Raw genomic sequence first — 57,671 nt, forward strand, 5'->3', positions numbered from 1 at the left:
TAAATTTGATTGAATTGTATAGATTTAGTTAAGTTTATCGTATCGGCTGTCTCTATATGAGTACTACAAATCAAAAAATCACTACGTTTTTAATGTTCGAAGGTAAAGCTGAGGAGGCGATGAATTTTTACACGTCGCTATTCGATCGATCAGAAATTGTAAATATCTCTCGATACGATGAAAATGGACCAGGTAAAGAGGGTTCTGTCATTCATGCAACTTTTACATTAAATGGTCAAGAGTTCATGTGCATTGATAGTTATGTAAAGCATGCTTTTACATTTACACCATCTATGTCACTTTATGTAACTTGTGAGACAGAAGAAGAAATTGAAGCGGTCTTTCATAAGTTAGCGCAGGATGGATCTGTACTAATGCCTTTAGGTTCTTATCCATTTAGTAAAAAATTTGGTTGGTTAAATGATAAGTATGGTGTGTCTTGGCAGTTAGCGCTTGCGGAATAAATAAATTGTAATTGATTTGTTTAATGGGTTTAGTTCAGAGGGTGAAAATTTAAATAATATATATAAAGGTGTTCCAACCGTCAACAGGTTTGGAATGCCTTTTTATATGTAATTGATTTGCTTAAATGAATTTATATTTTTCTATTTAGTTAGAATATTTTATTTTTCTTACTACTTTTTATTTGTTAATATAAATATAGAAAAATATGTATTAATTATTGGTTAGGTGAATAGAAAAAGGAAAGCATAAATAGTAAATGATCTTACACTTAAAATGTAACAAGATAGCTAGGGGGAATAGTTATAATGGATACAACTCAACAAAACAGTAATGCATGGGATAAGAAGGTGGAAGAAGGTTCTAGATATACGCAGCCTGTAAGTAGCGAGGTTATTGAGAAAAGCAAATCAGGTGAATGGGAGATTACAGTCACTACGGAAAAATCAGTTCCTAGAGAGTGGTTTCCAAAGTCATTAGATGGATTAAAGATACTTTGCTTAGCATCAGGTGGCGGACAACAAGCACCAGTTCTAGCTGCTGCTGGAGCAGATGTAACAGTTACTGATATATCTAAGAAGCAATTGGAACAAGATGAAAAGGTAGCAAAACGGGATGGTTTGACTTTAAAAACCGTACAAGGAGATATGTCAGACCTTGGTGATCTTGAGGATGAATATTTTGATATTGTTGTAAATCCTGTTTCTAATTTGTTTGTAAAAGATGTTCATCTTGTATGGAATGAAGTTTCTAGGGTTTTAAAGAATAAAGGTATTCTTATTGTTGGATTTACAAATCCGTTACTATGGATTTTTGATGATAACCAAGAACAAAAAGGTATTCTTGATGTTAAACATTCAATTCCTTCATCAACATTGGATTATTTACCAGAGGATGAAGTTCAAGATTACATCAATTCAAATCAAACAATAGAATATGCGCATACTTTAGAAGACCAAATCCAAGGCCAAGTTGAAGCTGGTTTTGCTATAACAGGTTTTTATGAGGATGATTTTGGTGGAACAAGGATATTAGATAAGCATATTAAAACATTTATTGCGACAAAAGCTATAAAGTTAAAGATGGATTAAGAATTTTTGTTTGTCGCACGGGGCGTTAGTCGAAGAAGGTTCTTAAAATAGAAAAGGATGGCGAAACTATTCTCAAAACAAGTTTTACACTACTAATTGTATAATTAGGTTATGCTTTTATATTAAGAATTTTGCTGACCGAATCTTTTCCCGAGTTTAGCTAACAATTCAGGTTGATCGCTTTGGCTCATTATAACTTCAATAAAGATAAGTTGATTCTTATTAAAAGTTATATTTGTTAAGACTTCTGCTAATTCTGCTTCATTTTCTACTTTAAATGTTAGACTTTTTTCTTCTGATCCAAATACCATTGATAGTTTATTGTAATCCCACATTTGTATATCATTATAAAGTTGGTTTTGGCCGTGAATGGCACGTTCAACAGTGTATCCGTTGTTATTGATTAAAAATATAATCGGTTTTAAATTTTGACGTAGTATAGTTGATAACTCTTGGGCAGTTACTTGGAAAGAACCATCACCAATAATTAAAATGTTGCGCCGTGATAAATTGGCGAGCTGTGTACCAAGTAGAGCGGGCAGTGTATATCCGATAGATCCCCATAACGGTTGTCCTACATATGCAGTGTTATTAGGTAGAGGGATAGCAGCACTACCAAAGAAAGGTGTTCCTTGCTCTACAATTAAGACGTCGTTTTCTTGTAAGAAATGGTACATTTGCTGCCAAAAACGTTTTTGTGTGACCATTTGTGCTTTTGGAATGAACTTTTCAGTAAAAGGTGATGATTCTAAAATAAATGGCTTAACGTCAAGGGTATCTTTATTACGATGCTCAATTGAATCACTTAAATGTTGTAAAACATCCTGCATTACAACTGGACCGTATTTTTTATCTATAATTTTCACAGTGTAGGGATGGATTTCTATAACTTGTTCTTTTGTAAAACCTTGTGTGAAGCCGCCTGTAATAGTATCAGTTAACTTCACACCAATACTAATAATACAATCAGATTCATCAATTCTTTTTCGCAAGTACGGAGAACTTACATCACCAGTATAAACACCTATAAATTGAGGGTGTTTTTCTGGGAATATTCCTTTTCCCATACTGAACGTCGCGATGGGAAACCCAGTTTTTTCTACGAATTGATGTAAACTTTCTTTAGCGTGAAATCGATCTACTTCAAAATCAGCTAAAATTACAGGTTTTTTGGCGTTATTTATTATTGAAGTGGCATGTAGAAGCATTTTATCCAGCGTTTCTTTATTACTTAAAATCGGTTTATATAAAATTGGTTCCGTAGGTTTATTAATTGGTTTATTATACACATCAATCGGCAAATTAATATGAACAGGGCGTTTTTCATTCCAACATGCACGTAATACACGGTCAATTTCCTCAGCTGCATGCTCAGGTGTTACATTTGTTTGTGCCACAGTGATTTCTCGATACATATTGGAAAAGTGATCGAACTTTCCATCGCCTAGCGTATGATGGACGATTGCTCCATTTTCCATTACTTTTGTTGGTGGCGTACCCGTGATTTTTATAACTGGCACGTTTTCTGCATATGAGCCAGCAATACCGTTAATGGCGCTTAATTCTCCGACACCGAAAGTAGTAATAAGAGCAGCGATTCCTTTTATGCGAGCGTACCCATCTGCTGCATATGCAGCATTTAATTCGTTACAATTGCCAATCCACTTTAAATTTTCATGTGCTACTACATCATCTAAAAAGGCAAGATTATAATCACCAGGAATCCCAAATATATGTTCAATTCCTAATTCGTGTAGTCTATCCAATAAATATGTACTTACAGTATATTGTTTTTTCAAATGAATCATCTCCTAATTATGCAATGAATGTTTCAATAGACTGAACAAGTTCTAATGCGTTGATTAAAATATTCATTACTAGATTGTGGTATAATTTACATACAGGGGGAAAGTAGATGACACAACATAAAGAAGAACAGATGAATGAGGCATTAGCATTATTTTATTTTGCATATAAAACATTTACTGAAAAGCCAGATGAAATTATAAAAGAATATGGCATTCAACGAGTACATCATCGAATTTTATTTTTTATCGCACGTTTTCCAGGGATAAGTGTAAATGAGTTATTATCACTATTAGAAATAAGTAAACAAGCTCTCCACGGGCCGCTACGTCAACTTGTGGAAAAGGGCTTAATTGAGAGTAATGAAGCTATGCATGATCGACGTGTGAAACAGTTGTCTTTAACAGAAAAAGGTACAGATTTAGAGAAAAAACTGAGTGATGTACAAAGACAACAAATGGGTGCTATTTTTTCAAAATTTGGTGAATCATGTGAGGACAATTGGCACCAAGTTATGAATGAAATGGCAAATAGCCGATCAGGTTTTGATGCTTGGATATCGAAACGGGAAATACCAGTCGATCAAAAATAATGAAAAAGCTTCTGTTTTTATCGTTTGAAAAAGAACAAATTTTATCCATACATTTGGCAACTATCGATTGGTCATAGAGTGAATGGATAAAAAGATACATTACTAGATACTTTATACGTGTACGTAATGGAACAATAAAATTCACATTTCCGAAAGGGGAATTATAATGATAAAACTTGTACTTATTCGTCACGGACAAAGTTTATGGAATCTTGAAAATCGCTTTACTGGATGGACAGATGTTGATCTATCAGAGAATGGATTAAGTGAAGCGAGAGAAGCAGGAGCAATATTAAAGAAAAACGGATATACTTTTGATGTGGCTTATACATCTGTATTAAAACGCGCAATTCGGACGTTATGGATTGTACTTCATGAGATGGATCTTACTTGGGTCCCAATACATAAATCTTGGAAGCTAAATGAAAGACATTATGGTGCATTGCAAGGGTTGAATAAAGATGAAACTGCTCAAAAATATGGTGAGGAGCAAGTTCATATTTGGAGAAGAAGTGTTGATGTAAGACCACCGGCTCTTACTGAAGACGATCCTCGATATGAAGCGACCGATCCAAGATATAAAACACTCAAAAAAGGTGAATTTCCATTAACTGAATGTTTAGAGGATACGGAGAAGAGAGTACTTGCTTATTGGCATTCAGAAATTGCGCCGACATTAAAAAGTAGTAATAAAGTAATTATTTCATCACACGGTAACACAATTCGCTCGCTAGTAAAATATTTAGACAACCTTTCAAGTGATGGTGTAGTTTCATTAAATATTCCAACTAGCATTCCGCTTGTTTATGAATTAGACGAAAACTTACGTCCGATTCGTCATTATTATTTAAGTATGGATGGAGAAGTACCTGAAGGGGGAATTCCGAAACATATTTCTTTTTAATACGAAAATTTGAAATGAATGCTTGTCTACATATACAATATAGACTCATGGTAAAGTGAAATTTTAATCAGTGGGGGGCTTACTGCCCACAAAAAAGACGTGGCACCTTCTAATATATATGCAATGTAGCTAAATTTAGAAGCTTGTCCACGTCTTTTGTCATAAAGAGAGCAGCTTGCGCATGTAATGATATCGTGAGTAGTTTTTGAATGGAGGGTGATGTGATTAATGATCTCTAACATTCGAATTGGCTTATTTGTTTTAGCGATTGTCTTTGTAGTCCTTGTTTTCTTTTATTGGAAAAATGAGGAGTTGTACGAGGAGAAAAAGCAACGTATTAGAAAGACTTGGTATGGTTTGTTTATCATATCTGTCACCGTGTATTTCATGATAAAAGGAATCGATTTAACCCTCTGGAAAAATCTTTTAATGTTTACTGCAATGGTTATTTTTGTTGATATTGCGTTCATTTTAACACCTAATATTTCAGAAATATGGGGTGCGAAATTTAGCGATATTGGCAAGACAGTTCAATCAATCAAACGATCATTAATTGCATCTAAAGCGAGAGGAGAAATATACACGACAATTATTCAAAATGTTAATCCATCAGTTTTCGGTACGATGGAATGGCATACGGAAGAGGAATATACAAAGAGCTTAAATGCATTTTTAGATTCATATGGGGAAAAGATTGGCGCGAAAATTGTTGTTTTTGAAGCCGCGAAGGAATTAAATACAAACTTTCGTGGTATTCGCTCGCAATTTAGTATTATCGTTCCGTTAGAACATATCGAGCAATTGAATGAGCAGAAAGCGGTACAAGTAGAAAATGTCGGGATCATACCAGCAAAAATAGTAAGTGACGTTTTCATTGTTATTGATGGAAAGAAAAATAACCTGCAAGATCGGGATTTTGAAAATGTATATAATTTAACAATACATCATAGTTATTTTAGTAAATAAGGACAGAATCTTTTTCTGTCCTTTTCTTCTATACATAAATTAAAAACAAAATCCGACAAAGTTGAATAAAATTGGACAATCATTCCTACACTAGCATGTAGAGGTGATTGTAGTGGTAAAAGATTATGACAATGATTTTTTTAAAGAAGATAACGAAGATACAACAGATTTCTCTTTAATAAAAGGGGATGCGTTGCAGCAAGTAGAAGAATTAGAAGAAGAATTAAAAAGAAAATCATAAGTGTACACTCTTTCTACATTTGCTATATAATATAAATAAAAGGTTGTATCTTTTTGAAAAGGGGGAGAAGAGATGGCTGAAGTCAATGTACAAAAGTCTTCGTTTTTTAAAGAAAAAAAAGAAGAATCCAATACAGATTTCTCTCTTGTGAAAGGTGCATTAACGGAGAATATAAATCGGTTAGAGAAACTGATGAATAATAGCAGTTCAAAATATATACAGGTGAAAAAAACAAAAGAAAATGCATAGAGCATTTTCTTTTGTTTTTTATTTAATAGTAAACTTATCTTTTACTTTTTCAGGTAAATCTGCTTTCTGAATCTCTTCATAGGACTTTACTTCAATTGATGATATTTCATTGTTGCTATTATCATTTTGATCTACATAAAGGCGTAAAAACGCGTCTTCATTTAATTTATGATTGTTTTCCTTTTTTGTACTTCTAAATGTAATTTGTTTTTTGACGCCATCTTCATCATATGCGGGCAGCGTATAGTTTCGTAAGTTTCTACCATCTACTTTTTCGATAGTTCCTTCGCCTTTTATCTGCATGTAATATACATCTTTACCAATTCTATTTAGTGACGCTCTCTCACAGCCAATAGTAAAACTAAAAAATAATAAACATAGTGTAATAATTGCTAAAAACTTTTTCATTTTCTTTATCTCCTTTAATGTGTTTCTTTAAAAAGTATACGACTATTATTAAATGAGAAAAATCGATGTAGATTACAACGCCCTTACAATGTTGTAAGAGTGTTGTACATAAAATGAACAATAAAAGTTAAAAGAAAGATAAAATAATGAATCATGGTATAATGATATGAGACTTACATATTATTTTTTCATTTTGAGAGGAGCTTGAAAAATGTATTCTACTTTAGAACAATTAACAAAGCACCCTGTATTTTTTCATTTTGCAGAAATTTCAAAGATTCCTAGAGGATCAGGTAATGAAAAGGAAATTAGTGATTATTTAGTGGGCTTTGCAAAAGAGCGTAACTTAGAAGTCATTCAAGATGAAGCATTAAATGTCATTATTAAAAAAGAAGCAACAGCTGGTTATGAAAATGTACCAGCTATTATTATTCAAGGTCATATGGATATGGTTTGCGAAAAAAATCAAGCAACAGTACATGATTTTGAAAAAGATCCAATTGAATTACGAATCATTGGGGACATGTTATATGCAAATCAAACAACTTTAGGTGCTGATAATGGTATTGCAGTTGCGTATGCATTAGCTTTATTAGATTCAAAAGAAATTCCGCATCCAGCACTTGAAGTCGTTATCACTACTGAAGAAGAAACGACAATGGGTGGGGCTTTTGCTATTGATCCAAATCATTTTGAAGGAAAGATATTTATAAATATTGATTCTGAAGAAGATCATAAATTACTTGTAAGTAGTGCAGGTGGTGCGAAAGCTGTTGAAACAATTCAAGTAATTTGGGATGAAACGCCAGCGAATATGGATGCATACCGTCTATATGTTGGTGGTCTAAAAGGCGGCCATTCTGGTATGGAAATTGATAAACAACGCGGTAATGCGAACAAAGTATTAGGACGAGTATTACGTGATTTATCAGTACATACGGAGTTTTACATAAGTGAAGTTCACGGCGGATTAAAAACGAATGCAATTCCGCGTGAAAGTGTAGCTACAATTTTAATTCGTACAGAAGATGTAGGACAAGTAGAAGAAAAACTAGAATCATGGACACGTGTATTACAAGAAGAAATGCGTGCTGTTGATCCAGATGTTCATGTTACACTGACAAAATTGGATGAAAAAGTTGAAAAAGTATTTGCTAAAGAGACACAAAAGCAGCTTATTTCATCATTATTCTTAATTCCGAATGGCATTCAAAGTATGAGCATGGATATTAAAGGTCTTGTAGAAAGCTCAACAAATTTAGGCGTTATTGAAACGTTGCAAGATGAAATTAAATTACGTAACGAAGTGCGAAGTTCTGTAAGTAGTTTAAAACAACATGTTGCAGAAGAAATCAAATATATTGCTGAATTAGTTGGTGCTACATTTGAAATAGAGTCAGAGTATCCAGAATGGCCATACAATCCAAACTCACAAATTCGTAATTTATTTGAAAAAGTACATCAAGAAAAATACAATAAAGAAATTGAAATCTTCGCTGTACATGCGGGGATTGAGTGTAGCGCATTCGTTCAAAAGATGCCTGAATTAGATGCAATTTCATTCGGACCAGACATCTTTAACGTCCACACTCCAGATGAACATATCAGTATCTCTTCTGTAGTGAATAACTGGGGATTCTTCGTTGATGTAATGAAGGGTACGAAAGAATTAGCTAAGTAATAACGACGAAATAAAAAGGAGCCTATAAAAATTTATAGGCTCCTTTTTTGTATTGGAATTTATCTCGCTATTTGCCGGGCAGTAAGACTCCCACCTCAAAATCCAGCGAGAGCAAAGAAGTTAGGCGGGGATCGGGCAGCCCGTAAAAGCCCGATTAGTTTAACTAATAATCAGTGAGGGATGAATAAAACCCCACTGATTAAAGTTTTACTTTATGAGAAGTCGTTTTTCGTTAGTATGTAATATTAAGCTTGAACAATTAATAAGGATGAATTGTTGATGTTTTTTAGTACTGATGAAGGGGTGGAGAAATGAAGGGAAGAAAGCATTTTATTGTTTGTATGGTTTTATTGTTCTTCACATTTAGTTTTATTGGTGTTCAGAAAATAATAGCAGAAGAAGTGGAATTTTCAGGAACAACAGCTCCATTGAATGTAAATGTTAGAGGTGCAAAAAGTTTGAATGCAAATATTGTAGATGTGATTCCCGAAAATACAAAAGTATCTTTTAAAGGATGGGAGTATGGTGAAGCGGTTAAAGATTACTGGACAGGAAGTTTAGATAATCGTTGGTTTTATTATTTTAAAGATGGAAAAAAAGTATATATAACGTCAGCGTATATTAATGGAAATCCTCCAAGTACACCAACAGACCGTAAATTATCTGTACCTAACATATTACAAGAAAGATCAAATTGGTGTTGGGCAGGCACTTCGGTCTCAGTTTTAAATTATTTTGGGAAAACTCCTTCACAAGATCAGTACGTTAGGTATGTCAAGGGTGGCTCATATAATACCCCTGCAACTTCACGTGAAATACAATATGGATTATCGGGATATGGTGTTAGTTCAGCTATAAGTTCTGGAGCAAAATCGTATGATTGGTTCAAAAATCAAATTAATAGTAATCAGCCGATGATTGCACTCATTATGTGGCAAAATGGAGCTAACATCGGACACTTTCTAGTACTTGATGGATTTTATAAAGGGACAAATGGAACAGATTATATAACGTACATGGACCCTTGGTATGGTGATCATTATAATCATAATTTCAGTACGTTCCATAACAATAATAATTTTTGGTGGAGTGAAACTGTTTATAATATCCATGCAAACTAATAATATTAAAAGCGGAGGTTCATAAATGGGAAAACTACTTAAGCTTGTGATACCGTGCATGTGTTTAATGACCGTTATTATTTTCGCTAGTAAAATTAGTTATGCATCAAAAAATAAAAGTGAATCAGTACAATCGATCGCATTAAAAGATTATCAATATAGTAAGGGAAGTTCTTCTGAAAATTTAAGTTTTGAAAAAATAACAACATCTCCATTTTCGTTACCAATCTATGAAACAATTCCAGCACAGCAAATTTTAAATAGCTCTGAATTTAAGCATTTACTATTACCAACAAATGAAAAGCTATGGTTTATTATGAAGGGTGAGCAGCCAGAAGGACTGATTGTTGCGAATGATACTGAACCGATTCGAACGGGCGGAGAAAATAGAAGTAAAGATTTATATGGATTATATAAAGCAATAAAAAATAATACAAATGAAACAAAAGATATTAGTTATTTCGAATTTGAAGGGCAAGGAATATTGGTAGTAAATCAAAATAATGATCAAGAAATATACCTTAGTAAAGGTGCTGCTGCCATATTAAAACTTCCTGCTGGTCAAAAGGTATTGAGCAGTGAAGTAATACAGAAAATGAAAGAGAGAATTGTAACTGGTTTTGAATAGTTAATTATAAACTGAATAAATATATATGTATTTAGTATGAAATTTCATGTACTGTATTATTTTCAAAAATAATACAGTACATGGTATAAAAAGGATAACAAGAGAAAAGAGTGTAAGATATTATGAAAAATGATGATTATAGTAGGAAGAGTTGATTCTTACTTGTTTTGTATAGAGTTCGATTCAAATTGCACTTCACATTTAAAATATTTAAATAATTCAAACAGAAAAGCTTGACCTTCACACTATGTAAAGGTTTACAGTAAGACAGAAAAGGAGGTTAAGAAATGAAAAAAATAACGAATTTGTGTATGAGTGCTATACTAACCACATCTATTTTCGGTGGTTATGCTCTAGGGAAAGGGATTGAGAAAGTTCAGGCGAAGGAAATTGAAAAAACGCAAAGAAAAGATATGAAGAAAGTAGAGGTACGAAAACAAGTAGGAAAGTATACAATGCCAGATGAAAAAAGCAAACATGAAGGAACATGGCTACAATGGCCTCATGAATTTACATATGGGCAAAAATATCAGCAAGAAGTAGAGCCAATTTGGATTCAAATGACAAATGCTTTAAGCAAAGGCGAAAAAGTTCATATTGTTGCATATGATCAAGAAGAAAAAGAAAGAATTACTGAGGTTTTAATAGATCACGGGGTAAATATGGGGAAAATTGATTTCTTTATCGCACCTACTGACGATGTATGGGCGAGAGATACTGGACCAATTTTTGTTTATGATAATGACAAAAATCTAAAGATATTAGACCCAGGATTTAACGGATGGGGAAAGAAAACACCATATAAGAAAGATGCTCGTCTTCGTGAGAATCTTAGTAAACAGTTAGGAATTGAAAGAATTGATTGGAATAAATTTGTTCTTGAAGGTGGCGCATTTGAATTAGATGGTAATGGAACTGCTTTACTAACTAGAAGTGCTGTAACGAATAAAAATAGAAATGCAAAATTGTCAGAAAAAGATATTGAAAAATATATTAGTGACCTTGGGGTAACAAATTTTATTTGGTTAGATGGAGTACCTAACTTAGATATTACTGATTTTCATATTGATGGATTTGCAAAATTCCACGATAAATCTACTATTATAACATTAAACAAAAAAGATTTAGCTGAATGGGGAACGTCTGATAAAGATATTAACAAGTTGTTGCAGGCAAAAGATGCTGAGGGTAATAAGTACAAGTATGTATATCTGCCGCTAAGCAAGAATAATATAACATTAGAAAACGGAAAGCAACTTGATTATAAAGGTTCATATATTAATTATTATATAGCGAATCAAGTTATCTTAGTACCTAACTATAATGACCCTAATGATAAAATAGCAAATGAGACGATTCAAAAACTTTATCCTGATCGTAAAGTGGTGGGGGTTGATGTAAGAGAGCTTTATAAAAATGGTGGTATGATCCATTGTATTACTCAACAACAACCAATTAATTTAAAATAATATATTTATAGTGTTCAGTGGAGTTTTCTATTTCTTATGAGAACCTGTTTATCTATAGGATAGGTAAAGATGCGATGGCATTTTTACCTATTTTATTTTATTTTTTATCCTGCATTAACGGGCAGCTCGAATGATTAAAGTTTCAGTTTATAAGTTAAGTATACCTTTCCTATAAACTGAAGAAACCCACCCTTTTTGAAAAAGCTTAATCAAAATGGATGGATTTTCTACATTAAAAGCTATACTTGCTGTTACGGAAGAAACATTGTCTAAAGGTATGTTTTTACCTTTTAAAAGTTCCTGGTACAATTAGTCTTACTAAAATATCTAAATACAATCTATATTTTTTCTTTTAGCAAGCCATACATGCCCATTACCTTCAGAATACAGAATTACCTTAAATAATAAAAGTACAGCGACTTTTCTGTTTTTATTTGTAAATGAACCACATTATACTTGGTCAATTATTGTGCAACCTTTTCGAATAAATGATTTTCTTTATTTGAAAATAAGGGTGCATCTATAAAACCATAATGATAAACTAAAATACCTAATTCTACTCTAGAATTAATATGCCATTTTTCTTTAATATGATTAATTATCGTTGAAATTCTTCGAGGGGTAACATATATTTTTTTTGAAATTTCTACATCTGTAAATCCTTTTGCTACATAAATAGCCACTTCTAACTCTCTTTCGGTCAACATTCTTTTCATAAAATACGCTCCTTCGAAATGATTTATATAAAAATCAAAAGAAACTATTAAAAGAAATAAAGGTGGAAAATCATATTTAGTTCTTTTAATTTCGCTATTTGCGGACAGTAAGATACCCACCTCAAAATTTAGCTGTGGCAAAGAAGTCGGACTCTCTGTAAATGCCTGCCTGGAGTGGACTAATAATCAGTGATGATGAATAAAACTCCCATTGATTATTAGTGAACCATATTTTAATAATTTCTCGTATTGTGATACAAGTTTGTAAAAGAAACTATAAATCCATATAATTAGTAATTGTAACTATGTTAATTTTACATTACATTAAAAGTTGGAAAATATTCTTATACTCATAAAGTGTTACATTTGAGGGAGGAAAGATGGAATTCTACAATCTTGGTATTATTATTAAAGAACTTAGAAAGAAAAAAAACATGTCACAATCTGAATTATGCCATGGAATATGTTCACAAAGTCAAATTAGTAAGATAGAAAAAGGTATTATTTATCCATCTAGCATATTGTTGTATCAATTATCTGAAAGACTTGGTATTGATCCAAATTATATATTTGCACTAACCAAAAACAAAAAAATAAAATATATTGAAAATGTAAAATATGTAATGAGAGATTGTGTGAAACAAAAACAATATAATGAGCTTTACGAAATAGTGAAAAAAGAGAAAAACGAAAATAATTTCCAATCAAAAGAAGATAAACAATTTCTATTATGGCATGAAGCGATTGCTATATATTATGTAAATGGAGCAACAATTAATGCTTTTGACATTTTAAATAGAGCACTAAAACAAACCTTAAGTAGTAGTAACTTTTTATCAGAAAAAGAAATAAGCATAATGAATTCAATTGCTATAATACATGCAGAAAATAAAGAGTATGAGAAAAGTATAAATATATTAAAACAAAGTTTAATTAATTTTAATAAGATAGAATTTCCTAGAGAAAAAGAAATCAAATTAAGACTCATTCATACGTTAACAAAATGTTTACACCTTGCAAATCAATATGAAGAAGCAATAAAGTATAGTGAAATAGGCATAAAATTAGCCATAAATATGAATACTTTATACTTATTAGGTGAATTATTCTTTGAAAAAGGTGCAATTTTATTAAAAGTTCAGCACTCTAATGAAGTTGGTTTAACATACATAAAAAAGGCATTATTTATATTTGAATTAACAGAAAGAAAACAATATATAAAAATGATCAAGGATAAATATATTAAAAATCAAGAATAAACAAGAAATAATTCTAACATAAATTATTCCTAATTGGTATTTATTCCTAAAAAAAGTGCTGTAATACGAACTATTCCTAATTGTTGTTTATTGCTAAAATAAGTACCGTAATATTAGATAAAAATAAAGGGTGGCATTTTATGAAAACAAGAGGGATTACTCGTAAAGCAGATAGCATGGGGCGTATTGTTATTCCAATGGAAATAAGACGGAGTTTAGGAATTGTAGAAAAAGATTCTCTTGAAATGTTTATAGAAGAGGACCAGATTATTTTACGAAAATATCAATCACCAAGAGCTTGTGCACTTACAGGGGATATTTCAGACAGCAATATTTCGTTAGCGAATGGGAAGATTATTGTAAGTCCAAACGGGATGGAACTGTTAATAAAGAAGTTACAGCAATATCTTTTAAAATAAAAGGTAAGTAAGAAATTTAAAATAGAATATACTTGGAAAAAGGTCCTCTATCACCATTTAGGGGACCTTTTTATTGTTATCAATAAAATTGAGAGGCCGTAGTTGGTTCAATGAAATACGAATTACCTTATAAATAGTCTGACTATTTTTTATAAAAAAACTATTGATTTACATTTTTTGGTTTCGTGTTATATTTTTAGTGTCAATATATTTATCTTGAAAATTCTGATTTTAAACTCGGGAAAACTTTAGAAAATGAAATACTCTTACTTGAATTGAAAATCATATAAACATAGTTTGAAAGTAAAGTATGAAAATGAATCAGATTTTCAAATTAAATTTGCCAATTTAACGGAGATTCGTGGGGGAAATGTGACTAAGAAGAAATCTCTTATACTCCACGTTTTTTATCTGTAAATTGGTAGTTCTAATAGCTTTGAAGAAAAGCAAAGGAGCAAAAAAGAAGTAGGTAGTTCATTTAATAGAAGATATGGTGTGAAAAAATAAAACAACGGAGGTTTTATAATGAATAAAGGAACACTGCAGATTACAGAAATCGAAGAAATTAGCATTCCTAATGTATTGAAGGATAAAATGAAGAATCTAATAGACCATGAATTAAAAACTCATAATCCTTATACTTGTGAACAAGAAATAGCTGCAAGCTTTTCAAGAGAGTGGCTTAATTGTTTGATTGATTATTCAAAGAAAACTTCGAATTCAGACATGAAAAAACTACTACATATGATAAAAGTAGCGAATTGTGGTGGGAACGTACCACCTACTCTTATTAAAAATATTCCATGTGATCCTATGGAAACCCTATTACCTGGGGAAAATCGCAAAGGTTTTAATTATGGTGAAGACGAACACGATAGAATGAAAAAATATTTTTATGCAGAATGGGTCACATGGCTTTTTGCCACACTTTTTAATTATGATGCTTTAATTCACCCATCCGAACATGCAGGGAAAAATAGATTTCATCTTATTTCACCTTTAAACAACGATGAAGTTTTGCGAAATGTTGGTGCAAGCACCGGTGGCGGGAACTTTTATCAACATAACGATGCCACAGTGTATACAGATATGAAAGACCAATCAGATATTGAAGCAAGATTGAAAACATTCAATACGAATTTAGAAATTGTATCAAATAGACTTAATAAATCCGTGGAACGAATAGTGTCTGAAATTACTTGTGGAAAATTTACTAGAGTTGATGCTCTTTTATTAAAAGGAGTGTTAAATTTAAAAACTCAAACTCATATTGGAACGCCAAAATTACTTCAAAAGCATCTTGAAGAAAATCACTTCAGTAAAGATGACATATTGGCGATAAGTAAAATGCCTATTGCTCATATCGCAGGAATGGCGGATGGTGAAATATCTGGATTTGTAGGGGAAATAAACCAAATCATATTTTTGGATGATAATGGCGATATTATTGCAACTTGTTTGAATGGAGCAGAAAATAGATTGATTTATGTGGGAGAAAGTGAAGAAGAAAAATTGAAATTTGACATGTTTTTAGAACTCTTACGAACAACGCCTACTTATAAGGTTCCACTTACATCTGAAGATTTATTAATTATCCCAAATTCATACTATGGTAAACAAACAAATGTAACTCATGGTAGGGAAAGGTTATCTGAGGAAGAATATAAAATCCCGATTGGAGATAATAAGTACGGAAGAAGAATTGTTTGCAGGCAGTACGTTTCCAGCCGATTACGTGATCAGAAAGAAAGTTACTTTACAGATATCATTAACTAGTTTAAAGAGAGGAGGGGCGATGGGGAGGTTTGAGTTATAATAGCTCAAGCCTGCCCCTATTCTTTGTATGGATTTTACTATTGAATTACTTATACTACTATTTTTAGTAGCTGTATTAGCAGGATGGATAGATACAATTGCTGGGGGCGGTGGTATGATAACTATCCCGATAATGTTATTAGTAGGTATGTCTCCTTCTGTAGCGATAGCAACTAATAAACTACAAGGGAGTAGCGGAACCCTCATGGCAACAATGATTTTTATTAAGAAGAAAGAAATTAATCTCAAAGATATGCGTTTGACCATCTTAATGACCTTTTTGGGATCCGTTTTCGGTGGATGGCTTGTTTTACAGATACGGGCAGAATATCTAATCATGATATTACCTTTTTTACTTATTATTATTGGTCTTTATTTTCTATTATCTCCAAATATAGCAAATGAAGATCGACCGAGAAAAATAAGTATGTTGTTGTTTGCGTTAACAGTGGCTCCGTTACTTGGATTTTATGATGGTTTCTTCGGCCCTGGAACAGGTAGCTTGATTGCTTTAGCGTTCATTCTTTTATGTGGATATAGTGCTACAAGAGCAACTGCAAATGCTAAGATCTTGAATTTTACAAGTAATTTCGCTGCTTTGTTGTATTTTATTATTTTCGGCCAAATCGATTGGGCAATTGGGTTGATTATGATGCTTGGTCAAATTATAGGATCATATATTGGAGCGAAGATGGTGCTTACAAAAGGGACGTCATTAATACGACCAATAGTGGTTATTGTTTGCTTTGTCATGGCAATTAAAATTTTTTTACAAAATATAAACTAATATATTATTTGTATAGGGGCTAGATTGTTTTTATGCTCTTGTTGCATTATTACGCTATTTAAGTCGAGTTCAAAATTACACAATTTGACTAGTGTAATTTATTGCGTTATGCTTTTTTTATTATAAAAGAAAGGCTTGAAGATAATGATTCGTCGTTTGAGAAAGCTAAAAAATGTAGCAGTCGTAGTAAGCTTCTAAGTAAATAACAAAATATATAATACTTAGAAGCGAGGAATAAAGTTATGAAGGATCCATTATTTAATCATTGGTCAGAAACAAAATATATAAAAGATATAGTAACAAATCCACTCATTGAAGTAGGAGAGTACTCCTATTATTCAGGATATTATGGTCATCAAAATTTTGAAGATGGTTGTGTAAGGTATTTGTGGGGGGATGCTAAGTCACAAGCACTGTTTAATCCAATTGAACAGATGGGATGGCATCTTGATAAACTCATTATTGGGAATTATGTTTGCATTGCAAGTGGAGTAGTCATTTTAATGGGTGGTAACCATAATCATCACTCAGAATGGATTACAGTATATCCATTCGCTGAGCAAATTGAACAATCATATGAAACTAAGGGCGATACAGTCATTAAAAGTGATGCTTGGATTGGAATGAATGCTATAATAATGCCTGGTGTTACTATTGGTGAAGGTGCAATTGTTGCTGCAGGATCTGTCGTAAGTAAAGATGTTCCACCGTATACAATAGTTGGTGGAAATCCTGCTAAGGAAATAAAGAAACGATTCACTGATACAGAAATAAACATGTTAATGGAAATGCGTTGGTTTGATTGGGATAGGAAATTGATCGAGAAGGCAATTCCGCTGTTATCTAGTCCATCCATCGAACCATTATTTGCTTTTTATAAAAATGAAGTAAAAAATAAATAAATCAGTTAGAAAAACTACATTCAGTATAGGGTGTAGTTTTTTTATTACAAAAAACTAATAGTTTAGACTAAAGAAAATTTATCTCTAATATAAGTCTAGCAAATAGCTGAATTGAATAATTAAAATCCTTGATAGCTAATAAACGAATGCTTTGTTACCAGTGTGTCTCGATATTTAATTGGGACACACTGGTTTTATCCCGCTATTTGCCGGGCAGTAAGACCTCCACCTCAAATTTCAGCGAAAGCGAAGAAGTTAGGTGGGGGTCTTACTGCCCGTAAAAGCCCGATTGGTAAGGGCTAATAATTAGTGGGGGATGAACAAAACCCCCACTGATTAAAGTTTCACTTTATTTTTTGTAAATGTGGAACAAATGTATTATTTAGATTGTCTATTAATTGTAATCCTAAAAAATATGAAAGTGCGAATCATTTTAAAAAATATAAGGGGATTAAAAATAAGGATATGCGTGGGAATACAAAGTATCAGGGCACCTAAAAGTGTCAGATGAGATGGTCTATATGAAAGCAATCCTAACGTCTAATATGTATATACAATTTGAGAACACTGTCTATTTTTTTTGAGATTATGTTAGAATAACTCTTTTTTGAGTACAAAGATATTGGAGGTAACAGAAGTGAAAGGTATGTTTTGCAAGAGATTTATTGCAATAGTAACAGTGCTTACACTATTTTTTAGCATGTTCGTTACATTTGGAAGAGCAGCAGCGGAAACAGTTTCTGCTATAGACGTTGAAGCAGGATCAGCAATTTTAATAGAAGCAAATTCCGGAAAAATTTTATATCAAAAAAATGCAGATGAATCATTGGCAATTGCTAGTATGACAAAAATGATGAGCGAATACTTAGTTCATGAAGCGGTAGATAAAGGAAAACTTAAATGGGATCAAAAAGTTAAAATCTCTGAATATGCACATAAGATTTCGCAAGATCGTTCATTATCAAACGTTCCATTAGAAAATGGTGGCTCTTATACGGTAAAAGAGTTATATGAGGCAATGGCAATTTATTCTGCAAATGGTGCAACAATTGCTTTAGTTGAAGAGATTGCTGGTAAAGAGGGCAATTTTGTAAAAATGATGAACGATAAGTCGAAAGAGTTTGGAATGAAAGATTATAAATTTGTAAACTCTACAGGCTTAACAAATCAAGATTTAAAAGGATATCACCTAGAAGGAACAACTCTAGACGAAAAAAATAAAATGTCTGCAAGGGATTGTGCAATTTTAGCACAACGTCTTATTCAAGATTTTCCCCAAATATTGAATACAGCAAAAATTCCTAAAAAAACATTCCAAGAGGGTGGTAAATATCCAATTGATATGGCGAACTTTAACTGGATGTTAAAAGGTTTAATTAAGCAATATGAAGGTGTAGATGGTTTGAAAACAGGAACGACTCCAGAAGCGGGAGATTGTTTCACTGGTACAGTAGAAAGAAATGGTATGCGCCTAATTTCTGTAGTGATAAAAGCAAAATCTCATACGGCCCGTTTTGATGAAACAAAGAAATTATACGATTATGGATTTGCGAATTTTGAAGTGAAGAATGTCTACGGAAAAGATTCAGTAGTAAAAGGACATGAAACGGTACGAGTAGCGAATGCAAAAGAGAAAGATGTAGTAGTTCAAACGAAGCAAGCTGTTTCACTTCCAATGCCGAAGGGCAACAAAGACGGTTATAAAAAAGAATTTAAAGTATCAAATAAAGAACCAGAAGCGCCTATTAAAAAAGGTGTAACAATTAGTAAAATAATTATCTCGCCTAAAGATAATACCGATCCTGGGTTCTTATCAGGTAATTCATTACAAATAGACCTTGTAACAAAATCTGATGTGGAACAAGCAAATTGGTTTACACGTTTTATACGTAAAACTGGATCTTTTTTTAGTGGTATGTGGGATAGTGCGATTGATATAGTAAAAAGCTAATTTTATAGGATACAACTAAATATTAGTTTGAAACAAAAGGTTTCAAAGTATTATAGATTCTTATGTAAATAGTTTGGAATGAAAGATTGTATTACTTTTCAAATTTGGTCCTTCGGAACTTTTGGTATTTCTATCAAGCTAAAATGAATTTGTATCCATATACTCCAAAAACGCTATTCTTTTTGTAGAAATATACAGAAGGGATGGCGTTTATTATGAATCTTTCGATTTAAAGGATTCTGGTGCAAGGTTAGTTTAATAAAGTTACATGATGAAAAACCACCCATTAAAGTTTCACTTTATAAAAATTTAATAAAATCTTTTCTTTGTATTAAATATTTTGTTTTAAATTATGTATATAAAGAAATGGAGGTCAAATTAACTTTGTACTGCTTATATTAGGAATTTAAAGAAACGATATGTACAATTCTCCCACTACATTCGCATAGTGGCCTTTATGAAAAGCAAAATCTACAATTTACAAGGAGAACATTTTATGAGTAAGAGAATAAAAGAATTAGATTCCATACGAGGGTTAGCGGCACTTACTGTGGTATTTGGACATTTTTGTTTAATGCTACCATCGTTGCCTAATTCTATTAAATTTTCCCCGCTTAGGTTTTTATGGGCGGGTGGGGAAGCTGTTATCGTTTTTTATGTATTAAGTGGTTTTGTGTTATCGATGGCACTTTATCATTCAAAAACAAATTATTGGGGATATTTAATTAAGAGATTTGTAAGAATCTATATTCCTTATTATTTTTGGATAATTGTTACCTTTGTTTTATTTATTTTATTTTCGTCGTATGAAGTGGTAGGGCTACGGGATTGGTTCTATGATAGGTGGCAAGGGTCTATAACAAAATTAGATATTCTAAACCACTTTGTGCTTCTTAATAACTTTTTTACGGAAAATTATAATCCAGTTATTTGGTCATTGGCTCAAGAAATGCGTATATCTATTGTATTTCCTTTGTTATTTCTTCTTTTTTATAAACTGAATTGGAAGAAAACGATACTATTTGCTTTGTGCTTTTCTTTAATTAGTGTTTTTCTTAATATGTTGCATATTGGGAAAGCTGAAGGATTTTATAATGGTTATGCTGATACACTCCATTTTACATCTATGTTTATTGTTGGAATGTTACTTTTTAAGTATAAGGAAAAACTTATCTACTCATATAGGAATATGAAAAAAATTAAAAAAGGATTTCTTATTGCATTAGGGATTATTCTGTATTTATATTCCATTTTAATTTATGGTTTTTCCCGTAATGATACTACTTTCTTATTAAAAGATTGGGGTGTCGTAATGGGGGTTAGTATATTTATTATAATGGCTATGAGTAACCTAAAAGTAAAAGCATTTTTAAATAAGAGTGTATTTGTATATTTAGGAGAAATTTCATACAGTATCTATTTGTGTCATTTTCCAATCATGATGGTACTATTTAAACTTTTGTATACAAAGATACCTATCTTTTTCCTTCTTACTTTATGCATTGCAATGACACTACTTTTTTCTATAGTTTCGTATCATTTAATCGAAAAGAAATGTATCAACTGGGCAAAACAAAGAACAAACAATTTTTTGAAAAAAGTATAATTCCTAGAGAGATTTTATTTCTTTAGTAAATATACGAATATGACCGATTCCTAAGTATACTTAGGAATCGGTCAATTTTGGATTCTAAATGTAAATATAATAAAGTGGAATATAATTGAAATTGAAAACCACTTAGAAATAACAATTACGGTGTGAGCTATTGTATAGTATAGATATGTTTAAAAATAAAGGGGGAATACATATGTGGAAGCGATTTTTAGCAATTGGTGATAGTTTTACAGAGGGGATAGGGGATGAAGTTGAGGGAATTGCATTAAAAAGCTGGGTAGATCATTTTGTTCAACTGTGTGAAAACGATATAGAATATGCCAATTTTGCAAAGCGTGGGTTAGTAACTAAAGAAATTCGCTCGCAGCAATTGGAAAAGGCGTTAACTTTTAATCCAGATTTGGTTAGTCTCATTGCAGGGGCAAACGATGTTTTAAAAGGACGTTGGAATCATGATGCATATAAGAACGATATGGAATTTATGATAGATTCATTAAGTAAAGCAGGTGCTGATATTATTATAGCAAACCTTCCAGATTTTACAGTTAGGCTTCCTTTTGCTTCTGAAAAAAAACAAGTAATAAAAGAACAATTATTAGAGGCAAATGAAGTTATACATTCACTGAGCAGAGAGTATAAGCTTCATCATGTTGATTTTTGGAATCATCATTTAGTTAATGACAATATGCTTTGGTCTAAGGATTTAATTCATCCAAACTCAAAAGGATATGTAAAAGTTGCTGAATTAATTTTTAGTAGTTTACCTGTACAGAAGACAAAATAATAGTTTGCAATGTAACGAATATGATATTAAGTGTATGAAGCTATGTTTTTTAGTAAATGGAAAGAACTAAACATTTAGCAAACAAAGCATTTCTACAATATATTTCTACAGTAGTGCACAAATGCAGAATCACAAAGAAAGATCACTTATGGAAATAGGTGGTCTTTAAATGTTTTTATAACTAAATTAGTATATACTGTATTACTAACAATTTCGTACTACATAAAAATTAAGTTCTCTTATAGAAAAACTGATTTTATATTATCTTAAAATATAATAACATGTTCAAATCATATTTTGGGTATGTATCCTAATTGTGAATGATGTGTAATTTTTTTTGAAGTATAAATATCCAATAAATAAAATAGGTAGTAGGTGCAGAAGTATTAATACTATATTATTCAATTCTTGTTATGAGTACATTAGTGATTGGTAGTATTATATTTTTATTATCAAATTTAGTTATTGGAATTAATTTGCATAGAAAATATGTAGGATAAGAAAAAATAAATATACTTTATTGTATATTTATTTTTTTGTTTAGTAGGATTTATGGTCTCTTTAAACTATTATGTTAATAAAATTAAAAAACTTTATTCTTAATATCCCTATGGTTAAAGCTATCTATAAAATGAAAATATAACTAAATAATAGTTTTGTTATGATTTGTGGACTTGGTTTTTTATCCGAATTTTCTGATTCAAATATTTCAACTTTATGAATATAGTAGGTGAAATATTTGTGTGATAGTATTTGAGATAGAAAAAAGCCAACTTTAAAAAGGATGTGAATTGAATGTGCAAACGACTGTAAAGGGTTATATTAAGGCAACGTTTAGCTGTTATTAGTGTAAGGAAAAGATATATTTTGTAACAGTTGATATAAAAATGAAGAAATAGGTATGCCTTCTTTTATCTGACTATTTTAAAGATATAAAAAATAATACTAGTTTGAGTTTTGACGAAGTTAAATTCTAGGTGAGATGTCAATAATGATTAATTAAGTTTAATAAAGAGGTACCTTATACGCAAAAGCGTTTATATTAGTAACCTAAGGAGCTTGCTTTTATGAAAACTACTGATTCAAAAGGCCTATTAGGAAGTAGGGTTTATTTACGAGTTTTCTCTGCCTATTCATTGCTTATGCTTGGTGTTTTTATTGATATGTTAGCGATTATGACTATAGTTGGGTTTGAATGGGAAGTAGATCCTACTATGATTGGATTGATTCCTGTTGCATATGCACTTCCTGGAATTATTTTTGGCTCATGGGCAGGTGTTATTGCAGATCGTTTTAGAAAAATTCCAATTATGATGTTCTGTAATCTAATGGTTGGTCTAATAACAATTGCTCTTTTATTTGTACAAGATATCCACTGGCTCTTAGTGGCATTAATGATTCGTTCCATTTTTATTGTTTTCTATTATCCTGCACAGCAAACACTAACAAGACAGATTGTATCCCCGGACTTGCTTACTAAAGCAGTAAGTATCAACGGAATAGTAGAGCAGGGTACAAAGATAGTAGGCCCACTTATAGGGGGCATGTTGTTGAGCTGGTTTCAACCAGAGTTCTGCCTCATTATAAGAGCTATAAGTTGTTTATTAGCTACTTTAGTTTTGATACCCACAATAAAATTTAAAGAAACTATATCGAAAGAATTTGTTGAAAAGCAAAAACAAAGTACTTGGACCGCTTGGGTACAAGGGTGGGGTTATGTGTTATCTAATCGGATAATATTATCAACCATGATTTTCGTTACAATAGCCATGGCGGTATTACAATTAGTAGACTCACAATTCCCAACTTTATTTAAGAGCTTATTCCCACATGATAAAAGTAAAATGGGATATATCATTTCTATTATTGGTCTTGGCGGAATACTTGGTGCATTACTAACTCAGAAATTAAAACAATTTCAATATGGCTGGGTAGTATGTGGAGGTATGGTTTTAATGGGAATTGGTTTTGGAGGGATTGGTTTGATAACGCCCGGTACGGTCTTCGTTTTAGCCTATTTAATTAGTTTTATCGCTGGTATCGGAAGTGGGCTGATGCTTGTATCTAATCAAGTCATTTTACAAATAGAATCGGATCAAGATCAAGTAGGAAGAGTATTTGGTATACAAAGCAGTTTAACAAACGCAGTTCTAATTATTTCTCCTGCTATGAGTGGTCCATTAGTGCATTTGTTTGGAGTAACTCAACTCTATGTTTATGGAGGGATTGGGCTTGTTATTATTGGAGTAATTGGAGTTTCACTGCAGAAATATTTATGGGCTAAACATAAACACGAACCTATAAGAGCAAATAATTTTTGAAGGGAAGATTTTTATGACCAATGAGGAATGTTATCCATTAAGCCATCCACAGCGAAGAATATGGTATACAGAAGTTATTCATTCTGATAAAGGAATATGTAATTTAAGATTTTTATTTAAACTTCATCGAAAAATGAACTATTCAAAATTAAACCAAGTTGTGAATCGCGTTATCAGTGAAAATGACGGTCTGTGCATTAGGTTAAAAGAAAATGGGCATCAAGAACCTAAACAATATTTTATTAAACATGAAGAACAAGAATTTGAGTTTTTTGATTTCAGTAATGTGGAGAATACAAATTTGCTTGAGGCATGGATTGAGCAGAAAACAAAAGAAACGTTTACATTATTTAATTCGAATTTATACTATTTCGCTTTAATAAAATTAAACGATAATGAATGTGCGGTCTTTGGAAATGTTCATCATATTATTATGGATGGTTTATCAATTCAAATATTTACTGAGCAGATTGCAAAATATTATTATGACATGCATAACGAGAATGAGGAAGGCGAAATTAAAAATTCATATGTTCAATTTCTGACTAATGAACAAACATACTTGAATAGTAGTCGTTTTCAAAAAGATCAAAAATTCTGGTTAGAGGAATTTAAAACACTGCCATCTGTGACCGGGTTGAAGCCTTATAATACGTACCAAGTTAGTACCAAAGCATCACGTGAGACGTTTATATTAACGGAACATTTGAAGAGAAAGATAGAAAAATTTTCTGAAGATTACAAAATTAGTTTATATACTCTTTTTGTTGCTGCTTTCTCGTTGTCCATGTATCGGTGGACCTCATCCCTTGATATTGGTTTAGGAATGGCTTACGGCAACCGTATGACTAAAATGGAACGAAAATTGATTGGAATGATGGTGAGTACAGTTCCTTTAAGAATGGATATTGATCCAGAAGAAGAAGTACTTTCATTTATTAGTAGGGTGTCCAGAAAACAAAGTAAATCATTAAGACACCAGAAATATCCATTTGATTTGTTATTAAAGCAGATTAATAAAGAGAGTAACAGTAATGTGAGACTTTTCGGAACTACGATTGATTATAGGAATCGTGATGAAAGTGGTGACTCACTATGGATTCCAAACCGTGAAGAAGTACAAGATTTTGCAGTGCATATTGAAAATCTAATTGATATAGACTCTTTACATGTACATATTGATTATCGTGAGGAGCTATTTTCTAAGGAAGAGATAGAACGATTCTTTAACGTTATGCTAGTGATACTGGAAAATATTTTTGAAAACCCAAAGCAGAAGGTGGCTGAAATAGAAATCATTTCTGAGGAAGATAAAAGAAAAAGTTTAGTTGAGTTCAACAATCCTAAACTGGATGTCCCGCCTCAAGTAACTATTCATGAAATGTTCGAACGGCAAGCGATGATTTATCCAAATGCTATTGCAGTTACGTATGAAAAAGAAAAAATTACTTATAAGGAGCTTAATGAACGTGCAAACCAGTTAGCTCATTATCTGCAGAAAAAAGGAGTAGGACCTGATACTTTAGTTGGACTGTGCGTTGAACGTTCCCACGAGATGATTGTAGGTATTTTAGGGATTTTGAAGGCTGGTGGGGCTTATGTCCCACTTGATCCAACATATCCAGAGCAACGACTTCAATATATTTTAGAAGATGCTAGCATTCAGTTATTCGTAACGCAAGAAAGTTTAAAAGAATTGAACTGGTTACCAGAAAATGTTGAGTCGATTTGCCTGGATCGTGATCAAGATGAGATTGGGAAAGAAAGTAAGACTTTGCCGGTTTCTAGTGTCGGTCCCCAAAATTTGGCATATGTAATCTATACTTCGGGATCAACGGGAAATCCAAAGGGCGTTATGATAGAGCATCACAATGTCATTCGGTTATTTAAATCGACGGATTGTTGGTATCAGTTTAATGAAAAAGATACTTGGACGCTTTTTCATTCGTATGCATTTGATTTCTCAGTATGGGAAATTTGGGGAGCATTATTATATGGTGGAAAATTAGTTGTTGTTCCGTACTGGATTAGTCGATCACCTAAGGATTTTTATCAATTATTGGTGGAGGAAGAAGTCACAGTTCTAAATCAGACACCTTCCGCATTTCGACAATTAATACAAGTGTGTGAACAAGAAGATAAGAATAAAAATTTGCAGCTGCGTTATGTCATATTTGGCGGAGAAGCGTTAGAACCTACTAGCTTGTTACCGTGGTTTCAAAGGTATGGGGAGAAAAACCCACAGTTAATTAATATGTATGGAATTACAGAAACTACAGTTCATGTTACATATTATCCAATTACTTTAGATGATGTGCAGCAGGCTTCAAGAAGTAATATTGGAAAGCGGATTCCCGATTTAGAAGTGTATATACTAGACGCTTATCAACAACCTGTTCCTATAGGTGTTGATGGTGAACTTTATATTGGCGGGGCAGGGCTTGCACGTGGGTATTTAAATAGACCTGAATTAACAGCAGAGCGTTTTATATCTCATCCATTTAGTAGTGATCTGAAAGCAAGATTATACCGGACAGGAGACTTAGCGAGGTATTTGCCAGATGGGAATCTAGATTATCGTGGAAGAATTGATCATCAGGTTAAAATACGTGGTTTCCGAATTGAGATTGGGGAAATTGAGTCTACTTTACATACATATGCATATGTAAAAGAGGTAGTTGTAATTGTAAGAGAAGATCAGCCAGGCGATAAACGATTAGTAGCATATGTTGTAGGAGATGGAAATGTAGATGCGTGGAGAGAGTATCTTAAAGCGAAACTACCAAGTTATATGGTTCCTTCGGGATTTGTGGCGATGGAAGCTATTCCACTTACAGCTAACGGTAAAGTTGATCGTGAGGCCTTACCTATGCCGGAGGAAACGCAGATTAATAGTGAATGTGTTGGCCCTCGGAATAGTAACGAACAGATACTAACTACCATTTGGAAGAGAGTATTAGGTGTTAAAAAGGTGGGAATCTATGATAATTTCTTTGAAATTGGTGGCGACTCGATTCTCAGTATTCAAATCATATCTCAAGCAAGTCAAGTGGGGTTAAAACTTACTCCAAAGCAAATGTTTGAATGCCCAACTATCGCTGAGCTGGCACAAGTGGCTATAGAAACGCAGGGAGTACAAGCGGAGCAGGGAATTGTGATAGGTGATGTGCCTCTTACTCCAATTCAGTGCTGGTTCTTCGAGCAAGAACATCCACATACAGAGCATTGGAATCAATCAATGCTTTTAAGAGTAAAAGAAAGATTGGATGTGAAATTACTAGAGGGAGCGATATTAAATTTACTGAAACATCATGATGCTTTACGTTTCCGGTACGAACAGTTACCAAACGGAACATGGAGGCAGAGAAATGAAGGGACTGATGAGCTGTCAGTACTCCATGTTGTAAAACGGAATCAAGTTAATGAAAAAGAGTGGAATACAATAATACAAGAAGAGATGAACATTAATCAAGCTAGTTTCAATTTAGTTACTGGTCCGTTAATGAGAGTAGTGTACTTTGAAGATAACTTGACTGAAAATGATCGAATATTCTGGGTGATACATCATTTAGTAGTAGATGGAGTATCATGGAGGATTCTATTGGAAGATTTACAGACGGTATATAACCAGATGAAACAAGGTCAAGAAGTTCGCTTACCTGCGAAAAGTACAGCTTTTAAAGATTGGTCTGAACGACTCCAGACGTACAGTGATTCAGGTATTTCGAAAGAAGTACAAGATTATTGGAATGAACAAGTAGAAAAAGAAACGATGAAAATTCCAATGGACTATCCAATACAAGAAACGACAGAAGAATTGATTGATCAAGTGACGAGGACTTTAGGAATAGAAGAAACACATGAATTGTTACACGAAGTTCCAGTAACTCATAAGACAAGGATTGATGAGGTACTATTAACGGCATTAGGACAAGCTATCGTCGATTGTACAAATCAGCAAACGGTTTCTATTCATCTAGAAGGACACGGAAGAGAAGAGGTAATTGAAGGTATTGATTTATCAAGGACAGTGGGCTGGTTCACGAGTATTTATCCCGTTCATCTCAATTTTCAAGGCACTCAAACACCTATTGAAGGGTTAAAGGCAGTCAAAGAGCAATTGCGTCGAATCCCAAATCGCGGAGTTGACTATGGTATTTTACGTTACTTGAATAAAGGATTACTTCCGTTTTATCAGCAAAATCCTTCAATAAGTTTTAACTATTTGGGCCAATTTGATCAGGTTTTCTCAAGAGAATCTTTGTTTATGCAAGAGACAGGATTTACATTTTTAGATCATGCTCCAGATTCCAAACCATCTCATCTAATTGATGTTATCGGAATGGTGAAAGATGAAAAGTTACATTTTGTTTGGATGTATAGTAGAGAACAGTTTTCTAAATTAAAAATTCAATTGATAGCAGATGGTATGTTGAGGCATCTTCGTCAACTTATAAATAAACCAACAACAGAGTCTGCTTTTACGGTATCAGATTTTGCTGATGCAGAGGATCTTACGGAAGAAAGCTTGAGCAAAGTATTACTTAAATTAAAAAAGAAGAGGGTGTAAAAATGGGAGACATTATTGATATATATGGTTTATCACCATTGCAAAAAGGAATACTGTTTCATACTTTATACGATCAAGATGATGAACATTCTTTTTCCTATATTGTACAAGTAGGTTTCTTGCTCGGGGGGCAATTGGATGTTGCTACTTTTGAAAAGGCCTGGGAATATGTTATTCATCGACATGAGGTTTTACGTTCAGTATTTGTGTGGGAGGAAGTAGAAAAACCACTACAAGCGGTTTACCAACGTCTTCCTTTTACTATTCATCAAGAGGATTGGAGCACCCATTCACACAAGGAAAGGGCGAAGAAATTACAACAGTTTTTAAATGCAGATCGTAGAAAAGGGTTTTTATTGGATGAAGCACCATTGATGAAAGTCACTGCGATTAAAGAGGCAAAAGAGGAAACGAGAATTATTTGGACACATCATCATATTTTGCTAGATGGATGGAGTGTATCATTGGTCTTTAGTGAAGTGATGGAAGTTTATCTCAAGATGATAAGGGGAGAATTATTGAATCTTCCTAAATCTCTTCCTTATAAAAAATATATCCAGTGGATAAATAAACAAGATCAAATTCAAGCAGAGGAATTTTGGAAAGAAGAATTAAAAGGGTTCTATGCACCTACTCCATTAGCAATGGAAAGAAAGGATCAAGGACAAGAGAAGGGCTATGGAGAGTGTGTTTATCAAATATCTGAGGAACTTACTGAGAATTTACAAGAGTGGGTACGAAATAGTCGATTAACGTTGAATACGTTAGTACAAGGTGCATGGGCTTATTTGATGAGTAGGTATAGCGGTGAAAGTGACATCGTATTTGGCGTAACTAGTTCTGGACGTCCTACGGATTTAATGGGAGCAGAGAATATGGTAGGCCTATTTATTAACACATTACCTACTAGAATTCGATTAACGGATAATACATCAGTAGTAGATTGGCTTCGTAAAATACAGATGAAAGAAATGGAACGAAGACAATATGAGTATAATTCGTTGATAGATATTCAAGGATGGAGTGAGGTTCCGCGAAATAGCTCCTTATTTCATACCTTGTATGTGTTTGAAAATTATCCAATTCAAGGTGAGAGAAATGATGATTTAAGATTACTAGATGTTACAAGCACGGAACAAACAAATTATCCTTTAACACTCATTGTAATGCCCGGTAAGAAAATTACTTTAAAGTTAATGTATGATCGAAGCTATTTTAATGAAGAAACAATAAATCGGATTCAGAATCACTTATTGCAAATACTAATTCAGATGACGAAGAGCCTAGATTCAAAACTCTTTGAAATTACTCATTTAACAGCGGAAGAACAGATACTGTTACTAGAGGAATGGAATCATACTCAAGTAAATTATTCGGCTGAAGGCATGATTCATACGATATTTGAGGAGCAAGTAAAAAAAACACCGGAAGCAATCGCGGCTATTTACGAAAATGAACAAATTACCTATAAAGAGTTAGAGAAGCGTGCGAATCAACTAGCTCATTATTTACAAAAGCATGGTGTAGGCCCAGAGTCTCTAGTTGGGGTATATATGGAACGTTCATTACAAATGATGATAGCGTTATTAGGGATTCTAAAATCAGGAGCAGCGTATGTTCCACTTGACCCTACTTATCCAGAGAGTCGGCTTCGATATATATTAGAGGATGCTGGAATCGAAGTGCTAGTGACGGAAGAGAATTCTAAAAATTTGTTTGTATCAGAAAATATTAAAACGATTTGTATGAATAAAGATTACACTGCAATTGAAAAAGAAAAATCAACCCCATGTATAAGTGGTGTAACAGGAGAAAGTTTAGCGTATGTTATGTATACTTCAGGATCTACAGGGAATCCAAAGGGAGTAATGATTGAGCATCATTCAGTAATCAATTATCTAGAATGGATGCAACATAAATATCCACTTTCTAAAAAGGATGTGATCTTGCAGAAAACGCCATTCTCATTTGATGTCTCTGTTTGGGAATTGTTTTGGGGCATTCACGTTGGTGCAAGTGTATCTTTCTTACCTCCAGGTGGAGAAAAAGATCCTTCTATTATAGCTGAAGTGATTAAAAAACATCAGGTTACTATAGTTCAATTTGTACCTTCGATGTTATCTGTTTTCTTAGATTACTTCAATCGTATTGAATTGAACATGAATTGTTCGTCCGTACGCCATGTATTTTCTGGTGGGGAAGAACTAAGCTCAGGGTTAGTTAGACGATTTCAGCAGAAATGGAATTATAGTGAACAAGTGCAATTAACCAACTTTTATGGACCAACTGAAGCCACTATTTATGTGAATGCATTTGATATTCAGCCTAATCAAGAATTTGTTTCTATTGGGCAGCCAATACAGAACACGCAATTATATGTATTAGACCAAAATCAACGCCTGCAATCAATAGGAATTGAGGGTGAGTTATATATTGGTGGTGCTGGTTTAGCACGTGGATACTTAAATCGTCCGAATCTTACTGCTGAAAAATTCGTTTCGCATCCATTCCGATTGGGGGAACGACTATATCGAACAGGAGATTCAGTAAGATATCTAACTGATGGAAATATAGAATTTATAGGTCGAATGGATCATCAAGTTAAAATGCGTGGTTTTAGGATTGAATTAGGAGAAATTGAAGCGACTTTAGAAAAATGTTCATTTATTAAAGAGGCTGTCGTATTAGTTAGAGAAGATCGTCCAGGTGATCAACGATTGGTTGCATATGTAATAAGCGATGGAAATACCCAAGAGTGGAGAGAGTATTTACAAAACCAATTACCGAATCATATGATTCCAGCGCACTTTGTAGAGTTAGAACACTTCCCGCTTACTCCGAATGGGAAAATTGATCGAAAGGCCTTGCCAGAACCTGATGAGCAAGCTATTGGAGATTTAAATGTTCTACCTCGGACGCCATCGGAAGAGCTTATTGCCTCGGTTTGGGGTCAAGTGTTAGGGACAGAAAATATTGGGATTCAAGATTCCTTTTTTGAACGGGGTGGGCACTCACTACTTGCTACTCAAATCGTCTCTCGATTGCAAGAATTGTTCCAAATCAAAATCCCATTACGTGAACTTTTCAAGCACGATACAGTGGAAGCGTTGGCGAAACGAGTAGATCAGTTACGAAAAGAAGATAAAAAACGAGAGGTTGCCCCCCTTGTACCTATGAAACGAGAAGAAGCTATTCCACTTTCCTATGCGCAGAAACGACTATGGTTTATTGATCAATTAATGCCAAATAGTGCTATGTACAATATTCATGCAGCGTGTCGCTTAACAGGTAAATGGTCAATTGAAGCATTGGAGGCCGGATGGAATCAATTGTTGGAGCGTCATGAATCATTACGGACGATAATTCTAGAACAGGAGGGTGAACCTTTTCAACAGGTTCAATCTCATGTATTCAGGCATATCCCTCAAACGAATCTAACAGATCTCTCTTTGGAAGATAGGGAAAAAGAAATGAAACGGCTCATTCAAAACGAAGCGGAGGAACCATTTCATTTTGGACAAGGTCCTCTGATTCGAACACGAATATTGAAAGTGGACAGGGAAGAATGGGTTCTCATTTGTACGATGCATCATATTATTTCAGATGGATGGTCAATGGGAATCTTACTTGAAGAATGGATGGCTTTTTATGAAGGAGCACTAAACGGCAAACCGGCGGAATTGAAGGAGTTATCTATCCAATATGCAGACTTTGTCATGTGGCAGAAGGAATGGCAAAAAGAAGAGAATTTGAATCAGCACCTTCAATATTGGAAGGAAGAATTGTCTGGGGAGCTACCGGTTTTACAATTACCGATGGATCGTCCTCGACCTGCGGTTCAAACCCACCGTGGTGCAAATCAGTCCTTAATGGTGGCGAATTCCCTACAGGAAAAACTCAAAGATTTAAGTCTGCAAGAAGGATGCACTTTATTTATGACATTGATGGCAGCGTATCAAAGCTTCCTTTCTCGTTATACAGGACAGGACGACATCTTGGTTGGAAGTCCGATCGCTAATCGAAATGTGAAAGAGATTGAGGGATTAATAGGTTTCTTTGCAAATACGTTAGTTTATCGAGCTGATTTCAGTGAAAACCCGACGTTCCAAGAACTTTTGTCGCAGGTAAGAAAAAAAGCACTAAAAGCATACGAGTATCAGGATGTTCCATTTGAGAAAGTGGTAGAATCCGTAAAGCCGGAACGGAATACAAGTCATTCACCAATATTCCAAACCATGTTTACTTTACAGAATACGAAACAAGACTTTCTTCAGCTATCTGAAAGACAAATGGAACTCATGGAAAGCCATGTTTCTGTTGCAAAATTTGATTTGAGTTTATTTGCTTCTGAGACGGAAGAAGGATTATCACTAACCTTTGAATATAATACTGATTTGTTTAATGATACAACCATTGAACGTATGGCAAGTCATTTTAAACATTGGTTAAATCAAATTGTCTCTCATCCAAAATGTGTACTATCAGAACTGAATATGTTATCGAAAGTAGAATATAAGCAACTACTAGAGGAATGGAATAAATCGCATGTTATAGATATGGAAGAAAGTACGATTCATACAATGTTTGAAGAACAGGTGAAAAAAACACCAGAAGCAATTGCAGTAGTGTGCGAAGATGAAGAACTAACATATCGAGAGTTGGACGAACGCTCGAATCAATTGGCACATTATTTACAAAAAAATGGTGTAACATGCGAATCATTAGTTGGGATTTGCGTTACACGTTCATCCGCGATGATTGTCGGTCTTTTAGGAATTATGAAGGCAGGAGGAGCATATGTCCCAATTGATCCAGCGTATCCGGAAAGTCGACTGCAGTACATTTTAGAAGATGCTCAAATAAAGGTACTGGTGACACAGGAAAAGTTACAACAAAAAATGGTTATACCTAAATTCGTCAACGTCATTTGTATTGATCATAATCGAATAGAAATAGAACAAGAAGTAACTACGGTATGTACGAGTGAAGTGACGGGCGATAACTTAGCCTATATTATCTATACTTCAGGTTCCACTGGAAATCCAAAGGGAGTAATGATTGAGCACAGGAATACAGTAACAATGATTCATTGGGCGCATCACACGTATTCCCGAAAGGAATTAGCGGGAGTATTAGCTTCAACTTCACTATCCTTTGATTTATCCGTTTTTGAAGTATTTGTTCCCTTAACGATGGGTGGTAAGGTGATTGTCGCTGAAAATGCTCTACATCTAGACAAGTTGTCTACCAAAGGTGTGACTTTGGTTAATACTGTGCCATCGGCAGCAAAGGAATTGGTTCGAGCAAAAACAATTCCTTCTTCAGTAAAGGTAATGAATTTGGCTGGAGAACCGTTACCATATCCGCTTGTTCAAGATTTATACGAGAGAAGTACGATTGAGAAGGTATACAACTTATATGGACCGTCTGAAGATACTACGTATTCCACATATATGGAATTAGAAAAGGGTGTCATGCATAGGGTACCACCAATTGGTAAACCGATCTTCAATACAGAAGTATATGTACTGAGTGCGGAACAAAAAATGGTTCCAATTGGTGTAGTCGGTGAGCTGTACATTGGTGGATCAGGGTTAGCACGTGGATATTTAAAACGCCCTGACTTAACGAAAAATCGATTTATACCGCATCCGTTTAAAGAAGGAGAGCGAGTATACCGGACTGGAGATCTAGTAAGGTATTTACCGGATGGAAATTTGGAGTATGTTGGACGAATTGATCATCAGGTGAAAATACGTGGGTTCCGGATTGAACTAGGAGAAATTGAAGCGGCATTACAAAAGCATACATTAGTTAAGGAAGCTATTGTGATGGTGCGGGAAGATTATCTTGGCGATCCACGTTTGATTGCTTATGTTGTAGGAGACGGGGATGCTCAAAAGTGGCGTAATTATCTCAAGGACCAACTACCAAATTATATGATTCCAGCCTATTTTGTCGAATTAAATGCATTTCCACTCACCCCTAATGGGAAAATTGATAGGAAGGCTTTACCAGCACCAGAGAAACAGGAGATAGCAAGTGGTTATATTGCTCCTCGTACGTCTACGGAAAAAACAATCGTTTCGATATGGCATGAAGTTTTAAGTATGGAAAACATCGGAATTCAGGATTCGTTTTTTGAAATTGGTGGCCATTCACTACTTGCTACGCAAGCCGTTTCTAATCTTAAAGAGGCTTTTGGAATCGAGATACCATTGCATGATTTATTTATGTTTCATACGGTGCAGCAATTGGCAGAACAGATTGATCAATTGCTCGATAACAAAAATCAAGAAATGCAGAATGATAGTAAGGAGAATGTAAGTCTTCAAGACTATGTTCAAAAAGAAGCAGAAGTGAGTAATGATGAAGAATTACTGGAACTACTTAAGCAATTAGAGGAGCTATCAGAGGAAGAAGCACAAGGGATATTCGAGAGTAATTTGATTGAGGAAGGGGTAAAAAAATGAGAAGTGATTTACTTGCAAAGCTGAGTTCACTTTCTCCTGAGAAGAGAGCATGGCTTCAGAAGCAAATGCAAAAAAAGGAGAATAAAGAAGCAATCCCGTTGTCTTATGCACAACAACGTTTGTGGTTTATGGACAGATTTAATCCAAATAGTTCTTTATATAATATTCCAACGGTATGGCATCTAAAAGGAAATTGGATACCTGAAGCATTAGAAAAGGGATTCAATCGACTCATTGAACGCCATGAATCATTACGAACTGTTTTTAAAGAAGTAGGAGAACAACCTGTGCAACAAATTATTGAATTCCTTCCTAGAGCATTACCTGTAAGAGATTACTCTCAACTTCCTCTAAAAGTAAAAGAAAAAGAGGTAGATAGTTTAATTGCGAGAGAAGCGCAAGAACCATTTGATTTAATGAATGGTCCTTTAATTCGTAATCAGCTTGTTCAATTAGAGAAGGATGAATGGTTATTACTGTGTACGATGCATCATATTATTTCTGATGCTTGGTCCATTGGTATATTCATGAATGAATTCCTTGCTTTCTATGAAGAAGAAACGGGCGGAAATCCTGCTAAATTAAGTTCATTATCCATTCAATATGCAGACTTTGCGAAGTGGCAAAAGGAGTGGTTGCAAGGTGATGTGCTAAATCGTCAGCTTACGTATTGGCAGGAAGAATTGTCTGGTGAGCTTCCTATCTTACAACTGCCAGTGGATCGACCTCGACCGGTTAAGCAGACTTACTCTGGGGCTACGCATCACGTAATTTTTCCTTATAAATTGCTTAGTCAATTGAAGGATATAAGCCGACAAGAAGGATCTACTTTATTTATGACTTTAATGGCCGCATACCAGAGCTTTCTTGCTCGTTATACGGGACAAAAAGATATTCTAGTTGGTAGCCCGATTGCAAATCGGAACCATAAGGGAGTAGAAGGATTAATTGGTTTCTTTGTTAATACGTTGGTTTACCGATCAGATTTGAGTGGCACTCCTACTTTTCGGGAGATTTTGAGCCAAACAAAGAAAAAGGCGTTAAAAGCTTACGAATATCAAGATATACCATTTGAAAAAGTGGTAGAAGCTGTGCAACCTGAACGAAGCATGAGTCATTCGCCTATCTTTCAGACCATGTTTACGCTACAGAATATAAAACAAGAACGACTAGATTTGCCTGGTAGAAGTATTGAAATGGTAGAAAGTAATATGTCTATTGCTAAATTTGATTTGAGCTTAACTGCCTATGAAGTGGAAGAAGGTCTATTTGTCTCATTTGAATACAATACGGACTTATTTGATAGTAGTACCATTGGACGTATGGCAGGCCACTTTGAGAACTGGCTAAATGAAATCACGTATCATCCAGATGAATCATATACAAAGCTGTCAATGTTATCGGACACTGAGCAGAAACAACTCCTAGAAGAATGGAATGATACGGACGTAGTTTATGGTCATGATTGTATGATTCATGAGCTATTTGAGCAGCAAGTTGCACGGACACCTGATGCAGTGGCGGTAGTTTATGAGGGTGGAAAGCTAACGTATCAAGAACTCAATGAAAAATCGAACCAATTGGCACGTTTTCTACAGAAACGAGGTATCGGACCTGAATCATTAGTGGGTATATGTATTGAACGTTCTCCTGATATGATTATTGGTCTCTTTGGGATTTTGAAAGCAGGTGGGGCTTATATCCCACTGGACCCAAGTTACCCCGAAAATCGCCTGAGATACATTTTGGAGAATTCACAAATTCAAGTGCTGTTAACAAAAGAGGCACTACAGGACTGGTTACCTAAAGGTATTCAAGCAATTTGTTTAGACCGGGATCGAGTAATGATTTCTAAAGAGAGTAATTTAGCTCCAGTGAGTGGAGTAACAGCAAATAACTTAGCCTATATCATATACACTTCGGGTTCGACAGGAAATCCAAAGGGGGTAATGATTGAACATCATTCCGTTATAAACCGCTTACAGTGGATGCAGAAAAAATACCCATTGTCCGAGGAGGATACAATCCTACAAAAGACACCGTTTTCATTTGATGTTTCTGTCTGGGAATTATTTTGGTGGTCATTTGTAGGAGCACGTGTTTGTTTGCTTCCACCAGGAGGAGAGAAAGATCCTGCGGTGATTGAGGAGTATATTGAACGATATCGTGTGTCCACCATGCACTTTGTTCCGTCGATGTTATCTACTTTTTTAGATTATATGGAACTATATAATTCGAAAAGGGATGTATCGTCTTTAATTCAAGTTTTTACTAGTGGAGAAGCGTTAAACACTGAGCAGGTTCGCCGGTTTAAGGGGATCTTTTACAATGTTCAGCAAACAAAGTTAATTAACTTGTATGGTCCTACTGAAGCGACTGTGGATGTGACTTATTATAATTGTGATTTAGAAAAAGAACCAATGCTTATTCCGATTGGTCGTCCGATTGATAATACAGAGTTGTATGTGTTAGATCAATATCAACAAGTGGTCCCGATTGGTGTGGCAGGGGAACTTTACCTTGGTGGAGTAGGATTGGCACGTGGCTACTTCAATCGACCAGATTTAACTACTGAACGTTTTATTTCGCACCCCTTTAAGGACGGGGAACGATTATATCGAACGGGTGACCTGGTGAGATATATGAATGATCGCAACTTAGAATATATTGGAAGAATAGATAACCAAGTCAAAATTAGAGGATTCCGAATTGAATTGGGAGAAATTGAAGCAGCTTTACATGATCACCCATCTGTAAAAGAGGCGGTCGTGTTGGTGAAGGAAGATCGACCAGGAGATAAGCAGTTAGTAGCTTATGTAGTGGGTGAAGGGGATACTGGAGAGTGGCGTGAATATCTCAAGAAGCAATTGCCACATTATATGGTTCCAGCATACTTTTTCAAAGTTGAAGGTATGCCACTCACTCCAAATGGTAAAGTGAATCGGAAAGCCTTACTGGAATTAGAAGAACAGTTCATAAGTGAAGATATTACTTCATCACGAACACCAGTGGAGGAGCTTATCGTTTCCGTTTGGAGCCAAGTGTTAGGTATAAAAAATATTAGTGTTAAGGATTCCTTTTTTGAAATCGGTGGTCACTCACTACTAGCTACTCAAGTAGTGTCACGTTTACAGGAAATCTTTCAAATCGAATTACCAGTACGTGAACTATTTGAGTACGCAACAGTGGAGTCACTGGCAAAGCGATTAGAGCAGTTACGTAAAGGAGATAAAAAACGAGAGATTCCGCCACTAATACCAACGAAACGAGGAGAAGCTATTCCGCTATCTTATGCCCAACAACGTTTATGGTTTATTGATCAATTTACACCTAATAGTGCCCTTTACAATATGCCAATGGTATGCCGCCTTACAGGGAATTGGCTACTTGAAGCATTGGAAACGGGATGGAATCAACTAATAGAACGTCATGAATCATTGCGGACGGTCTTTCACGAAGTGAACGGTCAACCCGTACAGCAAATTGAACCATATGCTTTTCAATCAATTCCGAAAACGGATTTAACTATGCTTTCTGCTGAAGACCGAGAAGAAGAAGTTAAACGTTTAATTCAACAAGAAACAGAAGTGCCATTTGATTTAACAGAGGGTCCATTAATCAGGACAAGTATTTTGCACGTGGGAGAGGAAGAATGGATACTTCTTTGTACTCTACATCATATCATTTCAGATGGATGGTCAATGGGAATACTACTTGAAGAATGGATGGCATTTTACGAGAAAGCAACGGATGGAAAGGTGGCAGAACTTGAACCATTACCGGTTCAATATGCCGACTTTGCTCAGTGGCAAAAAGGATGGCTGAAGGAGGAAGTGCTTGATCAACAACTTCAATATTGGAGGGAAGAATTGTCTGGGGAGCTTCCTGTACTCCAACTTCCTATGGATCGCCCGCGTCCCGCAATACAAACCCATCACGGGTCGACATACACTCTGATTCTGCCAAGCACGCTACATGATAAATTGAATGAACTTAGCCGAAAAGAAGGGGCTACACTCTTCATGACGCTGTTGGCTGCATATCAAAGTTTTCTATCTCGTTATACGGGACAAGAAGATATTCTGGTCGGAAGCCCAATTGCGAATCGGAATTATAGAGAAATTGAAGGACTGATTGGTTTCTTCGTTAACACGCTAGTTTATCGAGCTAATTTGAGTGATAGACCGACATTTCAAGATGTACTGTATCAGGTTCGTCAAAAGGCATTGAAGGCATATGAATATCAAGATATCCCATTTGAAAAAATTGTAGAAGTTGTGCAACCGGAGCGAAGTACAAGTCATTCACCAATCTTCCAGACTATGTTCATCTTGCAAAATATGAAACAAGAGTTTCCGGTGTTATCTAGTAGAAGTATTGAAATGATAGAAAGCTATAGTCCAATTGCAAAGTTTGATTTAAGTGTAATGGCAGCTGAGACGGAAGAGGGATTACTTTTTACTTTTGAGTACAATAAGGATTTATTCAATGCTACTACAATTGAACGGATGGCAGGACACTTTGAGAAATGGCTACATGAAGTTTCTCATCGCCCGCAAAATCCGTTGTATGACCTGAGCATGCTATCGGAACCCGAGCGTAATTTGTTATTAGAAACATGGAATGACACTGTAATGGAAATGTCCCATCAGGGTCTTATTTGCGACAGATTTGAGGAGCAAGTAGCAATGCGTCCTGATGCGATTGCGGTAGTTGATCAAACAAAACAGTGGACTTATGGTGAACTGGATATACAAGCAAATCAGTTGGCAAATGTTTTACAGCGAAAGGGAGTAGCCCCAGAGTCAGTGGTGGGAGTTTATCTTCCGAGGTCAGCAGAGCTAATGGCAAGTTTACTAGGCATTTTAAAAGCTGGTGGAGCTTATGTTGTTTTAGACCCGTTGTATCCAAAATCAAGGTTAGAATACATGATTGAAGATGCAGGAATTCAATTTGTAGTGACGGCGGAAGGACAAGAAGGACATTTCGCACACGTCGAAATGGTGAGGTTAGAAGAATTAACGGTGGAAAGCGTAATCGCACCTACACGTCAGATAAATCCAGAGAACTTAGCCTATATTGTCTATACCTCTGGTTCTACAGGAAAACCGAAGGGTGTCATGGTTGAACATCGCTCATTAATAAATATGGTTTCTTGGCATCAAGAAGTTTATCGTATTTCAGCAGAGGATCGTGCGACTCAGATTGCAGGTGTTGCTTTTGATTCGGCTGTTCAGGAGATTTGGCCGTATCTAACTGCTGGTGCAGCACTCTACTTGTCAACAGAGGAACTGAGAATTAATCCAGAAGCACTAAGGGACTGGCTCATTGATTCACGAATAACAGCTAGCTTTGCACCTACGCCTATTCTGGAAAGACTCTTGAAATTATCTTGGCCAGATAATACGGATCTTCGTTTTATCATTACTGGTGGGGATCAATTAACGCAGTATCCATCTAACGATATTCCTTTTGCGGTAATTAATCAGTATGGTCCATCGGAAAATACAGTCGTTACCACAGATTGTTATGTACCTGTAGGAGTGACAACAGGTACGCCATCGATTGGTCGACCGATTGCGAATACAGAAGTTTATGTATTAGATTCTCATCTTCAGCTAGTACCAATTGGTGTAATTGGAGATCTCTATATTGGAGGAAAGAGTCTTGCACGTGGATATGCTAATCGTCCGGATCTTACAAAGGAAAAATTTATTCCACATCCTTTCAAGTCAGGAGAACGTCTCTATTACACAGGAGACAAAGCAAGTTATCTTTCTGATGGTAATCTCCAGTTCCATGGACGTATAGATGACCAAGTGAAAATTCGTGGTTTCCGAATTGAATTGGGAGAAATAGAAGCTGTTTTGCAGGCGCATTCTTCTGTGAAAGAAGCAGTTGTATTGGTACGAGAGGATTATCAAGGTGATAAGAGATTAGTAGCTTATGTAGTTGGTGAAGGCAGTGTCAGTGAATGGCGAGAATATCTACAAACACATTTACCTAATTACATGGTTCCAACTAACTTTATTGAAATGGAATTTTTACCACTTACACCGAATGGGAAACTTGATTTGAAGGCATTGCCTATACTTAGTGAACAATCTGCCGAAAATACTGTCTATCCACGAACTCCGCTGGAAGAACTTATCGCTTCAGTGTGGAGTCAAGTGTTAGGAATAGGAGACATTGGTGTTCGGGATTCTTTCTTTGAACTTGGTGGTCACTCTCTACTTGCTACACAAGTGGTCTCACGCTTACAGGAAGTCTTTCAAATCAAATTGCCAGTACGTGAACTGTTCGAATATTCAACGGTCGAGGCATTATCGAAACGAATGGATCAGTTGCGTAAGGGGAGCGAAAAACGAGAAATTCCACCATTGGTGCCGATGGAACGAGGAAATAATATTCCACTATCTTATGCCCAACAGCGCTTATGGTTTATTGATCAATTTGCACCAAATAGTGCACTTTATAATATGCCAATGGCATGCCGCCTTACAGGGAGTTGGTTACCTGAGGCATTGGAGTTGGGATGGAATCAGTTGATAGAGCGTCATGAATCTTTGCGGACTGTATTTTATGAAGAGGATGGCTATCCTGTGCAGCAGATTCAACCGTATATTTTCCGTCCGCTTCTTCAAATGGACTTAACTAAGCTTTCATTAGAGGAGCGAGAAAGAAAGTTGGAGCAATGGATTCAAACTGAAGTAGAATCTCCATTTGATTTAGAACAAGGGCCATTATTCCGTGGGAAACTCATAAGAATTTCAGAAGAAGAATGGGTTCTTCTGTGTAATATGCATCATATTATCTCAGATGGATGGTCGATGGAAATCTTGCTTCAAGAATGGATGGCATTTTATGAGAATGCGATTGGTGAAACACAAGCAGAGCTGGAACCACTACCAGTTCAATATGCCGATTTTGCTCAGTGGCAAAGAGAATGGTTGAAAGATGAAGTACTATATCAACAACTTGCATATTGGAAGGAAGAATTATCTGGTGAGTTACCAGTCTTAATGTTGCCAATGGATCGTCCGCGTCCGCCAGTGCAAACCCATCATGGATTAACTCATAATGTTTTGTTGTCACGCTCATTACTGGATAAATTAAACGAACTAAGTCGTCAAGAAGGGGCCACACTTTTCATGACCTTATTGGCATCGTATCAAAGTTTCCTTGCTCGTTATACGGGACAAACGGATATTATTGTTGGTAGCCCAATTGCAAATCGAAATTATCGAGAAATTGAGGGGCTGATTGGTTTCTTTGTCAACACTTTGGTTTATCGAGCTGATTTAAGTAATGCACCGGCATTTCAAGAGTTGTTATCTCAAGTACGGATAAAAGCATTGAAGGCGTATGAGTATCAAGATGTTCCGTTTGAGAAAATTGTAGAGGTTATCCAACCTGAACGAAATACAAGCCATTCTCCGATTTTCCAAACCATGTTTACTTTGCAAAATACGGGACAGAAGCTACCAGAACTACATGTAAGAAATATAGAAGTAATGGAAAGTAATGCTCCGATCGCTAAGTTTGATTTAAGTTTAACTGCTGCAGAAGTGGAAGAGGGTTTATTACTTACTTTTGTTTATAGAACTGATTTATTTGACAGCTTAACTATTGAATCCATGGCTGAACATTTTGGGAACTGGTTGAATGTAATCGTGGAGAATCCTGATAAATCATTAGCTAAGTTGCCTATATTATCAGGATTACAGCAAAAACAGTTGGAAGAGTGGAATAATAATACTGAAGCATATCCACAGGAAAGTACAATTCATCAGCTGTTTGAAGAGCAAGTAAATCGTACACCTGATGCGGTAGCAGTGGTAGATGAAAAACAGCAGTTAACGTATCGAGAGCTCAATGAAAAAGCTAATCAATTGGCCCACTATCTTCAGCAATGCGGAATTGGGAATGAATCATTGGTTGGACTTTGCTTTGAGCGTTCAATTGAGATGGTTGTTAGTATTATGGGGATTTGGAAGGCTGGAGCAGCCTATGTTCCATTAGACCCATCATATCCAGAAAGTCGCCTACGATATATTTTGGAGGACACTGGAATTCAAGTATTAGTTACGAACGAGTCATTGGAAGATTGGATACCTAAAGAAATCAAGATAGTTTGTCTAGATAGGGATCAAACAATGATTTCACAAGAAAGCATTCTTTCACCAAAATGTGAAGTAACAGGAGAAGACTTAGCGTATGTTATCTATACTTCAGGATCAACGGGGAATCCAAAGGGTGTCTTAATACAGCATCATTCTGTACTAAACTTGTCGCATGGTTTACAAAAAGAGGTTTTCGAACATGAGATACCATCTAACATGCATGTCGGTTTAAATGCGTCAATTGCCTTTGATGCGTCTATCCAGCAATTACAAATGCTGCTTTATGGTTCAAGTTTGTATATTATTCCAAGCGAAGTACGAAGTGATCCGGAGCAGTTTGTAGCTTATATTAGGGAGAACAAGTTAGAAATCTTTGATATAACACCTCCATTGCTTCAATTACTTATAGATATCGGATTGTTAGAAACGTGCGACGACGTTCATGTTCCAAGTAAGGTATTGGTTGGTGGTGAAGCAATTATGCCGTCATTATGGGAACAGCTAGTAGAGACTGATAAAATTGAGTTTTATAATGTATATGGCCCTACAGAATGTACGGTTGATGCAACATGCTATCATATCAAAAAAGATAGTAAGCGAGTAACGATTGGGCGTCCATTGCCTAACATCCAAACTTATGTATTAGATAGAAATAGGTTGCCAGTTCCAGTTGGTGTGATGGGGGAACTTTATATCGGAGGAGCAGGTCTAGCAAGGGGGTACTTGAATCGTCCAGAGTTAACATCCGAACGATTTATTTCTCATCCATTCAAAGAAGGCGAGAGGTTATATAGAACAGGTGATCTTGTGAGATATCTTCCTGATGGTAATATAGACTACTTAGGAAGAATGGATAATCAAGTGAAGATTAGAGGATTTCGAATTGAACTTGGAGAGATTGAGTCGACTTTACAAGAGCATGACTTGGTAAAAGAGGCAGTTGTAATGGTTAGGGAAAATCAGTCGGGGGATAAGAGGCTGGTAGCTTATGTAGTGGGCGAAGGCAGTTTAGAAGAATGGCGAGAGTATCTTAAAACAAAACTGCCAATCCATATGATACCTTCCTACTTTGTCGAAATGAAAGAATTACCGCTAACCATAAATGGAAAGATTGATCGGAAATCGTTACCTATACCAGATTATCAAGGAACACAAGAAGGATACGTGGCCCCAAGAAATGAACGTGAACATAAGCTTTCTATCATTTGGGAACGTGTGCTAGGTTCAAAACGTATTGGTATGAATGATAACTTCTTTGAAATTGGTGGAGATTCAATTCTTAGCATTCAGATTGTCTCGCGCGCGAAGCAAGCTGGTTTACAATTGACACCAAAACAAATATTTGAACACCAAACGATTGCTGAGTTGGCGCAAGTAGTCAAAGAAGAACAAGGTGTACAAGCTGAACAGGGAATTATAACTGGAGAGACGATACTTACACCTATTCAGCAAAGGTTTTTTGCACAAAATCATCCTAACCCACATCATTGGAATCAATCCATGTTCTTTAGAACGAAAGAGAAATTGGACATAGGATCACTGGAAAAGGCGGCAGGTAACCTTCTACTTCATCATGATGCTCTGCGTTTAAGATATGAACGTTTACCTAATGGGGTTTGGAAACAGTGGAATGAAGGAATAGAAGAACAATTGATGCTTACTGTCATTTCATTAGACGAAGTGCCGGAAGCTGATTGGCATCAGGTTATTCAAAAAGAGATTAATGTTGCACAAGAAAGTTTGAATTTACATGATGGTCCGCTAATGAGAATGGTGTATTTTGATGAAGGTGAGCACGCTGGTCGATTATTTTGGACAATTCATCATTTAGCCGTGGATGGTGTTTCTTGGCGAATTTTATTGGAAGATTTGCAAACAGCATATACGCAAGTAGTCCAAGGGCAGAAAATTCAATTACCTATGAAGAGTACATCTTTTAAAGAATGGTCGGAGAAATTACATCATTACGCTGAAACTGGACTATCAAAAGAAGTGCTACATTACTGGGAGGAGCAGGCTGAACAAGACGTAGTTAAATTGCCGGTAGATGGTACTATAAGTAATCCAGTAAGCGCAGTAACTGAGGAAATTACTGTGGTGTTAAATGAGAATGAGACCCGTATGTTATTGCAAGAGACTTTAAGCACTCACCGTGTCCAAATCAATGAAGTATTATTAGCAGCATTAGTACAAGCTACGGCAGCATGTACGGGTCAGCCGATATTGAGCGTAGATTTAGAGGGACATGGTCGAGAAGAGATTATTGAAGATGTTGATTTATCGAGAACTGTGGGATGGTTTACAAGTATTTACCCAGTTCATTTAAATATTACTAGTGCTAATACGCCAATTGCAGCATTAAAAGCAGTTAAAGAACACGTTCGCAAAATTCCTAATAAGGGTGTTGATTATGGGGTGTTGCGTTACATGAACGCAACAATGTGTGAGCAATTAAGCTCCCAATATACACCGTCTATTAGTTTTAACTATCTTGGACAATTTGACCAAATGTTTTCTAGCGATGCAATGTTTATTCCGGAGAACGAATTTAAGCGTTTAGATCATGCTGCCGGTTCCAAGCGATCGCATGTAATTGATGTAATTGGGGTTGTAACGGATGGAAAACTTCAGTTCACTTGGGTATACAATGTTGGACAATTTGCCAAATCAACGATTCAAAGTATTGCACAGAATATGCTATATCAACTGAGTACATTGATTCAATTTTCAGATAGAGAATCTGCACTGACCATTTCGGATTTTGCAATGGCTAATCTTAGCCAAGAAGGTTTGACAAATGTACTAAACAAAATGCATCGCGGAAAGAACAATCAGATTACTGATTTATATCCACTATCACCTTTGCAAGAAGGTATGATTTTCCACACATTGCATGACCAAGGGGATGAACATGTTGCACCGTATATAGTGCAATTGAGTTTTATGATTCGAGGAAAAATGAATATTCCTACATTTGAGCAGGCGTGGAAATCTGTAATTCAGCGGCATGAAATTTTTCGTACAGCATTTGTATGGGACGAAATTGAAGAACCTGTACAAGTGGTGTATGAAAATATCCCATTTAAAGTGAACAAAGAAGACTGGCGTACAATGACAAGTGAAGAGATAGAGGAAAAAAGAAAAGTCTTTTTGGCATTAGATCGAAAACAAGCCTTCCAATTTGATGAAGCACCATTGATGCGGGTAACAGTCATTCAAGAAGGTGAGGAAGAATATCGGATTGTTTGGACCCATCACCATATTTTACTGGATGGATGGAGTTTACCATTAGTATTTAATGAATTACTTACAGTCTATCAGAAGAGAATGAATGGAGAAGCTGTGAAGTTACCTAAGTCCTCACCATATAAGAAATATATCCAATGGTTAAGAGAGCAAGATAAGGAGCAGGCGGAACAATTCTGGAGAGAGAAGCTAAAAGGTTTTACTGCGCCAACTTTGCTGGGCTTAGAAAGTAAAGAGGAAGAAAAAGGTTACACAGAGAAGGTTACGTATTTATCAGAAGAGCAGACTCAAGCGTTACAAGGATGGGCGAAACGTAATAAACTTACTTTGAGTACAGTAATTCAAGGTGCATGGGCATATCTCATGAGCCGATATAGTGGAGAAAATGACATTGTTTTTGGTGTAACAAGCTCAGGGCGTTCTACGGAGATTATTGATGTTGAAAACATCGTAGGTCCTTTCATTACAACGTCACCGACGCGAATTCAATTGATGGATGATATAAAATTAATAGATTGGTTGCAGAAGATACAAAAGGAAGAGATAGAAAGAAGACAATATGAGTATGCTTCTTTGACAGAGATTCAGGGGTGGAGTGAAGTTCCTAGAGGAATACCGCTGTTCAATAGTTTATATGTGTTTGAAAATTATCCAGTGAAAGAGGAGTCTTCAGAAAATCTGGAAATTGGTGAATTGGAAGGGGTAGAACAAACTCACTACCCATTAGGGTTAGCTGTAGTTCCAGGAATCCAGTTATCGTTAAAGTTAATGTATGACCGTAGTAAGTTTAATAGAGTAACCATTGAACGAATGCTGGGTCATTTACACCAAGTGTTAATGCAAATGCTCAAAAACATTGATCAAAATCTATCGGAGCTAGTATATATTACGGAGGCTGAACAAAGAAAGCTATTGGAAGAATGGAATAATAATACTATATCCTATCCACGTGAGAATGCAATCCATCAACTATTCGAAGAGCAAGTAAATCGTACGCCTGACGTGTTGGCAGTGGTAGATGAAAAACAGCAACTAACATATCGAGAGCTGAATGAAAGAGCTAATCAATTAGCCCATCATTTACAGAAATGTGGAATTGGAACAGAGTCATTAGTTGGCCTTTGCTTTGATCGATCAGTTGAGATGGTTGTTGGTCTAATGGGAATTTGGAAGGCCGGAGCAGCCTATGTTCCATTGGATCCATCGAATCCGGAAAGCCGCCTACGATATATTTTAGAAGACACAGACATTCAAGTGTTAGTTACGAATGAGGTATTAGTGGGCTGGATACCTAAAGAAATCAAGGTAGTTTGCCTAGATAGGGATCAAGCCATGATTTCTCGAGAAAGCAAACTTTCACCAATATGTGAGGTAACAGGGGAAAACTTAGCGTATGTTATCTACACTTCTGGTTCGACAGGGAATCCAAAGGGGGCTTTAGTACAGCACCATTCTGTAATAAACCTATCATATGGTTTACAAAAAGAAGTTTTCTCACATGAGATACCTAGTAATATGCGCGTTGGTTTGAATGCATCAATTGCCTTTGATGTATCTATTCAGCAATTACAAATGCTGCTTTATGGTTCAAGTTTATATATTATTCCAAGTGAAGTTCGCACTAATCCAGAACAATTTGTGTCCTATATTAGGGAGAATAAATTGGAAATGTTTGATATGACACCTTCATTACTTCAATTACTAATAGATGGAGGATTGCTAGAAATAAGTGCTGATGTTCATGTACCAAGCAAGATATTGGTCGGTGGTGAAGCAATCATGCCGTCATTATGGGAACAGCTAGTAGAGACTGAAAAAATTGATTTTTATAACGTATACGGTCCTACAGAATGTACGGTTGATGCAACATGTTATCATATCCAAACAGATAGTAAGAGAATAACAATTGGGCGTCCATTGCCGAACGTTCAAACTTATGTATTGGATAAAAATTTGTTACCTGTCCCAGTTGGTGTAACAGGTGAGCTATATATTGGTGGTGCAGGTATAGCAAGAGGATACTTGAATCGTCCAGAATTAACAGCAGAGCGATTCATCCGTCATCCATTTAATGAAGAAGAGCGTTTATATCGTACGGGAGATTTGGTTCGTTATTTACCTGATGGTAATTTAGATTACTTGAGAAGAATTGATAATCAAGTGAAAATTAGGGGCTTTCGTATTGAACTTGAAGAGATTGAAGCGAATCTAGAGAGGCATCCATTGGTAAAAGAAGCAGTAGTTTTGGTAACAGAGGATAAATTAGGAGAGCAGAGATTGGTTGCTTATGTAGTTGGAGATGGTAGTATGCATGATTGGCGTGAATATCTCAAGACACAAGTACCGAATTATATGGTTCCCGCACACTTTATTAAGGTAGACGAGATTCCTCTTACAACGAATGGCAAAGTTGATCGAAAGGCATTGAACAATTTAACTATTCTAAGAGAAAATAATTTTTCTACACCAATCATTCCAAGGGATGAAATTGAATATCAGTTGATTAAAATCTGGCAGGATGTGTTACAGATAGAAGATGTCTATGTAAATGATGATTTCTTTAATAGAGGAGGACACTCTCTCCTTGTAATTAAATTAGTTTCAAAAATTAGGGAGAAGTTTGGAAAAGAGATTATGGTGTCTACATTGATTAAGAATCCAACAGTGGAAGGAATCGCATGCCTTATTCGTGATAAGCATGATATGACGAAATCAGTAGCAGCGCTAGTTCCACTACAAGAATCAGAAAAAAGACCTTTCTTTTGCGTTCATCCGTTTATGGGGAATGTATTTTGTTACATTCAACTAGCAAGATTGCTTAAGAACCATTGTTCATTTTATGGTTTACAGAATTCTCTTATAGAAAAGAAAGAAATTGACGAGTTAACTTTGCCGGAAGTAATTCAACTTTACATCGAAGAAATAAAACGTGTTCAGCCAGAAGGTCCATATCGTCTTGGAGGATGGTCTTTAGGCGGTGCAATTGCTTATGAAATCGCAACTGTACTAAAGAATCAAGGTGAGGAAGTTGAGTTGTTGATACTAATGGATACTAAAGTACCTTCAGAGCAGGACTATAAAACAACGGAGGATATGCTCTCATATATATATGAGCATTTCATTTCTAGAGATTTTACTGAGCAGGGGGAAGGCCTCTTCCATGAACAAGATATGCTTGTAGAGCGATTAATTATGGAAGGAGTACTCCCGCCTGATGCAGATCTTATGAATTTGAAGCAAGTTATCAATGCTCATAGGAAATGCCTGAACTTAATGGCAGAGCATGATTTAATACCATACTCTGGAGAAGTTCTCTACTTTAGTGCTGAGGAAGGAAAAGAGTTGTTTACAGATTGGGGACCTTTATTAAAAGGAAGAGTAAATAGGTATTCAGTCCCTGGATCACATGAAGAAATAGTAGACTTCCCCGCAGTTGAAAAGATAGCTAAGTACCTATTAAATGAATTTGAAGGGATAAAAGAAACATCCCTTTCATTAACTGAAAAGTAGAGAGTGCAAAAGATGCAACGCTATGAACGAAAAGGGCAGCCCAATAACTGCAAATAAAGTGTAGGCAATAATGAATATATTAAGAGTATTACTTTTTAAGAGGATAATGGAAAATTTACTTGATAGAGACATAGAAACCTATATGAGTTGCTCATAGAATGATGTAAATGCTCTCTATTTTTTGTAATAGAAGCTAATGCTTTGATGATATTACTGAGGAAAGGTGTATATTTTCATTGATATGTAAATATGCACCTTTTCTATTGTATTTGCAATTTAATAAAGTTAATTTGAATTTATGTAACGCACATATATGAAGCCATCTTTTAAAAAAGGAAGTGATTTATCATACACATTCAAGCTGTGAAAATACCAAAGAATATTGAAAGTCATTTGTTTAAGCAACTTAGTAACTTAGTTTCAAATGAGAAGAAAGAACGAATGAAGCGTTTATTAAACTCATGCGACGTTAATAGGACCCTGATAGGGGATTTACTAATCCGATCTCTAATCTGCCAAAAGTATAAAATTAATAATGAAGAAATTAGATTTAAATATAATGAGTATGGAAAACCTTTTGTTGAAAATTTTTCTGACTTTCATTTTAATCTGTCACATTCAGGAGAATGGGTGGTTTGTACTACTGCTAATTTTAATGTGGGTATTGATATAGAAAAGGTTTCAGAGATAGAGGCTCTTAAATTAGCAAATGAATTTTTTTCAGAGGAAGAATTTTATGATATATCTAATATAAATTCTGATGAACAAATTAATTATTTTTATGATTTATGGACATTAAAAGAAAGTTATATAAAAACGATTGGAAAAGGGCTTTATATCCCGTTAAATTCATTCTCTATAAAAAAAGAGTCATCAACTTTAATTTCATACAAGAATATACCTAACAACTTTTACTTTAAACAATATAACATTGATCCAAATTATAAGTTATCTGCTTGTGCAACAAGAGATGAATTTCCACAAGAGATAATAATTAAAGACATTTATACAATTTGCCAAAATATATACAAATTTGAAAGAAAGGAGAAAATCAATGCAGAAGACTAAACTTTTTTGCTTTCCGCATGCTGGGGGATCTGCGTTTAGTTACGCAAAATGGAAAAATCACTTTAATCCATATATTGAAGTAGTCCCAATAGAGTTAGCTGGTAGAGGGTATAGAATTGAAGAAAGATTGTACCAAAGTATGGAAGAGGCTGTAAATGATGCCTACACCAGTATAGTTAAGCAAATAGACGCTTCGCCCTACATTCTATTCGGGCATAGCATGGGAAGTTTGATTGCTTATGAAGTAGCCAGAAAAATACAGGATTCTAATAACGTATTACCTGAATTTCTTGTTTTGTCCGGTAGAAACCATCCAAATAGTAAAATAAAAAATATCCGACATAATCTTTCTAACGAACAATTTAAACGAGAAGTTATTGCAATGGGAGGTACACCATCTGGGGTACTTCAATCAGAAGAATTAATGGAGATTTTTCTCCCTATTTTAAGAGCAGATTTTAAGATTGTCGAGACATATATTCATGATAATAATATACAACCATGTGATATTGATTTTCTTATATTTAATGGAGAAAATGATGAATTTACTACATATGATCAAGTAATAAAATGGAATAAATATACAAGTGAAACGTGTACATTTCATTCTTTTGAAGGTAATCATTTCTTTCTAAATGAAAATATTGAAGAAATAGCAAAGAGTATTATAGGAAAGTTAGATTCTAAAAGATTATCAACTAGTTTTTAGGATTTTTCTAAGTATGCTCATGCCTAAGAAACAAAAATATGAAAGATGAAAAATACAGGCATTGCTGAAATTTTATTGAATATATGCATAGAATCCTAAACGAACTGTTTAAAGGCAGAGACTCTAAGCAAAATGTATATGAATTAACTTTAGTTTAAGTTGGCTTTACCTATAATACCATTTAGAGTCTTTATTATACTTAGTACAAAGTACATAACAGTTAGGGATGCTGTATGTAAAGCTAATGAATATGTGAAGTGAAAAGGCCGACTCTTATAATTATGAGTGGGCCTTTTGGTTTTATGGATATCAAATTAGTGAGCAACATTTCAAAGGGTATCTTGTGATATAACTAAGTAGAATTTTTTAAACAAGGGGATGATGAGATGAATAAATTGAAGGGGAAAATTGCATTAGTAACAGGGGCTAGTAGAGGGATAGGTCGAAGTATTGCCTTACATTTGGCACAGGCTGGTGCGTTAGTCGTTGTTCACTATAGTAAAAGAAAAGAAGAAGCAGAAAGTGTAGTGGATAAAATTAAAAAAGATGGCGGTTCCGCATTTGCGATTCGTGCAGACCTAAGTACTTTTAATGGCATTAATAAATTGTATTCAATGATGGATCAATCTCTTCAAAAATATATAGGTGATACTACATTTGATATCCTTGTAAACAACGCTGGAATTGGGCAGGTGTTAACGTTAGAGGAATCTACAGAGGAGTCTTTTGATGAGGTAATGAATATTAATGTGAAAGCTCCATTTTTCATTATTCAAAAGGCTTTGCCACGTTTAAGAGATGAAGGCCGGATTATAAATATTTCGTCTTTTGTCACAAGGGTAGCCTCCCCAAGTGTTTTTGCCTACAGTATATCTAAGGGGGCAATAAATACACTCACTCATACTTTAGCTCAACAACTTGGTGCTCGTGGTATTACAGTAAATGCAATTCTCCCAGGCATAATTAACACAGAAATGAACGCTGAGACATTGGGTAACCGAGATGGACAAAAATATGCTGCAGGTTTATCGACCTTTAATAGGTGGGGAGAACCTAATGATATAGCTGATATTGTAGGTTTTCTTTCATCATCAGACAGTCGTTGGATAACTGGTGAGTTAATTGATGCAAGTGGTGGATCTTACTTATAATACTTAGAGGAAAAGCCAACTTAAATTAAGGTAACTTTGCAATTCTATTATTTATTTGTTAAACCAGTGAACTATGTACCATTTTTTAGTTCTTAGAATAGTCACCTTGAGATGGGGCCAAATGTGGTAAGTCAATCAGGGGAGAGAACTAATTATGCTTTAGTATGATTTATGATAAGTATAAATGGTAAAAAGCAATGAATATGCACAATTTCATATGTAAATAGGTACTTTTTGTTAACTCTTTTAAAGGGAAGGAAATGTATGAAATTATTATGATAGAATCAATTTGTATTAAATCGAAAGGGGATGAGAGTATGCTAAAAAGAATGATTATAGGAGTTTCATCATTAGTAGTGGGAGCAACAGTTGGCTTAGCGACTGATGTATCCGCAGCACCTGCACCACCATTAACATCATTAAATGTGGTGAAAGTTGAATCTCAATTAGGCGGGGTTGAATTTATTGGTCCTAATAATTTAAGTACAGTTAAAGATCACGGAGGGAGCTATTTATACATTTATACAAATGAAATGGGATATGGAAGAAATCCAATTGCTCAAATGAGTGGTCAAAAACTAAAAAAAGTAGATTCTAAGATGATTGATATTAATGGTGATAGAACAGTTGATGGTTGGGAATATAAATGGGATGCTTCAGGACAGCAAAATGGGCAATTTAAATATCAAAATACATCTACAAATGCACCTTGGAATACATTATCTACGTCATTAAATATTAAATAAACTAACAGAAGAATTCGATGTTATTTTTTTATGTTTGTTATATATGTAATGTTTGGATACCTAAAGGAGTCTACGTTTTTAAGTATGCTCTTTCTAACTAATGATAAGATATCAGCAAATTTAAAGTTTACATAACATTTTTCTGGTAAACAATTCTAGGTTTAATAGTGTAATCAATAAAGTAAGGAAGTCTTTCATAAAATCAATTAAGTTATTTAGTGGGTCTTTCATCATAAATATCTAAAACTACATATTTATGAAATTTTATAAAACTTTCACTTTATATTTAATCCTAAAACATACGATTTTAATACAAAATAATATAATTTGATTAATAATAGCAGTGAAAAAAACATTAAATATATCTAGATTTTAAAGCTAATGTTACTTTATTACGTAATTAACTTAATGTGATATATAGATTTATTATTCAATGTAACTAATATAATTTTAAAAGAGATAGGAAGTTATGTTTAAAGTAAAAACAAGGGGAAGAATAAAAAAAATTGTTATGGTTTCAGCGGTTTGTACCATGATATCAACGTATGGAGCACCAATTTCTAGTACAGAGGCAGCAATCCGATCTCATGCCCCATCAGTTTATGTAACACCACAAAATACTGGTGCTTCAGATATTATTAGCATAGACTGGTCACCAGTCCAAACAGCACCTTATACGTATTGGGCCGTGCATAACTGGAATCAGGGGGGAGAGGGTGGTGGTTATGCTGGCTTCCAACAACAAAGTGGTTTTGATCAATCCGGTAAACGTACCCTTCACTTTGCGCTTTGGGATCCAATAGCATCAAACCAAGCAATAAAAGCTGAATATTTATCGTCGACTTCAGAAGCCAGTAGATTTGGTGGAGAAGGAACAGGCCTAAAGGTACAAACAACTTATAATTGGAAAGATAGTGAATGGTATCGAATGACTCTACGTTCTTGGCAAGAAGATGGCCATACAAAGTTTGGCCAGTGGATAAAAGATAATAAATTAAATCAATGGAAATTAGTTGCTATTATGGATCATCCAGTTGCAAATGTGGCATTTAACTATGGTTTATCGATGTTTCAAGAGGACTGGGCTGGTAACGGACAAGATGTAAGAGAAGCACGTCTTAAAAATGGATACAGCAGAAAAGTTTCAGATAAACAATGGAATTCTTGGAATAATCAGCGTATCTCTGGGCAACATGATACGTCCTATCAATACGATGGAGGAGCAACTTCAGAATATCTATGGGTTAGGGCAGGAGGAAATACTCAATCAACTATTGGTACTGGAAAAACCTTTAATATAAATCAGCCTAGTCAACCAGAAATGGGAAATTTAGATTTTGATATTCAAAATACTCGCTTTGAAGATGGAAAATTAAATGTTTCATGGAAATTGAAAGAACAAAGTACTCCACAGTTTAAAGGGAAAATTGAAATCTATGACAATGAAAAGTTAATGGGACAACCTTTGAAAGTAATCGATAATATTAAGTCTTACAAAACTGAGGTAAGTCAAACTATGCAATTGCCTCAAACAGCTTTTGCTAAAATTATATTAACAGACATATTTGATCGAACTGCAGAGAAAAAAGTAGAAATTACAAATGGAAATTCTGATATTTTAGTAGGGAAACAATTTGCATGGTCCCTAAAAGGATATAGTGATCGAGAAATTGCAAAAGTAGATTATAATAAAACAGCAGAAGAGCTGAAAATCAAATTAGAAGCTGGTGTGCCGCATTCTTATTTCAATAGCACGTATGCAAGTATTAAAGTCCAGAACTCATCTGGTAGCGTTATGTACAATAAGGAAATTATGGGAAATAGACAACAAAATGCTGAAACCCAAATAGTACCTATAAAAGAGGGAGATTATATAGAATTTACTCATATAGAAGGGGAAGTGGCGAAGGAAAAAACACGAGCGACTTTAACTAACCTTGAGAATGGAAAACAGGAATATATAGGAAAGAAAAGAACATATCGGGTTACATCTACAGGTTTAATCAGACAATAGACGTATTAAAAAGTTGGGGGAATCCCCAACTTTTTTTATCATTTTAGTCAAGAAGATTCCTTCTTCAAGGAATGCGAAGTGAGTAGGTGGAGATAAACTGGCTTCGAATAACGGATAGCAGGAAGCTTTATCAATAAGTATGCAAATATTTTTAAAACTAATTTTTATACAAAAGTGTATACTTATGACAAAAAAGTTTTATTAAACCAACAATTTTTGTTTTGAGTAAATTTAAGGTGCGTAATTAATATGCATCTTTCGAGAAAAATGCATAATTATGTAAAATTATCTTCATTTACATGATCATGAACGTGGTATAAAAATGAAGCATATCCAAAATTATTAAAGGGGCTGAAAAAATGATTAAAAAACTTATTATTGGTTCTATTGTTTTAGGAACAGCAATAGGAGTAAGTAAACCTACATTTGCTTCAACAAATGATTCTCCATCACAGTTTCAAGATAGGGGAGATGCCAAAGTTCAATCAATACCATCGCCATGGCAGTATTTAGGACAAACCTCTAGGGAACTTCAAATTAAAACTAAGGATCCAAAAGTGCTTGCTTTTGAATTAGCAAAAGAGGCTCCATTTTACGAAGATGAATTAGTGGATGTGTGTTCTGCAATCTTAAGAGAAAATGTAGATGTAGTATATTGGACAAGTAAGGAATGGGCTAGATTTGAAGTAGGAAATTACGAGTTTAAACATGAAATGAAAATTTATAGAGATAAAGAACGTCAGCAATTAATTACTTCACTAGAATCATAAAAAAATAGAAGCTATCTTTAGTAAGATATGCATCCAATAATGTAGACAGGAAAAGAAAGCACATAAAACTGTTTCGATATTGGAAAGTAAACTAAAAAAAACAAGTATAATTACTTGTTTTTTTTAGTTACAGTAATTATTTAGAAGGCTTAGCTTGTGCATGGTCACCTACATTTATTGGATAACCATAATCCGCTCTACAACATGATTGGGATACAAAAGCTAGAAAGATATCAATCCATTTATTCTTAAATTGAATTAATATTCCTCTGTCATGGTATGATTCGTTATATTTTGAAAAATCATTTTACAAGCAATATGTAATACTTTATGGGAACATTATTAAATTTGAACGATATTAACAGAACTTTGTTGATAATTAGCTAAAAAAGTATTGTACGATTAAATGTATTGTGTTACATTTGTGTTACAAAACTATTACTTAATGTTATTATTGTTTCGATAATATTTCTTTTTGTTTCTGTAATATTACGAAAGTTATAGATGTTTTATGTGTATAGGAGTGTGTGTAGTAAAGAGTCTGAGTTGAAAATAAGTGTACACTTTAAATTTCCTTTCTGTCTGAATGAAGAAGACTACCAACTAATTAAGGGGTTTAAAGTAAAAACTTTAAATAAAATGTGCTTCCTTTCCCACACACAATTTAGTACATATTTAAAGTACAGTCTAGTTGCTACACAGACTCTTGTACATATAAACATTAAGGTGAAATAGAGATAAGGATTTATTACATAAAAAGCATTACTTAGCTAAACGTAAAAATATTATCTGTGCATTTTGATAAATTGTTAAAATGCCTAGATGATATTTTTTAGAAGATTTCTTGGATATGTTTATGAATAACAATTTCTAATACTTAATGATTCTCTACTGCTAAAATATCCAATAATTTATGTAATTGGATTTATAGGGTGTATGTACATTCACTTATATAGGGAAAATGAGGTTTTTCATATGAAGTATAGTTATAAAGTTTTTATATTTATTTGGACAATTATTTTATTGTTTTTTCTACTTTATTATGGTTACAGTGAAGTTTCCGACACCGAGCAGGTGCCAGTCATAATAATCAAAAAATAGAAG

General features: G+C 34.7%; 31 protein-coding genes and 2 pseudogenes. 29 read left to right on the forward strand and 4 right to left on the reverse strand.

What is annotated here, in order from left to right; translation table 11 throughout:
* The first annotated feature begins 56 nt into the window (after positions 1–56).
* Positions 57–464 carry a VOC family protein gene (locus C4S65_RS14950; RefSeq protein ID WP_061667597.1) on the forward strand — a complete coding sequence of 136 codons (408 nt, stop codon included), beginning with the start codon at positions 57–59 and terminating at the stop codon, positions 462–464.
* Between the two features lie 306 nt (positions 465–770).
* On the forward strand, positions 771–1,553 hold the full coding sequence (locus C4S65_RS14955; RefSeq protein ID WP_061667596.1) for a class I SAM-dependent methyltransferase: 783 nt from the start codon (positions 771–773) through the stop codon (positions 1,551–1,553).
* Positions 1,554–1,675: 122 nt separating this feature from the next.
* On the opposite strand, the gene C4S65_RS14960 is transcribed toward C4S65_RS14955, so the two are convergent.
* Positions 1,676–3,361, reverse strand: coding sequence for an alpha-keto acid decarboxylase family protein (locus C4S65_RS14960; RefSeq protein WP_098013518.1), 1,686 nt, complete (start codon positions 3,359–3,361; stop codon positions 1,676–1,678).
* 107 nt (positions 3,362–3,468) lie between these two features.
* On the opposite strand from C4S65_RS14960, the gene C4S65_RS14965 reads away from it, so the two are divergent.
* The 5 genes from C4S65_RS14965 (at position 3,469) to spoIISB (ending at position 6,311) form a co-directional block, all read left to right on the forward strand.
* The gene (locus tag C4S65_RS14965) at positions 3,469–3,951 is read left to right on the forward strand and encodes a MarR family winged helix-turn-helix transcriptional regulator (protein ID WP_000191888.1); all 483 of its coding nucleotides are present in this window, start codon (positions 3,469–3,471) and stop codon (positions 3,949–3,951) included.
* 166 nt (positions 3,952–4,117) lie between these two features.
* A complete protein-coding gene (gpmA, locus tag C4S65_RS14970) occupies positions 4,118–4,855 on the forward strand; it encodes a 2,3-diphosphoglycerate-dependent phosphoglycerate mutase (protein WP_061667595.1) in 738 nt (245 codons plus the stop codon).
* A 228-nt stretch (positions 4,856–5,083) separates the two neighbouring features.
* A complete protein-coding gene (locus C4S65_RS14980) occupies positions 5,084–5,821 on the forward strand; it encodes a type II toxin-antitoxin system SpoIISA family toxin (protein WP_000624982.1) in 738 nt (245 codons plus the stop codon).
* 112 nt (positions 5,822–5,933) lie between these two features.
* Complete coding sequence (locus tag C4S65_RS14985; protein WP_000237817.1) at positions 5,934–6,062, forward strand: hypothetical protein; 129 nt, start codon at positions 5,934–5,936, stop codon at positions 6,060–6,062.
* 72 nt (positions 6,063–6,134) lie between these two features.
* Positions 6,135–6,311 (forward strand): stage II sporulation protein SB, encoded by a 177-nt coding sequence (gene spoIISB, locus C4S65_RS14990; protein WP_000852627.1) that lies wholly within the window; start codon positions 6,135–6,137, stop codon positions 6,309–6,311.
* Between the two features lie 18 nt (positions 6,312–6,329).
* On the opposite strand, the gene C4S65_RS14995 is transcribed toward spoIISB, so the two are convergent.
* A complete protein-coding gene (locus C4S65_RS14995; RefSeq protein ID WP_061667594.1) occupies positions 6,330–6,719 on the reverse strand; it encodes a YxeA family protein in 390 nt (129 codons plus the stop codon).
* Between the two features lie 211 nt (positions 6,720–6,930).
* Here C4S65_RS14995 and pepD point away from each other — a divergent pair, with 211 nt between their 5' ends.
* The 4 genes from pepD to C4S65_RS15015 all read left to right on the forward strand — a co-directional run bounded on the left by pepD (position 6,931) and on the right by C4S65_RS15015 (position 11,618).
* Positions 6,931–8,400: a beta-Ala-His dipeptidase gene (pepD, locus tag C4S65_RS15000; RefSeq protein ID WP_061667593.1), complete on the forward strand. Its 1,470-nt coding sequence runs from the start codon at positions 6,931–6,933 to the stop codon at positions 8,398–8,400.
* Positions 8,401–8,711: 311 nt separating this feature from the next.
* Positions 8,712–9,521: a papain-like cysteine protease family protein gene (locus C4S65_RS15005; RefSeq protein ID WP_000678377.1), complete on the forward strand. Its 810-nt coding sequence runs from the start codon at positions 8,712–8,714 to the stop codon at positions 9,519–9,521.
* A 25-nt stretch (positions 9,522–9,546) separates the two neighbouring features.
* Positions 9,547–10,149: a hypothetical protein gene (locus C4S65_RS15010; RefSeq protein WP_098838679.1), complete on the forward strand. Its 603-nt coding sequence runs from the start codon at positions 9,547–9,549 to the stop codon at positions 10,147–10,149.
* A 287-nt stretch (positions 10,150–10,436) separates the two neighbouring features.
* Positions 10,437–11,618: an agmatine deiminase family protein gene (locus C4S65_RS15015; protein WP_141551112.1), complete on the forward strand. Its 1,182-nt coding sequence runs from the start codon at positions 10,437–10,439 to the stop codon at positions 11,616–11,618.
* A 464-nt stretch (positions 11,619–12,082) separates the two neighbouring features.
* On the opposite strand, the gene C4S65_RS15020 is transcribed toward C4S65_RS15015, so the two are convergent.
* The gene (locus tag C4S65_RS15020; RefSeq protein WP_000827555.1) at positions 12,083–12,334 is read right to left on the reverse strand and encodes a LuxR C-terminal-related transcriptional regulator; all 252 of its coding nucleotides are present in this window, start codon (positions 12,332–12,334) and stop codon (positions 12,083–12,085) included.
* Between the two features lie 380 nt (positions 12,335–12,714).
* Here C4S65_RS15020 and C4S65_RS15025 point away from each other — a divergent pair, with 380 nt between their 5' ends.
* From C4S65_RS15025 to C4S65_RS15115, 18 genes and pseudogenes are all read left to right on the forward strand, one after another.
* The gene (locus tag C4S65_RS15025) at positions 12,715–13,593 is read left to right on the forward strand and encodes a helix-turn-helix domain-containing protein (RefSeq protein ID WP_016512835.1); all 879 of its coding nucleotides are present in this window, start codon (positions 12,715–12,717) and stop codon (positions 13,591–13,593) included.
* Between the two features lie 140 nt (positions 13,594–13,733).
* Positions 13,734–14,012, forward strand: a complete 279-nt coding sequence (locus C4S65_RS15030) for an AbrB/MazE/SpoVT family DNA-binding domain-containing protein (RefSeq protein ID WP_016512834.1) — start codon at positions 13,734–13,736, stop codon at positions 14,010–14,012.
* Between the two features lie 525 nt (positions 14,013–14,537).
* A complete protein-coding gene (locus C4S65_RS15035) occupies positions 14,538–15,788 on the forward strand; it encodes a hypothetical protein (RefSeq protein ID WP_043938107.1) in 1,251 nt (416 codons plus the stop codon).
* 67 nt (positions 15,789–15,855) lie between these two features.
* Positions 15,856–16,614, forward strand: coding sequence for a TSUP family transporter (locus C4S65_RS15040; RefSeq protein ID WP_098838678.1), 759 nt, complete (start codon positions 15,856–15,858; stop codon positions 16,612–16,614).
* A 242-nt stretch (positions 16,615–16,856) separates the two neighbouring features.
* A complete protein-coding gene (locus tag C4S65_RS15045) occupies positions 16,857–17,516 on the forward strand; it encodes a CatB-related O-acetyltransferase (RefSeq protein ID WP_097888721.1) in 660 nt (219 codons plus the stop codon).
* Positions 17,517–18,153: 637 nt separating this feature from the next.
* Positions 18,154–19,467: a D-alanyl-D-alanine carboxypeptidase family protein gene (locus C4S65_RS15050; protein WP_000677656.1), complete on the forward strand. Its 1,314-nt coding sequence runs from the start codon at positions 18,154–18,156 to the stop codon at positions 19,465–19,467.
* A gap of 457 nt (positions 19,468–19,924) precedes the next feature.
* Positions 19,925–21,073 carry an acyltransferase gene (locus tag C4S65_RS15055; RefSeq protein WP_086406426.1) on the forward strand — a complete coding sequence of 383 codons (1,149 nt, stop codon included), beginning with the start codon at positions 19,925–19,927 and terminating at the stop codon, positions 21,071–21,073.
* A gap of 202 nt (positions 21,074–21,275) precedes the next feature.
* Complete coding sequence (locus C4S65_RS15060; RefSeq protein ID WP_061667589.1) at positions 21,276–21,866, forward strand: SGNH/GDSL hydrolase family protein; 591 nt, start codon at positions 21,276–21,278, stop codon at positions 21,864–21,866.
* A gap of 1,067 nt (positions 21,867–22,933) precedes the next feature.
* On the forward strand, positions 22,934–24,187 hold the full coding sequence (locus tag C4S65_RS15065) for an MFS transporter (protein ID WP_097888720.1): 1,254 nt from the start codon (positions 22,934–22,936) through the stop codon (positions 24,185–24,187).
* A 13-nt stretch (positions 24,188–24,200) separates the two neighbouring features.
* Positions 24,201–28,757: a non-ribosomal peptide synthetase gene (locus C4S65_RS15070; RefSeq protein ID WP_097960422.1), complete on the forward strand. Its 4,557-nt coding sequence runs from the start codon at positions 24,201–24,203 to the stop codon at positions 28,755–28,757.
* 2 nt (positions 28,758–28,759) lie between these two features.
* Entirely contained in the window at positions 28,760–35,230 is a 6,471-nt protein-coding gene (locus tag C4S65_RS15075; RefSeq protein WP_103945277.1) for a non-ribosomal peptide synthetase, read from the forward strand.
* Positions 35,227–50,109, forward strand: a complete 14,883-nt coding sequence (locus C4S65_RS15080) for a non-ribosomal peptide synthetase (protein ID WP_103945278.1) — start codon at positions 35,227–35,229, stop codon at positions 50,107–50,109. The genes C4S65_RS15075 and C4S65_RS15080 overlap by 4 nt, the downstream gene beginning before the upstream one ends.
* 441 nt (positions 50,110–50,550) lie before the next feature.
* Complete coding sequence (locus C4S65_RS15085; RefSeq protein WP_098379506.1) at positions 50,551–51,177, forward strand: 4'-phosphopantetheinyl transferase superfamily protein; 627 nt, start codon at positions 50,551–50,553, stop codon at positions 51,175–51,177.
* A complete protein-coding gene (locus C4S65_RS15090) occupies positions 51,164–51,886 on the forward strand; it encodes a thioesterase domain-containing protein (RefSeq protein ID WP_001172943.1) in 723 nt (240 codons plus the stop codon). The genes C4S65_RS15085 and C4S65_RS15090 overlap by 14 nt, the downstream gene beginning before the upstream one ends.
* A gap of 386 nt (positions 51,887–52,272) precedes the next feature.
* Positions 52,273–53,037: an SDR family oxidoreductase gene (locus C4S65_RS15095; RefSeq protein ID WP_001037514.1), complete on the forward strand. Its 765-nt coding sequence runs from the start codon at positions 52,273–52,275 to the stop codon at positions 53,035–53,037.
* A gap of 260 nt (positions 53,038–53,297) precedes the next feature.
* Positions 53,298–53,783, forward strand: a complete 486-nt coding sequence (locus tag C4S65_RS15100) for a DUF4879 domain-containing protein (protein ID WP_000272950.1) — start codon at positions 53,298–53,300, stop codon at positions 53,781–53,783.
* A gap of 469 nt (positions 53,784–54,252) precedes the next feature.
* A pseudogene (locus tag C4S65_RS15110) lies at positions 54,253–55,879 on the forward strand (DUF3472 domain-containing protein).
* Positions 55,880–56,156: 277 nt separating this feature from the next.
* Positions 56,157–56,567, forward strand: a complete 411-nt coding sequence (locus C4S65_RS15115; protein WP_061667086.1) for a hypothetical protein — start codon at positions 56,157–56,159, stop codon at positions 56,565–56,567.
* 136 nt (positions 56,568–56,703) lie between these two features.
* Here C4S65_RS15115 and C4S65_RS35685 read toward each other — a convergent pair.
* Positions 56,704–56,859 (reverse strand): annotated as a pseudogene (locus C4S65_RS35685) (DUF2278 domain-containing protein); the annotation flags it as partial.
* Between the last annotated feature and the right edge of the window lie 812 nt (positions 56,860–57,671).

This window comes from Bacillus sp. ok061 (genome assembly GCF_900108285.1).
Lineage (GTDB): Bacteria > Bacillota > Bacilli > Bacillales > Bacillaceae_G > Bacillus_A > Bacillus_A thuringiensis_S.

Excerpts from the sequence above, each read along its gene's own strand:
- C4S65_RS14950 (WP_061667597.1), top strand. The coding sequence starts at position 57 with ATGAGTACTACAAATCAAAAAATCACTACGTTTTTAATGTTCGAAGGT.
- C4S65_RS14955 (WP_061667596.1), top strand. The coding sequence starts at position 771 with ATGGATACAACTCAACAAAACAGTAATGCATGGGATAAGAAGGTGGAA.
- C4S65_RS14960 (WP_098013518.1), bottom strand. The coding sequence starts at position 3,361 with ATGATTCATTTGAAAAAACAATATACTGTAAGTACATATTTATTGGAT.
- C4S65_RS14965 (WP_000191888.1), top strand. The coding sequence starts at position 3,469 with ATGACACAACATAAAGAAGAACAGATGAATGAGGCATTAGCATTATTT.
- gpmA (WP_061667595.1), top strand. The coding sequence starts at position 4,118 with ATGATAAAACTTGTACTTATTCGTCACGGACAAAGTTTATGGAATCTT.
- C4S65_RS14980 (WP_000624982.1), top strand. The coding sequence starts at position 5,084 with ATGATCTCTAACATTCGAATTGGCTTATTTGTTTTAGCGATTGTCTTT.
- spoIISB (WP_000852627.1), top strand. The coding sequence starts at position 6,135 with ATGGCTGAAGTCAATGTACAAAAGTCTTCGTTTTTTAAAGAAAAAAAA.
- C4S65_RS14995 (WP_061667594.1), bottom strand. The coding sequence starts at position 6,719 with ATGAAAAAGTTTTTAGCAATTATTACACTATGTTTATTATTTTTTAGT.
- pepD (WP_061667593.1), top strand. The coding sequence starts at position 6,931 with ATGTATTCTACTTTAGAACAATTAACAAAGCACCCTGTATTTTTTCAT.
- C4S65_RS15005 (WP_000678377.1), top strand. The coding sequence starts at position 8,712 with ATGAAGGGAAGAAAGCATTTTATTGTTTGTATGGTTTTATTGTTCTTC.
- C4S65_RS15010 (WP_098838679.1), top strand. The coding sequence starts at position 9,547 with ATGGGAAAACTACTTAAGCTTGTGATACCGTGCATGTGTTTAATGACC.
- C4S65_RS15015 (WP_141551112.1), top strand. The coding sequence starts at position 10,437 with ATGAAAAAAATAACGAATTTGTGTATGAGTGCTATACTAACCACATCT.
- C4S65_RS15020 (WP_000827555.1), bottom strand. The coding sequence starts at position 12,334 with ATGAAAAGAATGTTGACCGAAAGAGAGTTAGAAGTGGCTATTTATGTA.
- C4S65_RS15025 (WP_016512835.1), top strand. The coding sequence starts at position 12,715 with ATGGAATTCTACAATCTTGGTATTATTATTAAAGAACTTAGAAAGAAA.
- C4S65_RS15030 (WP_016512834.1), top strand. The coding sequence starts at position 13,734 with ATGAAAACAAGAGGGATTACTCGTAAAGCAGATAGCATGGGGCGTATT.
- C4S65_RS15035 (WP_043938107.1), top strand. The coding sequence starts at position 14,538 with ATGAATAAAGGAACACTGCAGATTACAGAAATCGAAGAAATTAGCATT.
- C4S65_RS15040 (WP_098838678.1), top strand. The coding sequence starts at position 15,856 with ATGGATTTTACTATTGAATTACTTATACTACTATTTTTAGTAGCTGTA.
- C4S65_RS15045 (WP_097888721.1), top strand. The coding sequence starts at position 16,857 with ATGAAGGATCCATTATTTAATCATTGGTCAGAAACAAAATATATAAAA.
- C4S65_RS15055 (WP_086406426.1), top strand. The coding sequence starts at position 19,925 with ATGAAAAGCAAAATCTACAATTTACAAGGAGAACATTTTATGAGTAAG.
- C4S65_RS15060 (WP_061667589.1), top strand. The coding sequence starts at position 21,276 with ATGTGGAAGCGATTTTTAGCAATTGGTGATAGTTTTACAGAGGGGATA.
- C4S65_RS15065 (WP_097888720.1), top strand. The coding sequence starts at position 22,934 with ATGAAAACTACTGATTCAAAAGGCCTATTAGGAAGTAGGGTTTATTTA.
- C4S65_RS15070 (WP_097960422.1), top strand. The coding sequence starts at position 24,201 with ATGACCAATGAGGAATGTTATCCATTAAGCCATCCACAGCGAAGAATA.
- C4S65_RS15075 (WP_103945277.1), top strand. The coding sequence starts at position 28,760 with ATGGGAGACATTATTGATATATATGGTTTATCACCATTGCAAAAAGGA.
- C4S65_RS15080 (WP_103945278.1), top strand. The coding sequence starts at position 35,227 with ATGAGAAGTGATTTACTTGCAAAGCTGAGTTCACTTTCTCCTGAGAAG.
- C4S65_RS15085 (WP_098379506.1), top strand. The coding sequence starts at position 50,551 with ATGAAGCGTTTATTAAACTCATGCGACGTTAATAGGACCCTGATAGGG.
- C4S65_RS15090 (WP_001172943.1), top strand. The coding sequence starts at position 51,164 with ATGCAGAAGACTAAACTTTTTTGCTTTCCGCATGCTGGGGGATCTGCG.
- C4S65_RS15095 (WP_001037514.1), top strand. The coding sequence starts at position 52,273 with ATGAATAAATTGAAGGGGAAAATTGCATTAGTAACAGGGGCTAGTAGA.
- C4S65_RS15100 (WP_000272950.1), top strand. The coding sequence starts at position 53,298 with ATGTATGAAATTATTATGATAGAATCAATTTGTATTAAATCGAAAGGG.
- C4S65_RS15115 (WP_061667086.1), top strand. The coding sequence starts at position 56,157 with ATGATTAAAAAACTTATTATTGGTTCTATTGTTTTAGGAACAGCAATA.